37 protein-coding genes (1 of these 37 cut by a window edge) are annotated in these 41,900 nt (G+C 66.4%); 24 read left to right on the forward strand and 13 right to left on the reverse strand.

The window, feature by feature from the left end:
- The 3 genes from AC25ND_RS23120 to AC25ND_RS23130 form a co-directional block, all read left to right on the forward strand.
- Positions 1 to 1,004, forward strand: the 3' portion of a protein-coding gene (locus AC25ND_RS23120) for a cyclic peptide export ABC transporter (RefSeq protein WP_236179850.1). Its footprint begins 661 nt before the window's first position; only the last 1,004 of its 1,665 coding nucleotides appear in the window; the start codon falls outside the window, past its left edge; it ends in the stop codon at positions 1,002 to 1,004.
- 226 nt (positions 1,005 to 1,230) lie between these two features.
- Positions 1,231 to 3,675: a TonB-dependent siderophore receptor gene (locus AC25ND_RS23125; protein WP_062363266.1), complete on the forward strand. Its 2,445-nt coding sequence runs from the start codon at positions 1,231 to 1,233 to the stop codon at positions 3,673 to 3,675.
- Between the two features lie 130 nt (positions 3,676 to 3,805).
- Entirely contained in the window at positions 3,806 to 4,813 is a 1,008-nt protein-coding gene (locus AC25ND_RS23130) for a helix-turn-helix domain-containing protein (protein ID WP_186595751.1), read from the forward strand.
- Positions 4,814 to 4,848: 35 nt separating this feature from the next.
- On the opposite strand, the gene AC25ND_RS23135 is transcribed toward AC25ND_RS23130, so the two are convergent.
- Positions 4,849 to 5,364, reverse strand: a complete 516-nt coding sequence (locus AC25ND_RS23135; RefSeq protein WP_186595849.1) for a thioredoxin family protein — start codon at positions 5,362 to 5,364, stop codon at positions 4,849 to 4,851.
- A 19-nt stretch (positions 5,365 to 5,383) separates the two neighbouring features.
- Positions 5,384 to 5,659 carry a DUF2790 domain-containing protein gene (locus AC25ND_RS23140; RefSeq protein ID WP_028690727.1) on the reverse strand — a complete coding sequence of 92 codons (276 nt, stop codon included), beginning with the start codon at positions 5,657 to 5,659 and terminating at the stop codon, positions 5,384 to 5,386.
- Between the two features lie 219 nt (positions 5,660 to 5,878).
- Here AC25ND_RS23140 and AC25ND_RS23145 point away from each other — a divergent pair, with 219 nt between their 5' ends.
- From AC25ND_RS23145 to AC25ND_RS23165, 5 genes are all read left to right on the forward strand, one after another.
- A complete protein-coding gene (locus AC25ND_RS23145; RefSeq protein ID WP_062363268.1) occupies positions 5,879 to 6,619 on the forward strand; it encodes a response regulator in 741 nt (246 codons plus the stop codon).
- Positions 6,616 to 7,902: a sensor histidine kinase gene (locus tag AC25ND_RS23150; RefSeq protein WP_028690725.1), complete on the forward strand. Its 1,287-nt coding sequence runs from the start codon at positions 6,616 to 6,618 to the stop codon at positions 7,900 to 7,902. The genes AC25ND_RS23145 and AC25ND_RS23150 overlap by 4 nt, the downstream gene beginning before the upstream one ends.
- Before the next feature lie 130 nt (positions 7,903 to 8,032).
- Positions 8,033 to 8,731 (forward strand): AzlC family ABC transporter permease, encoded by a 699-nt coding sequence (locus AC25ND_RS23155; RefSeq protein WP_028690724.1) that lies wholly within the window; start codon positions 8,033 to 8,035, stop codon positions 8,729 to 8,731.
- The gene (locus tag AC25ND_RS23160; RefSeq protein ID WP_062363273.1) at positions 8,728 to 9,042 is read left to right on the forward strand and encodes an AzlD domain-containing protein; all 315 of its coding nucleotides are present in this window, start codon (positions 8,728 to 8,730) and stop codon (positions 9,040 to 9,042) included. Before AC25ND_RS23155 ends, AC25ND_RS23160 begins: the two co-directional genes overlap by 4 nt.
- A complete protein-coding gene (locus tag AC25ND_RS23165; protein WP_186595749.1) occupies positions 9,039 to 9,872 on the forward strand; it encodes an AraC family transcriptional regulator in 834 nt (277 codons plus the stop codon). The genes AC25ND_RS23160 and AC25ND_RS23165 overlap by 4 nt, the downstream gene beginning before the upstream one ends.
- Here AC25ND_RS23165 and AC25ND_RS23170 read toward each other — a convergent pair.
- Positions 9,832 to 10,641 (reverse strand): AraC family transcriptional regulator, encoded by an 810-nt coding sequence (locus tag AC25ND_RS23170; RefSeq protein WP_051555678.1) that lies wholly within the window; start codon positions 10,639 to 10,641, stop codon positions 9,832 to 9,834. The genes AC25ND_RS23165 and AC25ND_RS23170 overlap by 41 nt on opposite strands.
- 108 nt (positions 10,642 to 10,749) lie before the next feature.
- On the opposite strand from AC25ND_RS23170, the gene AC25ND_RS23175 reads away from it, so the two are divergent.
- Positions 10,750 to 11,901: an MFS transporter gene (locus tag AC25ND_RS23175; RefSeq protein ID WP_486976600.1), complete on the forward strand. Its 1,152-nt coding sequence runs from the start codon at positions 10,750 to 10,752 to the stop codon at positions 11,899 to 11,901.
- A 15-nt stretch (positions 11,902 to 11,916) separates the two neighbouring features.
- The gene (locus AC25ND_RS23180; protein WP_023630605.1) at positions 11,917 to 12,144 is read left to right on the forward strand and encodes a hypothetical protein; all 228 of its coding nucleotides are present in this window, start codon (positions 11,917 to 11,919) and stop codon (positions 12,142 to 12,144) included.
- 77 nt (positions 12,145 to 12,221) lie between these two features.
- Here AC25ND_RS23180 and AC25ND_RS23185 read toward each other — a convergent pair whose 3' ends face one another.
- From AC25ND_RS23185 to AC25ND_RS23205, 5 genes are all read right to left on the reverse strand, one after another.
- Complete coding sequence (locus AC25ND_RS23185) at positions 12,222 to 12,704, reverse strand: copper chaperone PCu(A)C (RefSeq protein WP_028690720.1); 483 nt, start codon at positions 12,702 to 12,704, stop codon at positions 12,222 to 12,224.
- A complete protein-coding gene (locus AC25ND_RS23190) occupies positions 12,705 to 13,313 on the reverse strand; it encodes an SCO family protein (protein ID WP_028690719.1) in 609 nt (202 codons plus the stop codon).
- Positions 13,314 to 13,603: 290 nt separating this feature from the next.
- Entirely contained in the window at positions 13,604 to 14,188 is a 585-nt protein-coding gene (gene nfuA, locus AC25ND_RS23195) for a Fe-S biogenesis protein NfuA (RefSeq protein WP_023630602.1), read from the reverse strand.
- Between the two features lie 57 nt (positions 14,189 to 14,245).
- Positions 14,246 to 15,280 (reverse strand): acyltransferase family protein, encoded by a 1,035-nt coding sequence (locus tag AC25ND_RS23200; protein WP_062363282.1) that lies wholly within the window; start codon positions 15,278 to 15,280, stop codon positions 14,246 to 14,248.
- A gap of 190 nt (positions 15,281 to 15,470) precedes the next feature.
- On the reverse strand, positions 15,471 to 17,771 hold the full coding sequence (locus tag AC25ND_RS23205; RefSeq protein WP_186595740.1) for a fatty acid cis/trans isomerase: 2,301 nt from the start codon (positions 17,769 to 17,771) through the stop codon (positions 15,471 to 15,473).
- Positions 17,772 to 17,945: 174 nt separating this feature from the next.
- Here AC25ND_RS23205 and metH point away from each other — a divergent pair, with 174 nt between their 5' ends.
- From metH to AC25ND_RS23230, 5 genes are all read left to right on the forward strand, one after another.
- The gene (metH, locus tag AC25ND_RS23210) at positions 17,946 to 21,653 is read left to right on the forward strand and encodes a methionine synthase (RefSeq protein WP_186595738.1); all 3,708 of its coding nucleotides are present in this window, start codon (positions 17,946 to 17,948) and stop codon (positions 21,651 to 21,653) included.
- Between the two features lie 181 nt (positions 21,654 to 21,834).
- Entirely contained in the window at positions 21,835 to 22,947 is a 1,113-nt protein-coding gene (locus AC25ND_RS23215) for a saccharopine dehydrogenase family protein (RefSeq protein WP_062363287.1), read from the forward strand.
- 1 nt (position 22,948) lies between these two features.
- Positions 22,949 to 23,428, forward strand: a complete 480-nt coding sequence (locus AC25ND_RS23220) for a DUF2269 family protein (protein ID WP_069017626.1) — start codon at positions 22,949 to 22,951, stop codon at positions 23,426 to 23,428.
- Positions 23,429 to 23,592: 164 nt separating this feature from the next.
- Positions 23,593 to 24,747 carry a cysteine desulfurase family protein gene (locus AC25ND_RS23225; protein WP_486976606.1) on the forward strand — a complete coding sequence of 385 codons (1,155 nt, stop codon included), beginning with the start codon at positions 23,593 to 23,595 and terminating at the stop codon, positions 24,745 to 24,747.
- A 276-nt stretch (positions 24,748 to 25,023) separates the two neighbouring features.
- Positions 25,024 to 25,881, forward strand: coding sequence for a CAP domain-containing protein (locus tag AC25ND_RS23230; RefSeq protein WP_486976601.1), 858 nt, complete (start codon positions 25,024 to 25,026; stop codon positions 25,879 to 25,881).
- A gap of 38 nt (positions 25,882 to 25,919) precedes the next feature.
- On the opposite strand, the gene AC25ND_RS23235 is transcribed toward AC25ND_RS23230, so the two are convergent.
- Positions 25,920 to 26,921 carry a GlxA family transcriptional regulator gene (locus AC25ND_RS23235; RefSeq protein WP_051555677.1) on the reverse strand — a complete coding sequence of 334 codons (1,002 nt, stop codon included), beginning with the start codon at positions 26,919 to 26,921 and terminating at the stop codon, positions 25,920 to 25,922.
- A gap of 100 nt (positions 26,922 to 27,021) precedes the next feature.
- Between AC25ND_RS23235 and AC25ND_RS23240 the strand changes: the two genes are divergently transcribed.
- Positions 27,022 to 27,633, forward strand: a complete 612-nt coding sequence (locus AC25ND_RS23240) for a LysE family translocator (RefSeq protein ID WP_062363293.1) — start codon at positions 27,022 to 27,024, stop codon at positions 27,631 to 27,633.
- A gap of 12 nt (positions 27,634 to 27,645) precedes the next feature.
- Here the strand turns inward: AC25ND_RS23240 and AC25ND_RS23245 are convergent, their stop codons facing one another.
- Together AC25ND_RS23245 and AC25ND_RS23250 are read right to left on the reverse strand one after the other, a co-directional pair.
- Positions 27,646 to 28,842, reverse strand: a complete 1,197-nt coding sequence (locus AC25ND_RS23245; RefSeq protein ID WP_486976602.1) for an MFS transporter — start codon at positions 28,840 to 28,842, stop codon at positions 27,646 to 27,648.
- Between the two features lie 107 nt (positions 28,843 to 28,949).
- Positions 28,950 to 29,849, reverse strand: coding sequence for a LysR family transcriptional regulator (locus AC25ND_RS23250; RefSeq protein ID WP_486976603.1), 900 nt, complete (start codon positions 29,847 to 29,849; stop codon positions 28,950 to 28,952).
- A gap of 73 nt (positions 29,850 to 29,922) precedes the next feature.
- Here AC25ND_RS23250 and AC25ND_RS23255 point away from each other — a divergent pair, with 73 nt between their 5' ends.
- Entirely contained in the window at positions 29,923 to 30,252 is a 330-nt protein-coding gene (locus tag AC25ND_RS23255) for a cupin domain-containing protein (RefSeq protein WP_062363299.1), read from the forward strand.
- On the opposite strand, the gene AC25ND_RS23260 is transcribed toward AC25ND_RS23255, so the two are convergent.
- Positions 30,243 to 31,610: an MATE family efflux transporter gene (locus AC25ND_RS23260; protein WP_186595726.1), complete on the reverse strand. Its 1,368-nt coding sequence runs from the start codon at positions 31,608 to 31,610 to the stop codon at positions 30,243 to 30,245. The two genes, AC25ND_RS23255 and AC25ND_RS23260, sit on opposite strands and share 10 nt — an antisense overlap.
- A gap of 103 nt (positions 31,611 to 31,713) precedes the next feature.
- Between AC25ND_RS23260 and AC25ND_RS23265 the strand changes: the two genes are divergently transcribed.
- The 4 genes from AC25ND_RS23265 to AC25ND_RS23280 all read left to right on the forward strand — a co-directional run bounded on the left by AC25ND_RS23265 (position 31,714) and on the right by AC25ND_RS23280 (position 37,746).
- Positions 31,714 to 32,307 (forward strand): TetR/AcrR family transcriptional regulator, encoded by a 594-nt coding sequence (locus tag AC25ND_RS23265; RefSeq protein ID WP_062363304.1) that lies wholly within the window; start codon positions 31,714 to 31,716, stop codon positions 32,305 to 32,307.
- 149 nt (positions 32,308 to 32,456) lie between these two features.
- The gene (locus AC25ND_RS23270) at positions 32,457 to 34,862 is read left to right on the forward strand and encodes a glucose/quinate/shikimate family membrane-bound PQQ-dependent dehydrogenase (protein WP_186595724.1); all 2,406 of its coding nucleotides are present in this window, start codon (positions 32,457 to 32,459) and stop codon (positions 34,860 to 34,862) included.
- A gap of 108 nt (positions 34,863 to 34,970) precedes the next feature.
- Positions 34,971 to 36,221, forward strand: coding sequence for a carbohydrate porin (locus tag AC25ND_RS23275; protein ID WP_028690704.1), 1,251 nt, complete (start codon positions 34,971 to 34,973; stop codon positions 36,219 to 36,221).
- Between the two features lie 133 nt (positions 36,222 to 36,354).
- A complete protein-coding gene (locus AC25ND_RS23280) occupies positions 36,355 to 37,746 on the forward strand; it encodes an APC family permease (protein WP_486976604.1) in 1,392 nt (463 codons plus the stop codon).
- 24 nt (positions 37,747 to 37,770) lie between these two features.
- On the opposite strand, the gene AC25ND_RS23285 is transcribed toward AC25ND_RS23280, so the two are convergent.
- On the reverse strand, positions 37,771 to 38,784 hold the full coding sequence (locus AC25ND_RS23285; protein WP_486976605.1) for an AraC family transcriptional regulator: 1,014 nt from the start codon (positions 38,782 to 38,784) through the stop codon (positions 37,771 to 37,773).
- A 172-nt stretch (positions 38,785 to 38,956) separates the two neighbouring features.
- On the opposite strand from AC25ND_RS23285, the gene AC25ND_RS23290 reads away from it, so the two are divergent.
- The 3 genes from AC25ND_RS23290 to AC25ND_RS23300 are packed head-to-tail and all read left to right on the forward strand — an operon-like array spanning position 38,957 to position 41,604.
- Positions 38,957 to 40,141 (forward strand): acetyl-CoA C-acyltransferase family protein, encoded by a 1,185-nt coding sequence (locus AC25ND_RS23290; RefSeq protein ID WP_028690701.1) that lies wholly within the window; start codon positions 38,957 to 38,959, stop codon positions 40,139 to 40,141.
- A 14-nt stretch (positions 40,142 to 40,155) separates the two neighbouring features.
- On the forward strand, positions 40,156 to 41,004 hold the full coding sequence (locus tag AC25ND_RS23295) for a 3-hydroxybutyryl-CoA dehydrogenase (protein WP_028690700.1): 849 nt from the start codon (positions 40,156 to 40,158) through the stop codon (positions 41,002 to 41,004).
- Positions 41,005 to 41,016: 12 nt separating this feature from the next.
- Positions 41,017 to 41,604, forward strand: a complete 588-nt coding sequence (locus AC25ND_RS23300) for a TetR/AcrR family transcriptional regulator (protein ID WP_062574332.1) — start codon at positions 41,017 to 41,019, stop codon at positions 41,602 to 41,604.
- Positions 41,605 to 41,900: the final 296 nt, after the last annotated feature.

The following is a 41,900-nucleotide window of genomic DNA, read 5'->3' on the forward strand; positions in this document are numbered from 1 at the left end:
TGATCCACGGTGCCACCGAGCGCATCAGCAAGGCCAACATCCGCGCGGCGAACATCTTTGTCAGCGCCGAGACCTTCGGCTCGATGCTGTTCTTCGCGGTGATCGGCATCGCCATCGCCTTCCAGGCCCTGTGGCCGAGCACCGACCGCACCGTGCTGGGCGGCTTTGTGCTGGTGATGCTGTATATGAAGGGACCACTGGAACAACTGATCAACAACCTGCCGAGCATCAGCCGGGCGCAGATCGCCCTGCGCCGCATCGCCGAGTTGTCCCAGCGTTTCTCATCGCCCGAGCCGCACCTGCTGGTCAGCGACCGCGTACCGCAAGTGACCGAGGTCGCCTCCATCGAACTGCGCCAGCTGCGCTACGACTATCCCCAAGTCGAGGGCAGCCAGCCGTTCCATCTCGGCCCGGTGGACCTGACCATCCGCCAGGGCGACATCGTCTTCATCGTCGGCGAGAACGGTTGCGGCAAGACCACCCTGATCAAGCTACTGCTGGGCCTGTACACCCCACAGCAGGGCGAGGTCCGCCTCAACGGCGAGACGGTCACGCCGCAGCACCTGGACGACTACCGCCAGCTGTTCACCACCATCTTCGCCGACTACTACCTGTTCGACGAACCCTTGCCGGGCCTCGCCGAGCTGCCACCGGAGGCCGCCAAGTACCTCGAACGCCTGGACATCGCGCACAAGGTCGGGATCCGCGACGGCAGCTTCACCACCACCGACCTGTCCACCGGCCAGCGCAAGCGCCTGGCGCTGATCAACGCCTGGCTCGACCAGCGTCCGGTGCTGGTGTTCGATGAATGGGCCGCCGACCAGGACCCGGCCTTCCGCCGGGTGTTCTACACCGAGCTGCTGCCGGAGCTGAAGCAGCAGGGCAAGACCATCATCGTCATCTCCCACGACGACCGCTACTTCCCGGTGGCCGACCAGCTGGTGCGCATGCACAGCGGCAAGATCCTGGTGGAGCGCAACCAGGAACCCGCCCTGCCCGCCTGACGCCCTCTCACGGGCGGCGCCCTGGCGCCGCCCGCCGCTTAAATTCTCCGTCGCACCGCTCGTTCCCCTATTGCCGCACGCCGAATCAACCCTGCCCACAGGGAAGTCGCAGGTCACGCCTCTACCAACCGTAATAATTATTTTTCCGGTTTTGGCATTCGCATGCGTCCTACTCGCAACGGAATAATTTTCATTTACTTTGCGTACCTTGAGCCAGAGCATAAAAATGCCAATACCAGCCAACACCCTGACCCCTTTGAGCAAAGCGTTGATGCTTCGCCGGATGCTGCGCTCTTCCCCGGCCATGGCCACCCTCGGCCTCGCCCTGTCCCTGCCGCTGGCCGCCCAGGTGCAGGCCCAGGAGCAGGACTTCGACATCCCGGCCCAGTCGCTGGCCAGTGCCCTGCAAGAGCTGGGTCGCCAGGGCAACCTGCAGGTGCTGTTCAGCCCCGAGACCGTCCAGGGTCTGCGCAGCAGCCCGGTCAAGGGCCGCTTCTCGCCAACCCAGGCAGCTGGGGAGCTGCTCCGGAACAGCGGGATTCGCTACAGCGTGCAGGACAACACGCTGATCATCAGCGGTGCGGCGGAGTCCGGCTCGGCCATGACCCTGGACGCTACCACCATCAACGGCCAGGTGCTGGGTGCCACCACTGAAGGTACCAACTCCTATACCACCGGTGCAGTGACTATTGGTAAGACCGCGCAGTCGCTGCGTGAAACGCCGCAGTCGGTGACAGTGGTCACCCGCAAGCTGATGGACGACAAGAACCTTGTGTCTCTGGACCAGGTGATGGCCCAGACCCCTGGCATCACCCGCGCTAATCGTGGTTATGGTAACCATCACTTCAGCTCTCGCGGGTTCGACCTCACCGACGAAAGCTATATGGTCGATGGCGTGCCCGGACAGGCTTATGCCTACACCGGCTGGATGACTCCGGATATGGCGATGTTTGATCGGGTCGAGGTCTTGCGCGGCGCTTCGGGACTGCTGGTGGGCGCGGGTAACCCTGGAGGAGCGGTCAACCTGGTACGTAAGCGTCCTACCAACGACCCACGCTTTTCGGTCATTACCCGCGCCGGATCATGGGACAACTATCGTCTGGACCTGGATGCCAGCGGCCGGCTAAACCCGGAAGGTACTTTACGCGGCCGTATGGTCGCCTCCTATGAAGACCGTGGCTACTTTACCGATGTCACCACGTCCAAGCGTCCTCTGCTGTACGGCATTGTCGAGGCGGATCTGAACGATGCCACCACCCTTGGAGTGGGGCTGCGCCGCCAGACTTCACGCATCGACGGCTACAGCGTGCTGGGCTTACCAAACAACCCCGATGGCAGTAACCCGCACCTCAAGCGCTCGACGTTTTTGGGCCAGGATTGGGCAAAGCTGCAAACCCGGACCGACGAAGTTTTTGCCGACCTCACCCACCGCTTCAACGAAAACTGGAGCGGCAAACTGGCGCTGTCCCACACCGAGAGCAGCTACAACCGCAGTGCCATCGAGTGGAGCGCGCGCGACACGCTTGAGTACGGCAGCCCAACAGGGCCTATGGTCAACGACGTCAACTATCACAAGTTCGACGCCACCTCCAACGCCGTTGATGGCCACCTGGACGGTGAATTCGAGGCTTTTGGCCTAAACCACACGGTGACCCTGGGCGCCAACTGGTCCAAGCGCAAGATGAACGACAAGGAAGCAGCCATCTATCTGGATAGCTCTATCCCGCTTGATGTTTACAACCCCGACCACAGCAACATACCTCAGCTCCCGCGTCAGGGCTGGGACTATAAAGACGATACCATCGACACCCGCTACGGCACCTACCTGAGCACGCGTCTGCGCATGACAAAGGACCTGAGCTTTGTACTGGGTGGGCGCCTGAGCTGGTACAAGACCGACGCATGGAACGGTCCACAGGTAACGACCAACCGCCAGGATCACGAATTCACGCCCTTTGTCGGCGCCATCTATGACCTGAACGACCAATGGTCTTGGTATGCCAGCTATGCGGATATCTTCCTGCCACAAGCAGGTTACCGCACAGTCGGTGGAAGCATGCTGGACCCTTCGGTTGGCTCAAACTATGAAACAGGTATCAAGGGAGAATTGTTCGACAAGCGCCTGAACGTGTCCTTCGCTGTGTTCTACATCGAGCAGGAGGACGTTGCGGTACAAGATGAACCAAACCGCGGCAATTGCCCAACAGATCCGGGCCTGCGCTGCTGGCTCAACAGCGACGGCATCAACCGCAGCAAGGGCTTCGAAGCGGAGGCCAGCGGTGAACTGCTGCCAGGCCTGCAGGTGGCTGCAGGCTACACCTACAACACCACCAGCTCCTCCGACGGCGGCCCGATCTCCGCGCAGACGCCGAAACACATGCTGCGCCTGAACACCAACTACACCCTGCCGGGCGAGTGGAGCCGCCTGAGCATCGGTGGCGGCGTCTCGGCGCAGAACTCCTACGTCGACAAGGGCAACGAAGCCTACAACAGCGGCCGGGCGATCTTCGACGCGCGCGCCGCCTACAAGCTCGACGAGCACTGGACCGTGGGCGTGGACGTCGAGAACCTGTTCGACCGCAAGTACTTCGACTCGATGGGCTACTGGACCCGCGGCACCACCTACGGTACACCGCGCAGCTACATGTTCACCCTGCGCGGCGACTTCTAAGTCCCGCGTTGCATGACCGGCGCCCCCTCCGGAGGGGGCGCTGTGCTTTCGGCGCCAGCCAGCGCCCCTGTTGTCTTTCCCCGCGCCTCACCGCACACTCGTCCCCGCCAGCCAGGAAGCGGAGTCCGCAGTGCCCACGACACGCCAGTTCAGCAAGAAGACCAGCACCAGCAACATGCTGCGGCTCAAGTCCGGTGACGCCGGCAGCCAGCGTCCCTATCGCGTGGACTTCGTCCTGCTCGAGCACTTCTCCATGGCCAGCTTCACCGTGGCGATGGACGTGCTGGTCACCGCCAACCTGCTGCGCGCCGACAGTTTCACCTCCACCCCGCTGTCGCTGGCGGGCGATCGCGTGCTCAGCGACCTGGGCCTGGAGCTGGTGGCCAGCCCGCTCGAACCGCGCAGCCTGCAGGACCTCGACCTGCTGGTGATCTGCGGCGGCCTGCGCACACCGCTGAAATACCCCGACCTCGACCGCCTGCTGGCCGACTGCGCCAGCCACGGCATGACCCTCGCCGGGCTATGGAACGGCGCCTGGTTCCTCGGGCGTGCCGGGGTGCTCGACGACTACGGCTGCAGCGTGCACCCCGAGCAGCGCGCCAGCCTGGCCGAGATCAGCCCGCAGACGCGCATCACCCCGGCCAGCTTCACCCTCGACCGCGACCGCCTGAGCGCCGCCAGCCCCAACGGCGCCATGGAGCTGATGCTCGGCCTGGTGCGGCGGCTGTACGGCGATGCCCTGGCCGAAGGCGTCGAGGAGATCCTGTCGTTCTCCGGAGCGCGCTATCGCCAGGTCGGGCCCGGGGCGAAGAAGTCCATGAGCCTGCACCTGCGCACCATCGTCGAGCTGATGGAGAACAACCTCGAGGAAACCCTGAGCCTCGATCAGCTGGCCGTCTACTCCGGGCGCTCGCGGCGGCAGATCGACCGGCTGTTCCAGGCCCAGCTGGGCACCTCGCCCCGGCGTTACTACATGGAACTGCGCATCACCAAGAGCCGGCGGCTGCTGCAGTATTCGGACCTGTCGGTGATGGAGGTGGCGGTGGCCTGCGGGTTCGTCTCGGTGTCGCACTTTAGCAAGTGCTATGCGGCGTATTTTGGTTATCCGCCGTCGCGGGAGCAGCGGCTGGGCGAGTGATCCGGCCCCGCGACAGGGCCGGAGCAGGCAACGGATCACCCCTGCTCATCCAGCAACGCCTGAATCACCCGCTCCTGCCCCGCGTAATCCCCCTCGCCAAAGTGCACATGACGCACCTGCCCCTTGCGATCGACAAAGTAATGCGCCGGCCAGAACTGGTTGCCCCAGGCGTTCCAGATCCGATAGCCATTGTCCACCGCCACCGGGTACCCGATCCCCAACTGCTGCACCTGTGCCCGTACATTGCGCACATCGCGCTCATAGTCGTACTCCGGCGTGTGCACCCCGACCACCACCAGGCCCTGCTCGCCGTAGCGCCGCGCCCAGTCGTTGACATGGGGCAGGCTGCGCCGGCAGTTGATGCAGTCGTAGGTCCAGAAGTCCACCAGCACCACTTTGCCCTTGAGCGCCGGGCCATCCAGCGGCGGCGAGTTGAGCCATTGCTCGGCCCCCGCCAACGACGGCATGGGACCGTAGCTGTCGCGGGCCAGCAGGTGGCCAGCCAGTCCCAGTCCGAGCAGGGCCAGGGCCACGCCGCCGGCCTTGAGCAGGCGGCGCTTGTCGCGCGCCTTAGTTGTCATGGCAACCACTGGTGGCGTAGGAGCGATACTCGACACTCTGCGGCTTGCCTTGGGAATCGAGGTAGTCCATGCGGGTCTGCACCGGTCCGCAGGCATTGCTGCGCTCGTCCTTGACCGACAGCACCTTCTTGACGTCCAGCCGGTCGCCGTAGCGGTATTGCATCACGCTGGCGTCATTGAGCGAGCTGCTGCTGGCCTGGGCAGCCAGGGAGCCAAGGCCGAGCACGGCGAACAGGGCGGCGCTGGCGAGGGTCTTGATAGTCATGGCGTGTCTCCTGATACGAGGTCTTGTGTGGGGAGGCTTCACTCCCCGGTCGAGAGCCATTTCACGCCTGCCAGGTATCCCGCTTGTGTCCGCCCAGTGCCCTTCGTGCTTGTTCCTGTATCTGTGCCGCCAACAGATACACTGCAATACAAACCTGGGCAGGCAAGTCCGGATCCGCTCGGTACACTGCGCCCATTCCCCACGTACAAGGACATCCCGATGGAACACGCCGATCACATCCTGGTCGTCGACGACGACCGCGAGATCCGCGAACTGGTCGGCAACTACCTGAAGAAGAACGGCCTGCGCACCAGCATCGTTGCCGATGGCCGGCAGATGCGCGCCTTCCTGGAAAACAACGCCGTCGACCTGATCGTCCTCGACATCATGATGCCCGGCGACGACGGCCTGCTGCTGTGCCGCGAACTGCGCGCCGGCAAGCACCGCAACACGCCGGTGCTGATGCTCACCGCGCGCAACGACGAGACCGACCGCATCATCGGCCTGGAGATGGGCGCCGACGACTACCTGACCAAGCCGTTCTCCGCCCGCGAGCTGCTGGCGCGGATCAACGCCGTGCTGCGCCGCACACGCATGCTGCCGCCGAACCTCACCATCAGCGAAAGCAGCCGGCTGATCGCCTTCGGCCAATGGCGCCTGGACACCACCGCCCGCCACCTGCTCGACAACGAAGGCACCCTGGTGGCGCTGTCGGGCGCCGAGTACCGCCTGCTGCGGGTATTCCTCGACCATCCGCAGCGGGTGCTCAGCCGCGAACAGTTGCTCAACCTCACCCAGGGACGCGAGGCGGACATTTTCGACCGCTCCATCGACCTGCTGGTCAGCCGCCTGCGCCAGCGCCTGGGTGACGACGCCCGCGAACCCACCTGCATCAAGACCGTGCGCAGCGAGGGCTACGTGTTCTCGCTGCCGGTACAGCTGCTGGGGTCGCCGGCATGAAATGGCCGCGCACCCTGGCCTCGCGCCTGGCCCTGATCTTCTTCACCGGGCTGGTGCTGGCCTACGGCCTGTCGTTCAGCCTGCAAGCCTACGAACGTTTTATCAGCAGCCGCTCGATGATGCTCAGCAACCTGGAGCTGGACGTCTCGACCTCGGTGGCCATCCTCGACCGCCTGCCCGCCGCCGAACGGCCGGCCTGGCTGTCGCGCCTGGAGCGGCGCACCTACCGCTACCGCCTGGACGGCGGCCTGCCCGGCGAAGCCATGCCCAGCGCCGACCCACCCATGGCCGCCGAATCCATCGTCAAGGCCATCGGCGACCGCTACGCCCTGACCTTCCAGGAGATTCCCGGCCCCAACGCGCACTTCCAGGCCCACCTGCGCCTGGCCGACGGCGCGCCGCTGACCATCGACGTCACCCCCGCCCCGGTACCGGTGGCCACCTGGCTGCCGGTGGTGCTGCTGATCCAGCTGGCGGTGCTGCTGGCCTGTACCTGGCTGGCGGTGCGCCTGGCCATCGGCCCGCTGACCCGCCTGGTCCAGGCGGTGGACAACCTCGATCCGAACAGCCCCGGCCCGCAGTTGGACGAAAGCGGCCCGCGCGAGGTGCGCTACGCCGCCGTGGCCTTCAACGCGCTGCAGGCGCGCATCGGCGCCTACCTCAAGGAACGCATGCAGCTGCTCGCTGCCATCTCCCATGACCTGCAGACGCCGATCACGCGCATGAAGCTGCGCGTCGAGCAGATGGACGACGGCCACGAGAAGGACAAGCTGGCGCACGACCTGGACGCCATGGAGCACCTGGTGCGCGAAGGCGTGGCCTATGCCCGCAGCATGGACAGCGGCACCGAGGCGCCATGCCGGGTCAACCTCGACGCCTTCCTCGACAGCCTGGTGTTCGACTACCAGGACAGCGGCGCCCGGGTGGACCGCCACGGCAGCGCCCAGGCTACCCTGCAAACCCGCCCCCATGCCCTGCGCCGGGTACTGGTTAACCTGGTGGACAATGCCCTCAAGTTCGCCGGCGCCGCGCAGCTCGAGGTGGGCTGCGAGAACGGCGTGACACTGATCCGTGTGCTCGATGATGGCCCGGGGATTCCCGAGGCGGAGCTCGACGACGTGCTCAAACCGTTCTACCGGGTCGAAGGCTCGCGCAACCGCAGCACTGGCGGCACCGGACTGGGGCTGGCGATCGCCCAGCAACTGACCCAGGCCATGGGCGGCAGCCTGACCTTGCGCAACCGCGCCGAAGGCGGGCTGTGCGCGCAGGTCGAGCTGCGCTGAAGCCACAACCGCGGTCTCATACAGGGATTGCGCAAAGCTTGGGGAGCGGCGACAACAAAGCAAGATCGTTCAAGCCACCCTCGGAGCTGTCTGTCATGCTGGCCTGCCCTGTCGATTCGTTGTCGTTCCCATGTCCAGCCCTCCGCTCGCCCGCCACGCCTTTCTCCATGGCGCCATCGCCATCCTGCCGCTGTCCCTGGCCGTCGCGCCTTGGGGCCTGCTGGCCGGCTCCATGGCCATCGAAGCCAACCTCAGCGCCTGGCAAGGCCAGGGCCTGTCGGCCATTGTCTTCGCCGGTGCCGCGCAACTGGTGGCCATCGGCATGCTCAAGGGCGGCGCCAACCTGCTGTCGATCCTGCTCACCACCCTGCTGCTGACCTCGCAACACCTGCTCTACGGGCTGTCCATGCGCCCGGTGATGTCCGGCTTGCCGACCCGCTGGCGCCTGGGCTTGGGCTTTCTGCTTACCGACGAGTTCTTCGCCCTGACCAGCCACCACGACCAGCAGCAGTTCAACCGCTGGTACGCCCTTGGGGTCGGCCTGACCTTCTACGTGGCCTGGAACCTGTTCACCCTCGCCGGCATCATCCTCGGCCAGAACATTCCACATCTGGACCAGCTGGGCCTGGACTTCTCCATCGTTGCCACCTTCGTTGCGCTGATCGCGCCGCTGGTGCGCAACCTGCCGACCGTGGTGTGCGTGGCGGTGTCGCTGTTCTGCTCGGTGCTGTTCAGCTACTGGCACTGGGAAACTGCCCTGGTGGCAGCCGGCCTGCTGGGCATGGCCGCCGGGTTCGTCTGCCAGAAATTCTCCGGAGGCCGCTCATGATCTGGCTGCTGATCGTCGCCATGGGCGCGGTGGTGTTTCTCAACCGCTACGCCTTCCTCGAACCACGCCTGCCGCTGCGCCTGAGCTCCAACGCGCGGCAGTTCCTCGGCTTCGCCGTGCCCGGCATGCTCACCGCGATCTGCGGGCCGATCATCTTCCTGCCCGGCCACCAGCTTGAGTTGAGCCCGCTCAACCCTTACCTGCTCGGCTCGGTGGTGGCGATCGCCCTGGTGCTGTTGACCCGCAGCGTATTGCTGAGCATGCTGGCGAGCATGCTGATCTTCTTCCTTCTGCGCAGCTGGCTGGCATGAGCACGCCCCTGCGCGAACAGGCCCACCTGTGGCAGGCGCCCGCCCTCGGCGACGTCGAGATGCTGCACGCCCGCTACATCCAGCAGCGCTTCGCCCCGCATGTGCACGAAGGCTACGTGTTCACCGTGATCGAGTCCGGCGCCCAGCGTTTCTGGCACCGCGGCAGCGAGCATTTGGCGCCGGTGGGCAGCATGGTGCTGATCAATCCCGACGAACTGCACACCGGCGCCACCGCCCACGAGGCCGGCTGGCGCTACCGTGGCTTCTACCCCGAGCACGAGCGGGTCAGCGGCGTGCTCGACGAACTGGAGCTTGGCCGCCACGGCCTGCCCCGGTTCAAGGACAGCGTGATCCAGGACCCGGCCCTGGCCGCCGCCTTCAGCCAGCTGCACAAGCTGTCCGAGTCCTGCGCCAGCGCCCTGGAGCAGCAGACCGCCTGGCGCCAGGCGGTACTGGCGCTGGTGCAACGCCACGGCCACTGCGCCGAACCCGCCGCCCCCGGCAACGAGCCACTGGCCGTGGCTCGTGCCCGCGAGCTGCTGGAGAGCCAACTGGCCGAGCCGCCCTCGCTGGAAGCCCTGGCGTCGGCGGTGAACCTGTCGCCGTTCCACTTCGCCCGGGTGTTCCGCCAGGCCACCGGCCTGCCGCCCCACGCCTGGCTCAAGCAGCGCCGCCTGGCCCGCGCCCGCGAGCTGCTGCGCAGCGGCCTGCCGGCACTGGAGGTCGCCGTGACCCTGGGCTTCGCCGACCAGAGCCACCTCAGCCGCCAGTTCAAGCAGGCCTATGGCGTTACGCCGGGGGCCTATCGCCAGGCCTGTCTGGGCCTGTAGCCGCGCCACGGTTCCAGGCCCCTGGCGTGGTGCCGGTCATGCCGCGGAAGAAGGCAATGAACGCACTGTCGCTGGCGAACCCCAGGTCGTCGGCGATAGCGCCCAGTGGCCGCTGCAATGCCAGCTGCTCCAGCGCACGCAACAGCCGCCACTGCTGGCGCCATTGCTGATAGGACATGCCAGTGTCCCGGCGCAGCAGGCGGCTGATGGTCTTCTCGCTGGCACCGACTTGTTGCGCCAGTTCACCCAACGCCGGCGGCAGGCGCTCGAGTCGCTCGACCAGCCCGGCCAGGCGCCTATCGCCAGGCAATGGCAGGAACATCGGTTGGTGAGGTGCAAGGCGCAACTCACCCAGACACAGCGCCAGCAAATGCGTTTGGTCGCCTTGGTCCCAGGCCGTGTCGAACGGCGCCTGGGCGATGCGTTCGAGCAGTTCGCGCAGCATCGGGTTGACGCTGATGATCGTCACCTCGTCGGGCAGCCCCACGCTGAGCGCGGTGCTGAAGTAGAGCGAGCGATAGTCCACCGTTTCGCGCATGCGCGCGCGGTGCTCCAGCCCTGCCGGAATCCACGCTGCCTGGGTCGGCGGCAACAGGCACAGGCGCCCGGGCGTCTGGATACGCACGCAGCCCTGACGGGTGAACAGCAGCTGTCCGCGGCCATGCCGGTGGCGCCCGGAGTCGTGGTCGCCCAGGGCCGAGCAGATGCCCACTACCGACGCATCGAATGCATCGGGATCGAAGTGGGCGTCGGGGGCTAACCAGGCCATGGCAGTAATTGTCCGATTTCAACGATAGATCAGCAGAGTCGCGATAATAGCCCACGGCACAACGTCCCTACCATGACCATTCGTTTGTGCTGCAAGGCGTTCACTCCCATGCTTTCCCGTTCCTGGTTGGCCCTGGCCACCGCCCTGCTGATGTTTCCTCAGGTTGCCGAAACCCTCTACAGCCCTGCCCTGGTCTCCTTGGCCGAAGCATTCGCCGTCAGCCCTGCCCAGGCTTCGCTGACCCTGTCGCTGTATTTTTTCGCCTTTGCCGCCGGGGTGCTGGCCTGGGGGCGTGCCTGCGACCTGTGGGGGCGGCGCCCGACCATGCTTGCCGGGCTGCAGCTCTACGCTGGTGCAGCACTGGCAGCGCTGCTGGCGACCGACTTCAGCCAACTGCTGCTGGCGCGGATCGTGGCGGCGTTCGCCGCAGCGGTGGGCTCCGTGGTGACCCAGACCGTCCTGCGCGATCGCCATGCCGGCCCTGATCTGGCCCGGGTGTTCTCGTTGATCGGCGTATGCCTGGCGCTCAGCCCGGCGCTGGGGCTGATGAGCGGCGCCTGGCTGGACCGGCTGTTCGGCTATCACGGCGTACTCGCCAGCCAGTTGCTGATGGCCGCGCTGCTGCTCGCCTGGAGCTGGCGTGGCCTGCCCGAGACACGCCCCGCCACGCAGGCAACGCCCGCGTTCGGTCAGGTGCTGCGGCGCCTGCTGCGTGACCGTCGTGTGCTGTTGGCCAGCGCCCTGGTGGCGGTGTTCAACATCAGTGTGTTCAGTTGGTACAGCTTGGCGCCGTTTGTTTTCGAGCGCCTCGGTGCCAGCCCGTGGATGGGCTACTCCGGCGCGGCGCTGGCGCTCGGCTCGCTGCTGGGCGCGCGCCTCAATGCATGGTTGCTGCAACGCGGGGTGGCCATGGCGTGCCTGATGCGCCTGGCGTGCCTGCTCGACCTGCTGGCGGCGCTGGCACTGTTGGGGCTGGGCGACAGCCTGTGGACGGTGCTGGCCATGGCCTTGGTGATGTTCGCCTTCGCCATGGCGATTCCGCTGGTGCTGGGCTCGGCGCTGGTCGACTACGCCGACTGCCGTGGCACGGCGGGTGCGTTGTTCGGCTTGTTCTACTACCTGCAGATCGGAGCGGGACTGCTGCTGGCGGGTGCTTGCCAGGCTATGGGGGGGACGCTGTTTGTCTGTGCGATGGCGGCCTGGGCACTGGCCATCGGCTACGAGCAGCCTGGCCGGGCGCTGCTACACTCAAGGGGCTGAATGGAGGATCGCGTCATGTCCGAACGAGAAATCACCACGCTCCTGTCGCTGATGAGCCAGCGCCAGGCCTGCCTGAGCAGTGCCTGCAAGGAGATCGCCGACTGGATCGACCGCCAGGGCGATGTGCCTGCCGCCGGGAAGATCCGCGCCAGCCTGAAGGCGCTGGAGGCCGAGGATGCGCAAGTGCGCAAGACCCTGACTTCGCTGAACATCGAGCGGCCGCTGCCACGTTTTCGTAGCTGACCGCCGAAAACCATCGCGGGTCAAGCCCGCTCCCACCGATCGCGTGGAAGCGGGCTTGACCCGAGATGGTGGCTGTATCAGTGGTTCATGTGCATATGGTCATGCCCGCCGCCAGCCTCGGCGTTGAGCGCACGCACCGGCGCCTGCACCTGCAGGGTTTCCTTGGCGCCCTTGGCATCCTCGATGGTCAGGGTCAGCGGCACCTGCTCGCCTTCCTTCACCTGCTGGTTCAGGCCCATCAGCATCACGTGGTAGCCGTTCGGGTCCAACTTCACCGCCTTGCCCGCCGGCAGATCGACCGCCTTCACTTCACGCATGCCCATCACATCGCCGTTCATGGTCATCTCGTGCACCTGCACGGTCTTGGCCACGGGCGAGGCGACGCTCACCAGCTTGCTGTCGCTGCTGGCGGTCAGGGTCATGAAGGCGCCGGTCGACTGCTGGTGCGGCACGCTGGCGCGGACCCAGGCGTCGCTCACGGTGGTCTGGGCGAAAGCCGGCAGGGCCATGCCCAGCAGGGCCAGGGCGGCCAGGCCGCGTTTGATCGGTTGCATCGACATTCAGCAGATCTCCATCAGGGTGACCAGATCTTCGGCGCATTCCTTGGCATTCAGGGAATGGCCCAGGCTCAGGCGCAGGGTGCCACGCGTATCGTAGACGTAGCTGGTGGATGAGTGAGAGATGGTATAGGTGTCGCCGGCCGGGACCTTTTCGTAGAACACCTTGAACTCGCGGGCCACCTCGGCGATTTCCTCGGGGGTGCCGGTCAGGGCGACGATCGACGGGTCGAAGGCCTTGGCGTAGGCGTCGAGCACCTCGGGGGTGTCGCGCTCCGGGTCCAGGGTGATGAATACCGGCTGGAACAGCTCGCGGTCACGGCCCCTGAGGATCTTCCTGATCTGGACGATCCGCGCCAGCGCGGTCGGGCAGACCGCCGGGCACTGGGTGAAGCCGAAGAAGATCATCGGCATCGAGCCGTAGAAGCTCGACAGGGTGCGCTCGTTGCCTTGAGTGTCCTTGAGCTTGAATTTGCGCCCTAGGATCTCGTTGCTCATGTTCTTGCCGTACTTGAAATCCAGACCCCGGGCCGGGTTGCAACCCGCCAGCAGGCCAAGCCCCAGTACGCCCATCCCGGCGACAACCGCGCGCCGGGTCAACAGATCATTCATGGAACCATCCTTTACAGGGAAGGTGCCGACCCCTGGGATGGGCCGGCCAGAAAACCGGGGCATTCTGTCACGCTCCCCCCGCACCATCCACCCGACATCCGACCAATCGGGCTGCAGCCCTTTGTTTACGGGGCGCGACCGGTTGTCGCAGGGGTTGAATCCGTAACACTTTGTTGCTAGGGGTCAATGCACACACCTGAAAAGCATCGCGGGGCAAGCCCGCTCCCACGCTGTGCCCCAGGTATGCCCTAGGCGTGGGAGCGGGCTTGCCCCGCGATTGGAAAGACGCCTTAGTAGTAGGCGTTTTCCTTCTGGCTGTGGTCGGTCACGTCACGTACGCCCTTGAGCTCCGGAATGCGCTCGAGCAGGGTACGCTCGATGCCTTCCTTCAACGTCACGTCGGCCTGGCCGCAGCCCTGGCAGCCGCCGCCGAACTGCAGCACGGCGATGCCGTCGTCGACCACGTCCACCAGGCTCACGGCGCCGCCGTGGCTGGCCAGGCCGGGGTTGATCTCGGTCTGCAGGTAGTAGTTGATACGCTCGTTGATCGGGCTGTCTTCGTTGACCATCGGCACCTTGGCGTTCGGCGCCTTGATGGTCAGCTGGCCGCCCATGCGGTCGGTGGCGTAATCGACCAGCGCGTCCTCGAGGAACGGCACGCTGACCGCGTCGAGGTAGGCGGTGAAGCTCTTCAGGCCCACCGGCTGGTCGTCGGGCTTCTCCTCGCCCGGCTTGCAGTAGGCGATGCAGGTCTCGGCGTAGGTGGTGCCCGGCTGGGTGATGAAGATACGGATGCCGATGCCAGGCGTGTTCTGCTTGGAGAGCAGATCGGCCAGGTAATCATGGGCGGCGTCGGTAATGGTTATAGCGCTCATGGAAGTTCCTCACAGACTTGCCGGCAGTGTACGCCAACCCGGCCCTCGAACAAAGTCCTAGTATTTGACTCGGGATAGCACCAGCGCAGGCTCCACGGCGCCACGCCCCGCGAATCCGGCCTTGAGCCGCCCGTACAGGCCACGCTCCAGCCAGTGGTAACTAAGCCACGACATTAGTCCGATTGACGGTACGCACAAGGCGAATACCAGGTACGGGTTCAAGTGCAGGTGTTCGCTGGCGAATAGCCCGCCGTACAGCACCAGCACATGCACCAGGTACACCGAATAGGAGCAATCGCCCAGCGCCTTGAGCACCCGGTTGCCGTTGAAGTAGCGCTCCAGGGCGATGAACGCCAGTACCACCAGGGCGCTGGGCAGGCCCCAGTGCAACAGGCGTTGCGAGGCGTCCAGGTGATACAGCGCATACCCCGCCACACCCAGCAGCCCCAATGGCAGCCACAGGCCCTGGCGAATCAGCCCGCGGCGGTACAGCACGCCCAGGCCGATGCCCAGCAGGAACTCGTAGACGATGTCGTTGCTGTAGAAGCGGCTGAGCACGCCGAGGCGGGCCAGCACCTCGCTGACCAGCAGCAGCGCCCCCGTCACCAGCAGCAGGTGATGACGCTGGCGCACCAGGAACGCCAGGCCGAACAGCAGGTAGAAGAACATCTCGAAGTTCAGCGTCCAGCCGACGTTGAGGGTCGGGTACAGGCCGTAGCCGCCCGGATTCTCCGCCGGGATGAACAGCAGCGACAGCAGCAGGTGCTGCCATTCGAACACCTGGTGCGGCATCCAGCGGCTGGCGACCAGCATCAGCGCGGCCATCAGCAGGGTGTAGAACCAGTAGGCAGGCACGATGCGCAGGACGCGATTGAGCAGGAACTGCGCGGGCGCGATGTCCTTGTCGCGGGTTGAAAGGTAGATCACCAGGCCGCTGATGACGAAGAAAATGTCCACCCCTACCGCGCCGCGATCGGCGAGCAGTTGGCCGACAGGGCCGGTAGCGTTGAAGTCGAAGAAGATCTGCATGAAGTGGTGGCAGACCACCACCCAGGCGGCGAATGCCCGGAGAGCCTGAAGCGAGTACAGCATGAAAAACCCTGCGATCGTCGATGTATTGAGGCCCGGCGAGCGCTTCGCGCTCGTTTCGCCGGCAAGTCGGCTCCCACTGGGATAGCGCATGTCTGTGGGAGCCGGCTTGCCGGCGATGGGCTGCAAAGCAGCGCCAGGGCCTACCCATCGATTCCGACCGCATGGGTGCCGAAAAGATCAGGCCAACCGATCAGAGGTTCTCGTAGCGGTTCATGTCCAGCACGCCGGCCTCTACCGGCTCGGTTTCCTTGATGTAGCTGTTCAGGTCATGGAAGTAGCGCCAGAACTCGGGGTGGCTGCGGCGAACGCCCCAGCGCATGATGATGCGCTCGAACTTGGCCGTGTCGTCCCGCGCCGCCTCCATGTCCTCGACGAACTCCGGCACATCGGCCACCGGGATGTTGAAGATGAAGTTGGGATAGCTGCTGAGCACGCCCGGGTACAGGGTCAACGTGTCCAGCCCCGGCTGGTAACGGTAGGCCTCGCCAAGCAGGAACGCCACGTTGCTGTGCGCGCGATTGCGCAGCAGGCTGTAGACCTGGCGCTGGCCGCCCTGCCCTTCGATGCGCAGCATGGTCGCCTCGGGCAGTTGCCCGATCACCTTGAGCCCTGCCGCCGGGCGCGACACCAGGCGGCTCAGCGACTGCTCGGCGTCACGGAACTCCGTGGGCAGGCCGGACCGCGAGCAATAGGCGCCCTGGCAGCGGTTGATCGGATCCGGCGCGGCGTTCAGGCTGCCGGTGCGTTGCAGCAGCTTGAGGCCGAAGTCGCGCTTGGGATCGTGCTTGTCCAATTTCAGCGCGCTCGGAGTGCTGGTGTCGATGTCCTCGTAGTCCATCCACATCTTCACCTTGCCGCTGTTCTGGTACCAGTCGCCGAGGATCTCGCCACGCTTGCCCGCAGGCATCAGGCGCAGGAAGTTGATCTCGGCGCCGTTGCGGATCAGGTCGAAGTACAGCCGTGTCTGCAACTGGTGCGAGACATTGCCGAACACATCGAAGTTCACCGCCAGCTGGTAGTAGGTGCGCTCGAACAGCGGGTAGTCGAACAGCCACATGGTCAGCGGCACGTCACCGATCAGGCCCTTGGTCACCGAGGCGCTGTCGAAGTGGCGGAAAATGCTCAGCAGTGCGTTGTCGTTGCCGGCCCACAGGGTCGACCAGCTTGGCGCCGGCTGCTCGGCATAGGCTTCGCGACGCAGCGCCTCGTACTCGTTGCGCTTGTCGCGGTAGGCGTGCCACAGGCTCAGCACGCTGCCAACGTCATCGATCTGCCCGGGCATCGCAAGCAACGGCGTGGCCTCGCCCCGGTACTTGGCGTCGGTGATGTACAGGTCGTGGGCCGGCTCCTGGAACAGCGCCCAGAAGTTGTCGCGGATCACGTCGGTGGCGATCTGCCCGCGGCACACCGGGCCGCGAATGAAGGTGCGGACGAAGTACTCGGCGTTGTCCAGCATGAACTGGTAGCGGGCCACCGCCGGGATCGCCTCGAAGGTCTCGAACGGGTTGGCGCGGTGGCGCGGGCCATAGCCGGGCAGCGACGAGGCATGCCAGTCGCCGCTGTAGAACAGCTGCTTGACCCGCTTGAGCTTCTGCGGCCCCATCGGGTAAGTGATGTGGGTCTTGTGGACGATCACGCCCTGCACCGGAATCAGCCGGTAGTAGAAATCGGTGCCCGGCGGGTCGTTGGGCCGGCGGGTGGCGATCAGGTCCACCGGCTGGCCGCTCGGCGTGCGCGAGCGCACCCATTGGAAGAAGTGTCCGGGCTCACCGCCGACGAAGTGGATGTGCGCGAGGAACAGGTGCTCGTACAGCCAGCGGCCGACCAGCGCCTCGGTAGAGCCCGGGCGGTTGAGCAGCTCTTCCCAGTCGGCGATCTGCTTCGCCTCGACCGCGCTGGGCTGGATTGGCGTCTTTTCGACCGGAGCCCCGGCTGCCAACCAACGCTGCAGGGTCTGATACTCCTGGTCGGTCAGGCCGGTGACCGCCAGCGGCATGCCCTCTTTCGGGTGGGCGCCGGCGTAGGCGTCGAACTCGTGGGGCAGCGGGCACATGTTGTTGCGGTTGAGCCCCAGGACGATCTCTTCGGGCAGCTTGGCATTGGGCGTGAGCGGGGTCTTGTGGCCCAGTTCGAGCATGCGCGCCATCAACGCCGCCTGGCTGCCCTGCTTGTCCAGCACCGAGTAGAAACCCTGCTTGCGCCAGCCGGCTTCGTCGCGGGCATCGTAGAACAGCCGCGTGGTGGGCACCGCCTGGCTGCGTTCGCCTTGGTAGACCGGCACCTTGGAAGCGCCGCGCTCGGCGCCCTCGGCGCTGCCCAGGTTGAGTTGGCAGGCTGCATCGTTGCAGGCGTGGCAGGCCACGCACTTCTCGGTGAAGATCGGTTGAATATCCCGGGTATATGAAATCGTCGGGCTCGATTGGGGGGCCTGCCCGAACGCCGCGCCACTGAGGAGCAGGGCGAAGGCGCTGGCAAGTATGCGATGCAACATGTGCCGAATGTCCTGGTTCTTGAAAGCCATCACGATGTGCCTGGCGGGTCCTGAGGTGTTGGGGGCGCCGCGCCAACATGAGGGAAATTCATGCAAATGGGCGATACGCCTAAAATCCGTGCAGCTTTGTTATTATTCGGCACCTTCTGATATTCGCCCGACCAGGTAGTTCCTATGTCCGACCGCAGCGCTCGTTACCAAGCACTCCAGAAAGCACTCAAAGAGCGCATCCTGATCCTCGACGGCGGCATGGGTACTATGATCCAGAGTTACCGCCTCGAGGAACACGACTATCGTGGCACGCGCTTCGCCGATTGGCCAAGCGATGTTAAGGGCAACAACGACTTGCTGCTGCTCAGCCGCCCGGATGTCATCGCCGCAATCGAGAAGGCCTACCTGGACGCCGGCGCCGATATCCTCGAGACCAACACCTTCAACGCCACGCAGATATCCCAGGCCGACTACGGCATGGAGGCGCTGGTCTATGAGCTCAACGTCGAGGGCGCGCGCGTCGCCCGCCAGGTGGCCGACGCCAAGACCCTCGAGACCCCGGACAAGCCACGCTTCGTCGCCGGCGTGCTCGGCCCGACCAGCCGCACCTGCTCGATCTCCCCCGACGTCAACGACCCGGGCTATCGCAACGTCACCTTCGACGAACTGGTAGCGAACTACATCGAGGCCACCCGTGGCCTGATCGAGGGCGGCGCCGACCTGATCCTGATCGAGACCATCTTCGACACCCTCAACGCCAAGGCGGCGATCTTCGCCGTGCAGCAGGTGTTCGAAGAGGACGACGTCGAACTGCCGATCATGATTTCCGGCACCATCACCGACGCCTCCGGCCGCACCCTGTCGGGCCAGACCACCGAAGCCTTCTGGAACTCGGTACGCCACGCCAAGCCGATCTCCGTCGGCCTGAACTGCGCCCTCGGCGCCAAGGACCTGCGCCCTTACCTGGAAGAGCTGGCGACCAAGGCCGACACCCATGTGTCCGCCCACCCCAACGCCGGCCTGCCCAACGCCTTCGGCGAATACGACGAGACCCCGGCGGAAATGGCCGCGGTGGTCGAGGAGTTCGCCGCCAGCGGCTTCCTCAATATCATCGGCGGCTGCTGCGGCACCACCCCGCCGCACATCCAGGCCATCGCCGAGGCGGTCGCCAAGTACAAGCCGCGCGCGATTCCGGACATCCCCAAGGCCTGCCGCCTGTCGGGCCTGGAGCCGTTCACCATCGATCGCCAGTCGCTGTTCGTCAACGTCGGCGAGCGCACCAACATCACCGGCTCCGCCAAGTTCGCCCGGCTGATTCGCGAGGAGAACTACACCGAGGCCCTGGAAGTCGCCCTGCAGCAGGTCGAGGCCGGGGCCCAGGTGATCGACATCAACATGGACGAAGGGATGCTCGACTCCCAGGCCGCCATGGTCCGCTTCCTCAACCTGATCGCCGGCGAGCCGGACATCTCCCGGGTGCCGATCATGATCGACTCCTCCAAGTGGGAGGTGATCGAGGCGGGCCTGAAGTGCATTCAGGGCAAGGGCATCGTCAACTCGATCTCGATGAAGGAAGGCGTCGAGCAGTTCAAGCACCACGCCCGCCTGTGCAAGCGCTACGGCGCCGCCGTGGTGGTGATGGCCTTCGATGAGGTCGGCCAGGCCGACACCGCCGCGCGCAAGAAAGAGATCTGCCAGCGCAGCTACGACATCCTGGTCAACGAGGTGGGCTTCCCGCCGGAAGACATCATCTTCGACCCGAACATCTTCGCCGTCGCCACCGGCATCGACGAGCACAACAACTACGCCGTCGACTTCATCGAGGCCTGCGCCTACATCCGCGACCACCTGCCGTATGCCCTGAGTTCGGGCGGCGTGTCCAACGTGTCGTTCTCGTTCCGCGGCAACAACCCGGTGCGCGAGGCGATCCACTCGGTGTTCCTCTACCACGCGATCCAGAACGGCCTGACCATGGGTATCGTCAACGCCGGCCAGCTGGAGATCTACGACGAAATCCCCGCCGCCCTGCGCGAGAAGGTCGAGGACGTGGTGCTCAACCGCACCCCGCACGGCACCGACGCCCTGCTGGCGATTGCCGACGACTACAAGGGCGGCGGCGCCACCAAGGAAGTCGAGAACGAAGAATGGCGCTCGATGCCGGTGGACAAGCGCCTCGAGCATGCGCTGGTCAAGGGCATCACCGCCTACATCGTCGAAGACACCGAAGAGTGCCGCCAACAGTCGGCGCGCCCGATCGAAGTCATCGAAGGCCCGCTGATGAGCGGCATGAACGTGGTCGGCGACCTGTTCGGCGCCGGCAAGATGTTCCTGCCCCAGGTGGTGAAATCCGCCCGGGTGATGAAGCAGGCCGTGGCCCACCTGATCCCATTCATCGAGGCCGAGAAAGGCGACAAGCCCGAGGCCAAGGGCAAGATCCTCATGGCCACGGTCAAGGGCGACGTGCATGACATCGGCAAGAACATCGTCGGCGTGGTGCTCGGTTGCAACGGCTATGACATCGTCGACATGGGCGTGATGGTCCCGGCCGAGAAGATCCTGCAAACCGCCCGCGAGCAGAGATGCGACATCATCGGCCTGTCCGGCCTGATCACCCCGTCGCTGGACGAGATGGTCCACGTCGCCCGCGAGATGCAGCGCCAGGACTTCCACCTGCCGCTGATGATCGGTGGTGCCACCACCTCCAAGGCGCACACCGCGGTGAAGATCGAGCCCAAGTACGCCAACGACGCCGTGGTCTATGTCACCGACGCCTCGCGCGCGGTGGGCGTGGCCACCCAGTTGCTGTCCAAGGAACTCAAGAGCGGCTTCGTCGAGAAGACCCGCCAGGAATACGTCGAGGTGCGCGAGCGCACCGCCAACCGCAGCGCCCGCACAGAGCGCCTGAGCTACGCCCAGGCCATCGCCGCCAAGCCACAGTACGACTGGGCCGCCTACCAGGCCGCGGTGCCCTCCTTCACCGGCGTCAAGGTGCTGGAAGACATCGACCTGCGCACCCTGGCCGAATACATCGACTGGACGCCGTTCTTCATCTCCTGGGACCTGGCCGGCAAGTTCCCACGCATCCTCACCGACGAAGTGGTCGGCGAGGCCGCCACGGCGCTGTACAAGGACGCCCGCGAGATGCTTGACAAGCTGATCGACGAAAAGCTGATCAGCGCCCGCGCGGTGTTCGGCTTCTGGCCGGCCAACCAGGTCGAACACGACGACATCGAAGTGTACGGCGACAACGGTGACACCCTGGCCACCCTGCACCACCTGCGCCAGCAGACCATCAAGCCCGACGGCAAGCCGAACTGGTCCCTGGCCGACTTCGTCGCGCCGAAGGACAGCGGCGTGACCGACTATGTCGGCGGTTTCATCACCACCGCCGGCATCGGCGCCGAGGAAGTGGCCAAGGCCTACCAGGACAAGGGCGACGACTACAGCTCGATCATGGTCAAGGCCCTGGCCGACCGCCTGGCCGAGGCCTGCGCCGAGTGGCTGCACGAGCAGGTGCGCAAGGAGCACTGGGGTTATGCCAAGGACGAGCACCTGGACAACGAGGCGCTGATCAAGGAGCAGTACAGCGGCATCCGCCCGGCACCTGGCTACCCGGCCTGCCCGGACCATACCGAGAAGGAAACCCTGTTCCGCCTGCTCGACGGCACCGCCATCGGCGAAACTGGTCCGAGCGGCGTGTTCCTCACCGAGCACTTCGCCATGTTCCCGGCGGCGGCGGTCAGCGGCTGGTACTTCGCCCACCCGCAGGCGCAGTACTTCGCCGTGGGCAAGGTGGACAAGGACCAGATCGAGCAGTACAGCGCCCGCAAGGGCCAGGACATCAGCGTCAGCGAGCGCTGGCTGGCGCCGAACCTGGGCTACGAGGGCTGACGCCAGCTCTGCACTACCCCTGTAGGAGCGGCCTCGTGTCGCGAAAGGGCTGCATGGCAGCCCCAGGATCTCAGTGTTGATGCAAATATCGCTGGGGCCGCTGCGCGGCCCTTTCGCGACACGAGGCCGCTCCTACACAGGGAACGCGTGAACCTCCCGACACATGCACAAGGACCCCCGCATGTCCCGCAGAATCCTGGTGATCGGCGCCTACGGCAACTTCGGCCGGATCATCTGCCGCCACCTGCAGCAGATGCCCGCCGTGCAACTGGTGATCGCCGGCCGTAACGCCAACAGCCTTGCCCAACTGGCCACACAGCTTAGTGGCAGCGAACGCTGGTGCGGCGACGCCATGGCTCCCGGCTTTGCCGACGCCCTGCGCGCGCTGCGCATCGACTGGGTGATCCACACCGGCGGCCCCTTCCAGGGCCAGTCCTACAGCGTGGCCGAAGCCTGCATCGAGGCGGGCGCCAACTATTGCGACCTCTCCGACTGCCGGGTGTTCGTCAACGGCATCGAGCGCCTGGACGCCCGCGCCCGAGCGGCCAATGTCGCGCTGCTCAGCGGCTGCAGCTCGGTGCCCAGCCTGTCGTCGGCGATCCTCGACGAGCAGCGCCATCACTTCAGCCGCATCGAGCGCATCGAGCACGGTATTTCCTCCTCGGCGAAGATGCCCGGCCTGTCCACCATCGAAGGCGTGCTGGCCTACGCTGGCCGGCCGATCCGCCAGTGGCGCGACGGGCGCCCGCACGCCGTGGACGGCTGGCTCGGCCTGCAGCTGCGTCACCTGCCCGGCCTGGGCTGGCGCCTGTTGAACAACGTCGATGTGCCGGACATGGACATCTTCGCCGAGCGCTACGGCGCCCGTGACCTTGCATTCAAGGCCGGCGCCGGGCTCATGGCCGGCGGCCTGGCCAATGCCGCGCTGGCGTTGCTGGTCAAGCACGGCCTGGTGCGCGACCCGCTGCCCTGGGCGCGGCGCCTGCATCGCCTGGGCGGCCATTTCGAGCGCTTTGGCGATGGCATGAGTGCGATGTACCTGGATGTCCGCGGCCTGGACATGCAGGGCCAGCCACTGCGCCTGCAGGCCCAAGTCAGCGCCAGTGACGACAAGGGCCCGGAAATCCCCAGCTGCGCGGCGGTGGCGCTGATGGCCAGGGTGATCGAGGGCTACGCCCCGGCCCCAGGCGCCCGCCCCTGTGTCGGCGAGATCAGTGTCGAGCAGTACCTGGCGGCCATCGGCGAACCGGACAAGGTGCGCTACTGCGTCAGCTTCCAGCACGGGCGAGGCTGAGATGAGCTACCTGCTGCTCAAGTACCTGCATGTGATCGCCGCGGTGTTTCTGTTCGGTTTTGGCATGGGCTCGTACCTGTACCTGATCGCCGCGAACCGCAGCCGCGATCCACGGGTGATCGCCGCCGTGGCGAGGATGGTGGTGCGCTTCGATGCTTGGATCACCACGCCCGCCGGGGTCCTGCAGTTGCTGACCGGCTACGCCATGGTCAGCATGACCGGCATGCCGTGGTCCGCCGACTGGCTGCAGGGCGCGCTGCTGATCTTCTTCACGGTGGGCGCCCTGTGGCTGCCGGTGCTGCTGTTGCAGACGCGCATGCAGCGCCTTGCTGCCCAGGCCGTCAAGCATGACACCGCGCTGGGTGAAGACTATCAGCGGCTGTACCGCCCCTGGCTGTGGATGGGGGTGGCGGGGTTTGTCGGCATGTTCCTGATCGTGCTGGTGATGATCACCAAGCAGGCACCGTGGCAATGGCTCTGACCCTCGCGAGAAAAATATTCTAATTACATAGCGAAAAAGCATAGAATTTTTTTCGAGTATCGCCTTGATACGGGAAAAAGGAAAAACATTCATATCGGCAATTGCCTAGGATGATGTCCATGGATGCCGACAGGCGGCGTCCACGCACGGACCCGCCCGCGATCATGCCCAGCACCCCGCTCTACTTCGATTACGCCGCCACCACTCCGGTCGATGACCAGGTCATCGCTGCCATGCTCACCTGCCTGGGCCGCGAAGCCAACTTCGGCAACCCCGCCTCCAGCGGCCACTTCCATGGCCAGGCCGCCCGCGAGGCCGTCGAGCAGGCCCGCCGCCAGGTGGCCGAGCGCGTAGGCGCCCAGCCCGACGATCTGGTCTGGACCTCCGGCGCCACCGAATCCAACAACCTGGCACTCAAGGGTATCGCCCAGGGCTTCGCGCAGCCGGGCCACCTGCTGACCAGCCAGCTCGAACACAAGGCCATCCTCGACACCGCCGCCGAACTGGAGCGCCAGGGCTGGACGGTGACCCGCCTGGCGCCGGACGCCCATGGCCTGATCCAGGCTGAAGCCGTGCAGGCCGCGCTGCACCCGGATACGCGCTTGGTGTCGCTGATGGCGGTGAACAACGAACTGGGCACCGTGACCGACTTCGCCCGCATCGGCGAGCTGGTCCGCGACCATGGCGCCCTGTTGCATGTGGACGCGGCGCAGGCGGTGGGCAAGGTCCGCATCGACCTGGCGCACCAGGCCGTCGACCTGATGTCGTTCTCGGCGCACAAGGTCTACGGCCCCAAGGGCATCGGCGCCCTCTACGTCGGCGCCCGCGCCCGCCCGGCCATGCGTGCGCAGATGCACGGTGGCGGCCATGAGCGCGGCCTGCGCTCCGGCACCCTGGCCACCCACCAGATCGTCGGCATGGGCAGCGCGTTCGAGTTGGCCGGCCAACCCGGCGAGGCCGAATACCAGCGCCTGGAGCAGCTCGCCCGACGCCTGCGCGACGGTCTGCTGGCCCTGCCTGGGGTCACGCTCAACGGCTGCGCGGTGCAGCGCATTCCCCACACCCTCAACCTGTGCATCGACGCCAAGGGCTTCAACAGCCTGACACTGGCCGGCGAGTTGGCGCTGTCCACCACCTCGGCCTGCAACTCGGCAAGCAACGCGGCGTCCCACGTGCTGCTGGCCCTCGGCCTCGACGAGCGCCAGGCGCGCAACAGCGTGCGCCTGAGCCTCGGGCGCTACACCAGCGAGGCGGACGTGGACACGGCGCTGGCGGTGTTCGGCCGGGTTGTTGGAGCTTCTGCGGTGGCACTCTGGTAGGCACGCCGCCCCCCCTGCTGGTCAACAGGGTGCCGGTGATACGGCCGGTTCTCCCTGTTGACCGCAGGGTCACAACCTTCTTCCGTACCTTCAAGCGATAGCGCGCCAACAACGATCGCACTTTTTTGCCGACCGGCGGTCTACTCCCTCTTTTGCCAACCGCATTCGATTGCCAAGGCCCGCTTTTTCACGCTGCACATGGCCAGGCCAAAAGCCTTGCCGTTGTGTAGGATGGGCAGCGCAGATCCAGACGCTGCCAGTTACAGGGAGATCCACATGCGCGTCCCATCCGTTGCCTGCCTCATCGGCCTGACGCTGGGCCTGCTCGCCGCGACCAGCGCCCAGGCCTTCACCGGTGAAGAGGCGCAACTGATCGATACGATCAACGTCTACCGCAGCCAAGCCCAGCGCTGTGGTGGCGAAGCCTCGCTGGAGCTGCCGCCGCTCAACAGCGACACCCGCCTGGCGCTGTCGCCCGAAGGCACCCGCGACCTGCAGCAGGCCATGACCCGCGCCGCCTACCCGATGGTCAATGTCCAGGCCATCAGCCTGTCCGGCCCGCGGGACGCCCAGGCGGCGATGAAGGCCATCGAGGAGAGCTTCTGCCAAGTGGTGCTCGACCCGCAGTTCGTCGACATCGGCGTCAGCCAGGAGGGCCGAGACTGGCGCATCGTCCTGGCCCGGCCGCTGCTCAGCGCCCGCCTGGGCGACTGGCAGGCCGAAGGCCAGAAGCTGCTGCAGGAGATCAACGCCGCACGCCAGCTGCCCCGCCAGTGCGGCGGCCAGCCGTTCGCCGCCGCCCCCGCGCTGGCCTGGAACGCCACCCTGGCGGGTGTGGCCGCCAACCACACCCGGGCCATGGCCAACCAGAATTTCTTCGATCATCTCGACCGCGATGGTCGTACTCCGGGCGACCGGGCGGAGCTGGCCGGCTACCTGTACCGGCAGATCGGCGAAAACATCGCCGCCGGGCGCGACACCGCGCGCAAGGTGGTCGATGGCTGGCTGGCCAGCCCAGGGCACTGCGCCACGCTGATGAACCCGGACTTCCGTGAACTGGGAGCGGCGTATGCGGTGGATCCGAAGAGCGATGCCGGGATCTACTGGACGGGGTTGTTCGGCACGCCGCATTAAACCTGCATCGCGGGGCTAGCCCGCTCCCACGCTGCGGGTCAAGGCGTGGGAGCGGGCTTGCCCCGCGATGAGTCCAGCTCGGACCTGCGTAACGCCAGCGCCGTGCAACCAAACCGCCGTCGCACCCACTTGCCCAGGTAGCTGGCATCCCCCATCCCCACTTCATCGGCGATCTGCGCCAGGCTGTGGCTGGAGTTGAGCAAGCGCCAGCGCGCCTGCTGCAGGCGTAGCTCCTGCCACCAGGCCTTGGCGCTCATGCCATGACAAGCCTGGAACTGGCGGTCGAGCTGGCGCCGGCTGATGCCCAGTTCTGCCGCCAATACCTCCACCGGCAGCTGCGTCGCCAGGTGATGGCGCATCAGCGCCGTGGCCCGCTGCACCTGGCGTGCCTGCCCGGCGCCGGCCTCCAGCGAACGCAAGGCGTGCTGGCTGTCCCGGCTTTCGTCCACCAGCATGTCGGCCAGGCCCTTCAGCGCCCGGGCACGGCCACTGGCGCGGGCGATCAGCTCCACCGCCAGGTCGATGGCCGCCGTGCCGCCGGCACAGGTGATGCGCTCACCGTCGAAGCAGAACAGCTGCCCGGTCAACAGGCGCACGCGGGGAAAGGCCAGGCGAAACTCCGCTTCATGGCGCCAGTGCACCACCACCTGATGACCGTCCAGCAGGCCGCAGGCCGCCAACAGGAAGGCCGCGTTGTCGACACACACCAGCTTCACCCCGGCCTTGCTCGCCTGCTTCAAAAGGGCCTTGTAGCGCGGTGCCAAGGCCGCCGTGGCACTGGCGTTGCGCCCGCCGAACAGCACCAGGTGGTCGTAGTCGCCCCAGCGGATCTGCGCAGGGGTTGCCTCGACCTGGACAATCGCTGCGCTGCTGGAAACCACCGGCTCCCGGTCCAGCCCGAGCACGGTCCAACGGCAATAGCGCTGACGGCTGTAGTCCTCGTCGTCGGCGGAGAAGCGCAGCTTGTCGAGGAACGCGCCGAACGGCAGCAAGGCGAACTCCGGTAAAGGCAGGATCAGCAGACGCAGGTCGGGTGTCATTCAGGAATGTCCAGATATAACCATTCAATGACCAGATACTACCCTGCATTTCCACTGCCCTGCCCTACACTGGCGCCCTGCACTTCCACAAGGCTCCCCCATGGCACTCGACACCTGGCTCATCTACCTGCTCGCCAGCATCGGACTGTCGCTGACCCCAGGTCCGAACAGCCTGCTGGCCCTGACCCATGGCGCGCTGTACGGCGCCCGCCGCACGCTGTTCACCATCCTTGGCGGCGTGCTGGGCTTCAGTCTCCTGATCGCCCTGACCATGTTCGGCCTGAGCGCCCTGCTGCAGGCCTCGGCCTCGTTGCTGACGGTGCTCAAATGGATCGGCGGGGCCTATCTGGTCTGGCTTGGGATCCAGCTGTGGCGCACACCGGCGCTGCACCTCGAACAACCGCGCGGCGGTGTGGCGCTGAGCAATGCCGGGTTATTCCGCCAGGGCTGCCTTTCGGCTGTGGCCAACCCCAAGGTGCTGCTGTTCTATGGCGCGTTCCTGCCCCAGTTCATCGACCCGCAGCGTGGCCTGCTGGTGCAGTTCGTGGTGATGGCGGCGACCTTCGCCAGTGTCGAATGCCTGGTGGAGTACCTGCTGGCACGTCTGGCGTTTCGCATCCGCCCGTGGCTGGCCAAGGGTGGCCGGGGGTTCAATCGCTGTTGCGGGAGCCTGTTCGCACTGATCGGCGTGGCCCTGCCGCTGGGACGATAGAAGCCCCGGGGATCATCGCCGGGAAACAACCAGGAACACCCCCAGCGCAACCGCCGGCAATCCCGCCCCCAGCAACGCCACGCCGCTCCAGCCGTACTGCGCGTACACCCCGCTGGCCAGCGCCGAGCCCAGCGCCCCGCCGAGGAAGATGCTGGTCATGTACAGGGCATTGAGCCGGCCACGGCTGGCCGGATCCAGCGCGTACACCTCACGCTGGCCGATGACCATGTTCATCTGCACGGCGAAATCCATCAGCACCCCGGTCAAACCCAGGCCGATCACGCTGGCGCCCGGTGCGCTCAGGCCCAGCAGCAACGCCAGCGGCGCCAGGGCCATCGCCAGCAGCGAAGTGCGTCGCGCATGCCCGGCATCGGCCAGGCGCCCGGCCAGCGGCGCCGCCACCGCGCCCACCGCGCCCACCAGGGCGAACAGCGCGATCTGACTCTGCGACAGGCCGTGCTCGCCGGCCAGCGCCAGCGGCACTGCGGTCCAATACAGACTGAACGCCGCAAACATCAGCGCCTGGTACAGCGCCCGCTGGCGCAACGTCGGATGGCGGCGCAACAGCACCAGCAACGAAGCCATCAGCCCAGCATAACTGGCCTTGTGCTCCGGCAGCCGGCGCGGCAAGGTCAACGCCAGCAGCAGGATGATCGCCACCATCACCCCGGCGGCGCCGACAAACACCGCGCGCCAGCCGAAGTGATCGGCCACCAGGCTCGCCAGCGGCCGCGCCAGCAGGATGCCCAGCAGCAACCCACCCATGATGTTGCCGACCACCCGGCCACGCTCGCGCTCCGGCGCCAGGTGCGCCGCCAGTGGTATCAGCATCTGCACCGCCACCGAGCTGAAGCCGATCAGCAGCGCGTACAGCAGGAACACCTCGCCCTGCCCGTGACCACTGGTGCCGGCCAGCAACAGGCTGCCGGTGGCCAGCACCGCCGTGGCGATCATCAGCCGGCGGTTCTCCAGCAGGTCGGCCAGCGGCACCAGGAACAACAAGCCCAGGGCATAGCCGATCTGGGTCAGGGACACGATCAGGCTGGCCCGCTCGGTGGACAGCCCCAGGTCCGGCGCGATCAGGCCGACGATGGGCTGGGCGTAGTAGATGTTGGCGACGATGGCGCCGCAGCAGAACGCCAGCAGCGTCACCAGGGCCCGGCTCAGGCCCGGGGCCGTTGCCTGGGCGACGGCGAGGGAGGGATTCATTCGAGGGTACCTCGGCTTGCGAAAGGATGTGCGCGAAGGGTGACGGACATCCGCCCCGGCGAGAATCCATCGCCCGCGCAACGGGCCTTTGCGCGGCGCGCAACGCCTCAGCCGGCCAGAAGCCCCTCGCAGAAGGCGACGAACGCCATCACCCGGCGCGAGCCACGGTGGTTGGGCAGGTACAGGGCGTTGATGCTGGCGCTGGCCGCCCCCGGGCTCACCGTCCAGTCGGCGAACAGCCGCTGCAGGCGCCCGGCCTCGACATCCTCGCGCACCAGCCAGTCGGCCAGTAGCGCCACGCCGCTGCCGGCAATGGCCGCCTCACGCAAGAGGTCGGCGTTGGCGCTGCGCAACGGGCCGCTGACGTCCAGTTCCAGGCGCTGCTCGCCCAGGCTTAGCCGCCACGGCCGCGCCGATTGGCCGTAGCGAAAACGCAGGCAGGCGCACGCGGCCAGTTGCTGCGGCTCGCTGAGCACCGGCTGCTGGCGCAGGTATGCCGGGCTGGCCACCAACCAGCGCTCGAAGCGCCCCAGCGGGCGACACACCAGTTCATCACTGGGCGCCGGCTCGCCAAGGCGGATGCTCAGGTCGTAGCGGCCATCGAGCAGGTCGTCAAAGCGGTCGCTCAGGTCGATGTCCAGCTCCAGTGCCGGGTAACGGGCGAGGAACGCGCCCAGGTGCGGAGCGATGACCCGGCGACCGAACTCCACCGGCAGGCGCAGGCGCAACACGCCGACCGGCTCTTCGCCGCGGTCGGCGACACTGGCGTCGGCCTCGGCCAGGGCCTCGAGAATCTCGCGGGCCCGCTGGTAGTAGCTGGCGCCGGCTTCGGTCAGGCTGACCTGGCGGGTCGAGCGGTTGAGCAGGCTGGCCCCCAGCTCGAGTTCCAGGGCGTCGACCTGGCGGGTCACCGAGGAGGTCGCCACCCCGAGCCTGCGCGCGGCGGCGGAAAAGCCGCCGGCCTCGGCGGTGGCCATGAACACCTTCAGAGCCAGCAGCTTGTCCATCGTCAATCTTCCAGGGGGCAAAGGCCAAAACCTTCCTACAATCACCGACTGGAATCAACCACGCGAGACGCCCATGCCCGACAACCTGTTCAGCGCCCTGCCGCCGCTCGCGCCCGACGCCGACGAGCAGTTCACCGACCTGCTCCGGCGCCCGGGCCTGCGCATCGAGCGTATCGTCTCCAGCGGCCAGTCCAGCCCGCCGGGGTTCTGGTACGACCAGGCCGAGGGCGAATGGGTGGTCGTGCTCAGCGGCAGCGCCGGGCTGCGCCTGGAGCACGAGCCACATTCCCGCGTGCTGCGCCCCGGCGACCATCTGGACATCCCGCCCGGTTGCCGCCACCGGGTGGAATGGACCGAGCCCGGCGTGGCGACGGTATGGCTGGCGGTGTTCTATCAGGGCTGAGCCAGTACCGCCGTGGCGGGCGTTGCCTGCAGACGATAGAACCGCCACGGCAGCAGCACCGCCGCCACGGTCAGGCCGCAGGCGAAGCCGACCCAGACGCCCACCGCGCCCAGCGAGGAGTGCAAGGCCAGCCAGTAGCTCAGTGGCAGCGCCAGCAGCCAGTAGCTGACCAGGGTCACGCCCACCGGCCAGCGATAGTCCTGCAGGCCGCGCAAGGCGCCCAGCGCGGTGGACTGCAGACCATCGGCCACCTGCATGGCCGCGACCACCACGAACATCGGCACGGCGATGGCGATTACCTGCGGGTCGTCGCTCATGGCCTCGGCGATGGAGCGCCCGAACAGCGCCAGCAACACGGTGGCCACCAGCATCCAGGCAGTGACGCTGGCAAAGGTGGCGCTGCCGATGGCGCGGATGCGTGCCGTCTCGCCGCGGCCCTGGGCCTGGCTGATGCGGATGCTGACCGCCGCCGCCATGCCCAGCGGCAGCATGTACAGCAGCGCGCCGATCGACTGCACTACCTGGTTGGCCGCCAGGGCTGCATTGCCCAGCCAGCCGAGCATCCAGGCAGCGATCACCACCGCGCCGGCCTCGGCAAGATACCCCAGGCCCAGCGGCCAACCCTCGCCCAACAGCGTGCGCCAGGTCAATCGTGCCCCTTGAGCAGCCTGACGGTAACTCGCCAGCGAGGGCGCCAGGCGCCAGTAAGCCAGGGCCAGCAGCACCGCCAGCGATTCGGCGATCACACTGGCGATACCCGCCCCCAGCAGGCCCAGCGCCGGCAAGCCGAAATGGCCGTGGATCAGCCCATAGCTCAGCGGAATGTTGAACAACACCGCGCTCATCACCAGCAGCACGCCCACCCAGGGTCGGCCGATGGCTTCCAGCACGTCCTTGAACACCACCGCCAGGCAGTACGGGATCAGGAATACCGCCATGGCCTGCCAGTACGGCGTCAGCAGCGCCACGTCGGGCAGCGGTACGCCCAACCATTGCACCAAGGGCAGGCAGGCCAGCATCGCCAGGCAGCCGAGGATACCCACCAGCAGGCCATAACCCAGCCCGGCACGCAGCGTGCGTGCCACGGCGCCGGGGTCGTCGGCGCCATGGGCATGGCCGACGCGCACGCTGAGGGTGGCGAGCATGCCGTACAGCCCGGCATGGAAGATCAGCCCGGCGCTGCTGGTCAGCGCGACACAGGCCAGTACCACGGTGCCCAGCGAGGCCAGCAGCACCGTATCGGTCAGGCTGATCAGTTCGGCCGCCGACAGGCCCAGCACCAGCGGCAGCGCCAGGCGCAACAGGCCAGGCAGCTCGCCCAGCCAGGCAACATTCTTGGGTGAAGCGAGGGCAGTCACGGTAGCCACCTCCAATTGACATACGCCGCGTATGCTAATGCCATTTATTGACATACGCAACGTATGCTAATTTGCAGCCATCGTTTTTTACCCGGAGCCCTCCATGCCCACCCCTCGCCGCAGCCGCGCCGCCATGAGCGCGGACACCACCGAACGGCTGATCGCCGTCGCCCGCCACCAGTTCGCCGAAAAGGGCTTTGCCGCCGTGGTGATGGACGAACTGTGCGCCGAGGCCGACCTCACCCGCGGGGCCCTGCACCACCATTTTGGCGGCAAGGCTGGGCTGTTCACCGCTGTGGTGCAGCACCTGCTCGAGGAGATCAACCAGGCGATCGATGCCCGCTACGCCACTCATGACGACCCGTGGGAGGGCTATATCGACACCTGCCTGTACTACTACGACCTGCTGCACGAGCCGGCCTTGCGCCGCATCCTGCTGCAAGACGCCCCCGGGGTGCTCGGCCCTCGGCTGCGCGAACTGGAGGAAGCCAGCTACATCGGGCCCATGGCCCAAGGCCTGGTGGAGTTGCAGCAGGCCGGCAGGCTGCGCGCCTTCGACGCCGTGGCCATGGCCCACCTGATCAATGGCGCGATGGGCGACAGCGGCATGTGGGTGATTGCCCAGGACGATCCGCAGGCGGCGGCGGAGCGGGTCAAGGGGGCGTTGCGCTGTTTGCTGGAGGGGTTGCAGGTTTGAGCGCTTACTCATCACTACAGGGGTAAGCGCCGCTCCCACACGGGGAAACGCACAGCCTATAGGATCTTGCACGAAACAAAATGTACTAACTTGTTAATTAGCTTGCTAAGGGCTTAAACTTCTCGCATTCCACCTGCGAGATCCCTGGCATGAAAGACTCACCCCGCGCCTCCGGCGCCTCAACCTTCATCCTGGTCGGACTGGGCGTCGTCATCGCCCTGCTCGGCCTGCTCCTGGCCGCCGGCGGCGTCAAGCTGGCCGGCCTGGGCGGTTCCTGGTACTTCCTGGTCGGCGGCCTGGCCATGGCCATTGCCGGGATCCTCATCGCCCGTCGCAAGCCCGCTGGCGCCTGGCTGTACGCGCTGTTCCTCGCCGGCACCGCGATCTGGGCCGTGGCCGACACCGGGCTGGCGTTCTGGCCGTTGTTCTCGCGGCTGTTCATGTTTGCCGCCATCGGCCTGGTGGTGGCGCTGGTGTATCCGCAACTGGTCCGACGCCCGGCGCGTGGCGCCTATGGCGTCGCCGGCCTGCTGGGCGTGGCGCTGGTGATCGCCGCCGGCAACATGTTCGTCGCCCATCCCAGCGTCGCCCCCACCGGCAAGGGCCCAGGCCAGACGCCGGTGGAACCCGGCCAGCAGCAGAAGGACTGGGCCCACTACGGCAACACCGAGGGCGGCAGCCGCTTCGCCGCGCTGGACCAGATCAACCGAGGCAACGTCGACCAGCTCAAGGTGGCCTGGACCTACCACACCGGTGACGTCGCCCTCAGCGACGGCAACGGCGCCGAAGACCAGCTCACCCCACTGCAGGTAGGCGACAAGGTGTTCATCTGCACCCCGCACAACAACCTGATCGCCCTCGACGCCGACACCGGCAAGGAACTGTGGAAGAACGCCATCAACGCCCAGTCCAAGGTCTGGCAGCGCTGCCGCGGCCTGGCCTACTTCGACGCCAGCGCGCCGATCGCCCAGCCGACCCAGCCTGACAGCACGCCGGTCAGCGTGAGCAGCGTGCCGGCCGGCGCCAACTGCCAGCGCCGCCTGCTGACCAACACCATCGATGCCCGCCTGATCGCGGTCGATGCCGACACCGGCGCATTCTGCGAAGGCTTCGGCGACAACGGCCAGGTCGACCTCAAGGCCGGCCTGGGCAACGTACCGGACTCGTACTACCAGCTGTCCTCGGCACCGCTGATGGCCGGCACCACCGTGGTGGTCGGCGGCCGCGTCGCCGACAACGTACAGACCGACATGCCCGGCGGCGTGATCCGTGGCTTCGATGTGATCACCGGTGCCCAGCGCTGGGCCTTCGACCCGGGCAACCCGCAGGACCGCGAAGCCCCGCAAGGCGCCCGGACCTACGTGCGCAGCACCCCCAACAGCTGGGCGCCGATGTCGTACGACCCGGCGATGAACACCCTGTTCCTGCCGATGGGTTCCTCGTCCACCGATATCTACGGTGTCGAGCGCAACAAGCTTGACCACACCTACGGCGCCTCGGTGCTGGCACTGGACGCCACCACGGGCAACCAAAAGTGGGTGTACCAGACCGTGCATAACGATCTCTGGGACTTCGACCTGCCAATGCAGCCGAGCCTGATCGACTTCACCAAAGACGACGGCAGCACCGTGCCCGCCGTGGTGATCGGCACCAAGGCCGGGCAGATCTACGTGCTCGACCGCGCCACAGGCAAGCCGCTGACCCAGGTCGACGAAGTCCCGGTCAAGCCGGGCAATATCCCTAACGAGCCGTACTCGCCGACCCAGCCAAAGTCGGTGGGCATGCCGCAGATCGGCGCGCAGACCCTGACCGAATCGGACATGTGGGGCGCCACCCCGTACGACCAACTGCTGTGCCGCATCGACTTCAAGAAGATGCGCTACGACGGCCTGTACACCGCGCCGGGCACCGACCTGTCGCTGAGCTTCCCCGGCTCGCTGGGCGGCATGAACTGGGGCAGCATTTCCACCGACCCGGTGCATGGCTTCATCTTCGTCAACGACATGCGCCTGGGCCTGTGGATCCAGATGATCCCGTCGCAGAACCAGGGCGCGGCGGCAGGCGGCGGCGAGGCGCTGAACACCGGCATGGGCGCGGTGCCGCTCAAGGGCACGCCGTACGCGGTGAACAAGAACCGCTTCCTGTCGGTGGCCGGTATTCCGTGCCAGGCGCCGCCGTTCGGCACCCTCACCGCCATCGACATGAAGACCCGGCAGATCGCCTGGCAGGTGCCGGTCGGCACCGTCGAGGACACCGGCCCTCTGGGCATCCGCATGCACCTGCCGATCAAGATCGGCCTGCCGACCCTGGGCGGCACCCTGTCCACCCAGGGCGGCCTGGTGTTCATCGCCGGCACCCAGGACTTCTACCTGCGCGCCTACGACAGCGGCAACGGCAACGAGATCTGGAAGGCCCGCCTGCCGGTCGGCAGCCAGGGCGGCCCGATGACCTATGTGTCGCCGAAAACCGGCAAGCAGTACGTGGTGGTCACCGCCGGCGGCGCGCGCCAGTCGACCGACCGTGGCGACTACGTGATGGCGTACGCCCTGCCGTAATCGCGTCGCCTGCATCGCCGGCAAGCCGGCTCCCACAGGGTCCATGCACTCAGTGTGGGAGCCGGCTTGCCGGCGATGAGGCCCTTTCAGACAACCCGAGACTCCGCAATGTCATCCGTTTCACGCCTCACGCCCACCCTGCTTCTTGCCCTCGCCAGCACTGCTGCATTCGCCGCCGACAATACCCTGACCGGCGACTGGGGCGGCCTGCGCCACCAGCTCGCGGCAGACGGCATCACCTTCACCGGCGACTACAGCGGCGAGACCGCCTACAACGCCCATGGTGGCCTGCACCGTTCGGCCCGCTACTCGCAGAACCTCAAGCTGGGCGTGCAGTTCGACCTGTCGAAGCTGTACGGCCTGGACAACGGCGGCAAGGTCCAGCTGACTATCAACGACCGCCGTGGCAACAGCGCTTCAGACGACCTGGTAGGCAACCGCCTGCCGATCCAGGAAAACTACGGCGGTCTCTACACCCGCCTGACCGAACTGAGCTACGAGCGCAACCTGTCGCCCGCGCTCAACCTCAAGCTTGGCTACATGGCCATGGGCAACGACCTCGGCGGCCTGGACAGCGGCATCCTGTGCAACTTCATGAACGCCGGATTCTGTGGCCACCCGCTGAACATGTCCGGCGGCAGCGGCTGGACCAACTACCCCAACGCCCACCTCGGCATACGGGTGAAATATGACCTCGCGCCCGACTGGCAACTGCGGCTGGCGGCGTTCAATGTCGACCCCGAGAGCAACGGCAATGCCAGCCGCGCCTGGCACCTGGGACCCAAGCACACCACCGGCACCGTGGTCCCGGTGGAACTGGTGTACAAGCTGCGCGGTGAACTGCCGGGCGAATACAAGCTCGGTTACTACTACGACAGCTCGAACGTGAAGCGCATCGGCAGCAGCGAGGAAGTCGCCGGTCGTGGCGGACATTATCTGCTGGTCGACCAGGCCGTGTGGAACGACCCGGCATCGCCCGGGCGCAGCCTGCATGCCTTCGGCCAGTACTCGGCCTCGAGCAAGGCCGCCTCGCCATTCACCCGGTGGTACGGCGCTGGCGTGGTGCTGTACCAGCCGTTCGCAAGCCGGCCACGGGATACCGTTGCCCTGGGGTATGGCCGCGCGGTACCGAACCCACGTAGCCGCGATGTGCTGGAAGAGGCGGCCGTCGATGCCGGGCAACCCTTCCCGAACCTCGACAGCGCCGAGCAACTGGTCGAGCTGAGCTATGGCTACCAGGCCACCGCTTGGCTGAACCTGCGCCCGGATGTGCAGTACATCGTCGAGCCGGGAGCGTTTTCCGGGAAGGACATCGACAATGCGCTGATATTCGGCTTGCAGGTCAAGGCGACGTTCTGAAAACAGGCCTGGCGGGCTCTGGAGGAGCGCCTAGCTTTTTCCTGCCTAGCAACCACATATTTACTAATTTCCCCGCCCCGCACCCTGTCCCAGTATCTGGCGCAACTACAACAACAAAGAGCGGGGAACTGTCATGAGTGCAAGTGCGTCCGTGCCTGCCAGCGTGCAGCACGATCAAGCCGGTTTTCGCCGGGTCCTGGGGCTGGGGTCGCTGCTGGCGGTGGCCGTGGGCCTGGTGGTGTCGCAAGGGGTGATGGTGATGATGCTGCAGGGGGTTGGTGCCGCCGGCCTGGGCTTCATCGTGCCGTTGGGGCTGGCCTACCTGCTGGCCCTGAGCTACGCCTTTTCCTTCTCCGAACTGGCCCTGCTGGTGCCCCGTGCCGGCAGCCTGTCGAGTTACACCGAGGTGGCGCTGGGGCACTTCCCGGCGATCCTGGCGACCTTCTCCGGCTACGTGGTGGTGGCCATGTTCGCCCTGTCGGCCGAACTGCTGTTGCTCGACCTGATCGTCGCCAAGGTCTACCCCGGGGTGTTCCCGCAATACTCGGTGGCCTTCGGCGTGCTCGCGCTGTTCACCGGCCTGAACCTGATGGGCATCGACATCTTCGCCAAGCTGCAGAGCGCCATGGCCGTGGTCATGGTGATCGTGCTGCTGATCCTCGGCGTCGCCGCGATCAGCGAAGGTCATGCCGAAGGGGTCACCACCACGCTGCTGCGGGGCGAGTGGAACCCAATGGGCGCCGGGGTGCTGGCCCTGACCGCCATGGCCGTGTGGGGCTTCGTCGGCGCCGAGTTCGTCTGCTCGCTGGTGGAGGAAACCCGCAAGCCCGAACGCAACATTCCGCGTTCGATGATCATCGGCCTGACCGTGATCTTCGCCACCATTGGCCTGTACGGCCTGGGTGCATTGTTCCTGGTGCCCCGCGAAGCCCTGAGCAGCGATGCCCTGCCCCATTACCTGTTCGCCACCACGGTGTTCGGCAAGACCGGCGAGGTGTTCCTGGTGATCGCCGCGGTGACCGCCACCTGCAGCACCCTCAACACCTCGCTCGCGGCCATTCCGCGCATGCTCTATGGCATGGCCTGCAATGGCCAGGCGTTTCCCCAGTTCAAGCAGCTCAGTCCGCGGGCGCGCACGCCCTGGGTGGCCGTGCTGTTCGTGGCGGCGATCACCGGCCTGCCGATCCTGCTGATGGGCCAGGACGCCGCCGCGATCAACCTGCTGCTGCTGGCCGCCGCCCTGGCCTGGCTGCTGGCGTACATCATCGTGCACCTTGACGTGATCGCCCTGCGGTTGCGCTACCCGCATCTGCCGAGGCCATTTCGCACCCCGCTCTATCCGCTGCCGCAGCTGTTCGGCATCGGCGGGATGCTGTATGCGATCTGGCATGCCTCGCCCAGCCCGGAGATGAACCTGAAGGTCTTCGGTACGGCAGGGATCGTGCTGGCGGTGGTATCGCTGATCGCGCTGGTCTGGATCAAGGGCGTGATGAAGAAGCCGTTGTTCAGGCCCGAACCGCTTTAGCGATAGCGGACCAAGCACGCCCCGTCATGCCGAAGAGGCGCGCTTGGCCCGATAGCTGCCCGGACTCTGCCCGGTCCACTTCTTGAACGCCCGGTGAAACGCGCTGGGTTCCTGGAACCCGGTGTGCTCGGCGATCTCGGCGATGCTCAGGTGGCCTTCGCGCAAGAGTTCGAAGGCCATCGCCCGGCGTACTTCGTCCTTGATCTGCTGGTACGAGCGCCCCTCTCGCTCCAGCTGGCGGCGAAAGCTGCTGGCGCTGAGCCGCTGCCGTTCAGCCATGGCGTTGAGCGTCGGCCACTGCCCGTAGTGGCGGGCGCGCAAGTGGCGATAGACCTCGGCCACCAGGCCGTTCTGGTTGCGAAAGCGGATCACCAGCCCTTGCGGCGCGCTGCGCAGAAAACCCTTCAGCGCCGTCAGGTCCTGCACCACCGGCAAGCGCAGCCAGGCGCTGTCGAACTCCACCTCGGTGCGTCCGCTGCCCAGGCGCAGGTCCGGCCCCCAGAGCAGCGCGTCATCCTCCTGCGCCGGGCGCCCCAGGGCCAGCTCGGTGCGGTCGATGGCGATGCGCCGACCGGCCAGCCAGCACAGCAGGCCGATCACCAGGACCAGGTAGGTTTCCTCGGCATAGACCCGGGTCAGCGGGTCGGCGATGTTCGATTGCACGCTGATCACGGTGCGCGCACCGCGCACCGTGACACTGCCGTTCAGGTCGCGCAAAAACAGGGCGAAACTGCCCAGGCACTGACGCAGCGCCTTGCCCAGGGTCGGCTCCTGGATCAGCCCGCGGCAGATCAGGGTGAAGCTGCCCAGGGGCATGCCATGGCTGTCGAGGCGGAAGAACTCATCGTGCAGTTCGTCGATCAGCGCCAGCCACAGTTGGGCGAACGCCTTGGCCGGTACCCGCGCCAGCGGCTGGGACAGCACCTGCGGGTCGATGCCCACCGCCCGCAGGTGGGCATCGCGCGCCTGTGGCCGCTCACGCAAGGCGTGAAGCATGGCATTGAGGAAGTACACCGCGACCGTATCGCTATCGCGCATGGCAGAAGTCCGCTGTCTATGCTGAGTGGCAAAAAATGCCAGGTTGACTGAACAGATCCGGCATAGGCCGCCTGAGTGCCTTTGCCTAGACTCGATCCACCCCGGGAGGGTGCGGCCGCCATTCTCGCAGAGCCACTCCCACCCCGCCACGCCTTCGCAAACGGAGCCCCCCATGAGCAGCACAGAAATCTTCGTCGTCAGCGCGGTACGTTCGGCCATCGGCAGCTTCGGCGGTTCGCTCAAGGACCTGCCCCTGGCCGACCTCGCCACCCAGGTGACCCGTGCCGCCATCGAGCGCTCGGGCGTCGCCGCCGAGCAGATCGGCCATGTGGTGATGGGCAACGTGATCCCCACCGAACCACGCGACGCCTACCTGGGCCGGGTCGCGGCGATGAACGCCGGCATTCCCAAGGAAACCCCGGCCTTCAGCGTCAACCGCCTGTGCGGCTCGGGCCTGCAGGCCATCGTCTCGGCCGCCCAGGGCCTGCTGCTGGGCGACAGCGACATCGCCCTGGCCGCCGGCGCCGAGTCCATGAGCCGCGGCCCCTACCTGCTGCCGCAGGCCCGCTGGGGCGCGCGCATGGGTGACCTGCAGGGTATCGACTACATGGTCGGCATCCTCCAGGACCCGTTCGAGCACTTCCACATGGGCATCACCGCCGAGAACGTCGCGGCGGCCCACGGCATCAGCCGCCAGATGCAGGACGAGGTCGCCCTGACCAGCCAGCGCCGCGCCGCCCGGGCCATCGCCGAAGGCCGCTTCGACGGCCAGATCGTGCCGATCGAGATCAAGACCCGCAAAGGCCCCGTGCAATTCGCCGTGGACGAGAACGTGCGCGGCGACGCCAGCGCCGAACAGCTGGCGGCCATGAAGGCGGTGTTCAAGAAGGACGGCACCGTCACCGCCGGCAACGCCAGCAGTATCAACGATGGCGCCGCCGGCCTGGTCCTGGCCACCGGTGACGCCGTGCGCCGCCAGGGCCTCAAGCCGCTGGCGCGCATCGTCGCCTACGCCCACGCCGGTGTGGAACCGGCACTGATGGGCCTGGGCCCGATCCCGGCCACGCAGAAGGTGCTGGAAAAAGCCGGCCTGAAGGTCGCCGACCTGGACGTGATCGAGTCCAACGAAGCCTTCGCCTCCCAGGCCTGCGCCGTGGCCCGCGCCCTGGGCTTCGACCCGGAGAAGGTCAACCCCAACGGCTCGGGCATCTCCCTCGGCCACCCGGTCGGCGCCACCGGCGCGATCATCGCCACCAAGGCCATCCATGAACTGCATCGCGTCCAGGGCCGCTACGCCCTGGCCACCATGTGCATCGGCGGCGGCCAAGGCATCGCCGTCGTCTTCGAACGCGTCTGAAAGGAGTCAGCAACATGAACATCGAACACATCGCCGTGATCGGCGCCGGCACCATGGGCAACGGCATCGCCCAGGTGTGCGCGCTGGCCGGCTACCAGGTCCTGCTGGTGGACGTCTCCGACGCCGCGCTGGAGCGTGGCGTGGCGACCCTGGGCAAGAACCTCGAGCGCCAGGTCGGCAAGGGCACCATCGACGCCGACAAGGCCAGCGCCGCCAAGGCCCGGATCCGCACCAGCACCGATTATGCCCAGCTGGCAGACGCACAGCTGGTGATCGAGGCGGCCACCGAGAACCTCGCCCTCAAGCAGCGCATCCTGCAGCAGGTGGCCGCCAACGTCGGCGCCGAGTGCCTGATCGCCACCAACACCTCGTCGCTGTCGGTCACCCAGCTGGCGGCCAGTATCGAACAGCCGCAGCGTTTCATCGGCGTGCACTTCTTCAACCCGGTGCCGATGATGGCGCTGGTCGAGATCATCCGCGGCCTGCAGACCAGCGATGCGACCTACGCCCAGGCGCTGCTGGTCACCGAGAAGCTCGGCAAGACGCCGATCACCGCCGGCAACCGCCCAGGCTTCGTGGTCAACCGGATCCTGGTGCCGATGATCAACGAGGCGATCTTCGTATTCCAGGAAGGCCTGGCCAGCGCCGAGGACATCGACACCGGCATGCGCCTGGGCTGCAACCAGCCGATCGGTCCGCTGGCCCTGGCCGACCTGGTGGGCCTGGACACCTTGCTGGCGATCATGGAGGCCTTCCACGAGGGCTTCAACGACAGCAAGTACCGCCCCGCCCCGCTGCTCAAGGAGATGGTTGCCGCCGGCTACCTGGGGCGCAAGAGCGGTCGTGGCTTCTTCACCTACTGACGGAGTCGCGCCATGCCCCCGGTCAACGCGGCGCTGCGCTGCGCCAATTTCGAGGAGCGGCGTGACCGGGCCATGGCCCTGTTCGCCGAGAAAGGCTTCGGCCAGGTCAGCATGCGTGAGCTGGCGGCGCACGTGGGCTTGACCGCGGGCTCGCTTTATCACCATTTTCCCAGCAAGCAGGACCTCTTGTACGACCTGATCGAAGAACTGTACGAGGAGTTGCAGGCCACCCTGGACCTGGGCCGTCGGGCGCGGGCCCAAGGGCGGCCGGTGCTGGCCTGCCTGATTGCCGCGCACTGGCAGTTGCATGGGGAGCGGCCGTTGCAGTTTCGCCTGGCCGAGCGGGATTTCTGCTGCCTCACCGGGGAGCAGCAGGTGCGCCTGGCGGGCTTGCGGGAGCGCTATGAAACCGGGCTTTTACGGTTGATTGCGCCGCAGGCGCGGTTGGGCGCGCAGGCACTGGCGGCTAGCGGGCATGTGCTGGCTACGCTGTTGAATCAGTTGCCTGGGATGTTGCGGGGGAAGGGGCTGGGTGAGGTTGAGGGGGTTGGGTTGATGGAGAGTTTGGTGGTGGGGGCTGTGGAGGGGGCTTTGGGGTAGGGTTCTGGTTCTGGTTCTGGCTCTGGCTCTGGCTCTGGCTCTGGCTCTGGCTCTGGCTCTGGCTCTGGCTCTGGCTCTGGCTCCTTGGTGATTGTTTTGGTTTTTGCATGCGCATTTGTAGGAGATAGCGACATTTAGTCACCTTTCCGCCTTTACGGCGGCCTACTTTTCTCGTGGGAAAAGTAGGCAAAACCGTTCCGCTCCGTTCATCCGGCCCCTGCGCTTCGCTCCGGGGTTCCCTCGCTCCGTTCTTGCTCCCGGGAGGACCGCGCTGAACGCCCCATCCTGGGGCGCAG

It is taken from the genome of Pseudomonas sp. P110(2024) (assembly GCF_057480795.1).

Coding starts and splice junctions, on each gene's coding strand:
- AC25ND_RS23170 (WP_051555678.1), bottom strand. CDS start 10,641: ATGGCCTGGTTAGCCCCCGACGCCCACTTCGATCCCGATGCATTCGAT.
- AC25ND_RS23270 (WP_186595724.1), top strand. CDS start 32,457: ATGAAAGACTCACCCCGCGCCTCCGGCGCCTCAACCTTCATCCTGGTC.
- AC25ND_RS23280 (WP_486976604.1), top strand. CDS start 36,355: ATGAGTGCAAGTGCGTCCGTGCCTGCCAGCGTGCAGCACGATCAAGCC.
- nfuA (WP_023630602.1), bottom strand. CDS start 14,188: ATGAGCGCTATAACCATTACCGACGCCGCCCATGATTACCTGGCCGAT.
- AC25ND_RS23185 (WP_028690720.1), bottom strand. CDS start 12,704: ATGTCGATGCAACCGATCAAACGCGGCCTGGCCGCCCTGGCCCTGCTG.
- AC25ND_RS23205 (WP_186595740.1), bottom strand. CDS start 17,771: ATGTTGCATCGCATACTTGCCAGCGCCTTCGCCCTGCTCCTCAGTGGC.
- AC25ND_RS23165 (WP_186595749.1), top strand. CDS start 9,039: ATGAGCACGCCCCTGCGCGAACAGGCCCACCTGTGGCAGGCGCCCGCC.
- AC25ND_RS23255 (WP_062363299.1), top strand. CDS start 29,923: ATGCCCGACAACCTGTTCAGCGCCCTGCCGCCGCTCGCGCCCGACGCC.
- AC25ND_RS23225 (WP_486976606.1), top strand. CDS start 23,593: ATGCCCAGCACCCCGCTCTACTTCGATTACGCCGCCACCACTCCGGTC.
- AC25ND_RS23155 (WP_028690724.1), top strand. CDS start 8,033: ATGTCCAGCCCTCCGCTCGCCCGCCACGCCTTTCTCCATGGCGCCATC.
- AC25ND_RS23125 (WP_062363266.1), top strand. CDS start 1,231: ATGCCAATACCAGCCAACACCCTGACCCCTTTGAGCAAAGCGTTGATG.
- AC25ND_RS23145 (WP_062363268.1), top strand. CDS start 5,879: ATGGAACACGCCGATCACATCCTGGTCGTCGACGACGACCGCGAGATC.
- AC25ND_RS23275 (WP_028690704.1), top strand. CDS start 34,971: ATGTCATCCGTTTCACGCCTCACGCCCACCCTGCTTCTTGCCCTCGCC.
- AC25ND_RS23245 (WP_486976602.1), bottom strand. CDS start 28,842: ATGAATCCCTCCCTCGCCGTCGCCCAGGCAACGGCCCCGGGCCTGAGC.
- AC25ND_RS23215 (WP_062363287.1), top strand. CDS start 21,835: ATGTCCCGCAGAATCCTGGTGATCGGCGCCTACGGCAACTTCGGCCGG.
- metH (WP_186595738.1), top strand. CDS start 17,946: ATGTCCGACCGCAGCGCTCGTTACCAAGCACTCCAGAAAGCACTCAAA.
- AC25ND_RS23175 (WP_486976600.1), top strand. CDS start 10,750: ATGCTTTCCCGTTCCTGGTTGGCCCTGGCCACCGCCCTGCTGATGTTT.
- AC25ND_RS23300 (WP_062574332.1), top strand. CDS start 41,017: ATGCCCCCGGTCAACGCGGCGCTGCGCTGCGCCAATTTCGAGGAGCGG.
- AC25ND_RS23150 (WP_028690725.1), top strand. CDS start 6,616: ATGAAATGGCCGCGCACCCTGGCCTCGCGCCTGGCCCTGATCTTCTTC.
- AC25ND_RS23265 (WP_062363304.1), top strand. CDS start 31,714: ATGCCCACCCCTCGCCGCAGCCGCGCCGCCATGAGCGCGGACACCACC.
- AC25ND_RS23295 (WP_028690700.1), top strand. CDS start 40,156: ATGAACATCGAACACATCGCCGTGATCGGCGCCGGCACCATGGGCAAC.
- AC25ND_RS23240 (WP_062363293.1), top strand. CDS start 27,022: ATGGCACTCGACACCTGGCTCATCTACCTGCTCGCCAGCATCGGACTG.
- AC25ND_RS23285 (WP_486976605.1), bottom strand. CDS start 38,784: ATGCGCGATAGCGATACGGTCGCGGTGTACTTCCTCAATGCCATGCTT.
- AC25ND_RS23160 (WP_062363273.1), top strand. CDS start 8,728: ATGATCTGGCTGCTGATCGTCGCCATGGGCGCGGTGGTGTTTCTCAAC.
- AC25ND_RS23190 (WP_028690719.1), bottom strand. CDS start 13,313: ATGAATGATCTGTTGACCCGGCGCGCGGTTGTCGCCGGGATGGGCGTA.
- AC25ND_RS23235 (WP_051555677.1), bottom strand. CDS start 26,921: ATGACACCCGACCTGCGTCTGCTGATCCTGCCTTTACCGGAGTTCGCC.
- AC25ND_RS23200 (WP_062363282.1), bottom strand. CDS start 15,280: ATGCTGTACTCGCTTCAGGCTCTCCGGGCATTCGCCGCCTGGGTGGTG.
- AC25ND_RS23220 (WP_069017626.1), top strand. CDS start 22,949: ATGAGCTACCTGCTGCTCAAGTACCTGCATGTGATCGCCGCGGTGTTT.
- AC25ND_RS23180 (WP_023630605.1), top strand. CDS start 11,917: ATGTCCGAACGAGAAATCACCACGCTCCTGTCGCTGATGAGCCAGCGC.
- AC25ND_RS23250 (WP_486976603.1), bottom strand. CDS start 29,849: ATGGACAAGCTGCTGGCTCTGAAGGTGTTCATGGCCACCGCCGAGGCC.
- AC25ND_RS23230 (WP_486976601.1), top strand. CDS start 25,024: ATGCGCGTCCCATCCGTTGCCTGCCTCATCGGCCTGACGCTGGGCCTG.
- AC25ND_RS23290 (WP_028690701.1), top strand. CDS start 38,957: ATGAGCAGCACAGAAATCTTCGTCGTCAGCGCGGTACGTTCGGCCATC.
- AC25ND_RS23140 (WP_028690727.1), bottom strand. CDS start 5,659: ATGACTATCAAGACCCTCGCCAGCGCCGCCCTGTTCGCCGTGCTCGGC.